The organism is Bradyrhizobium sp. SZCCT0231, assembly GCF_018130245.1.
In the GTDB taxonomy this organism is placed as follows: domain Bacteria; phylum Pseudomonadota; class Alphaproteobacteria; order Rhizobiales; family Xanthobacteraceae; genus Bradyrhizobium; species Bradyrhizobium japonicum_F.
In genome coordinates, this window is the sequence record NZ_JAFCKP010000014.1 from 56452 (window position 1) to 113556 (window position 57105).

49 protein-coding genes and 2 pseudogenes (1 of these 51 only partly in view) are annotated in these 57105 nt (G+C 63.7%); 23 read left to right on the forward strand and 28 right to left on the reverse strand.

What is annotated here, in order from left to right:
* The 6 genes from JQ566_RS26080 to JQ566_RS26105 form a co-directional block, all read left to right on the forward strand.
* Positions 1–433: the 3' end of an amidase gene (locus JQ566_RS26080; RefSeq protein WP_212377708.1), read on the forward strand. It extends 1082 nt beyond the left edge of the window; the window shows 433 of its 1515 coding nt (coding positions 1083–1515); its start codon lies beyond the left edge, outside the window; the stop codon is at positions 431–433.
* Between the two features lie 87 nt (positions 434–520).
* Positions 521–1378, forward strand: a complete 858-nt coding sequence (locus JQ566_RS26085; protein WP_212377710.1) for a branched-chain amino acid ABC transporter permease — start codon at positions 521–523, stop codon at positions 1376–1378.
* Positions 1379–1382: 4 nt separating this feature from the next.
* On the forward strand, positions 1383–2600 hold the full coding sequence (locus JQ566_RS26090; protein WP_212377712.1) for a substrate-binding protein: 1218 nt from the start codon (positions 1383–1385) through the stop codon (positions 2598–2600).
* Positions 2601–2606: 6 nt separating this feature from the next.
* Positions 2607–3701 (forward strand): branched-chain amino acid ABC transporter permease, encoded by a 1095-nt coding sequence (locus JQ566_RS26095; RefSeq protein WP_212377714.1) that lies wholly within the window; start codon positions 2607–2609, stop codon positions 3699–3701.
* A complete protein-coding gene (locus JQ566_RS26100; protein ID WP_212377717.1) occupies positions 3688–4422 on the forward strand; it encodes an ABC transporter ATP-binding protein in 735 nt (244 codons plus the stop codon). The genes JQ566_RS26095 and JQ566_RS26100 overlap by 14 nt, the downstream gene beginning before the upstream one ends.
* Positions 4415–5110, forward strand: a complete 696-nt coding sequence (locus tag JQ566_RS26105) for a branched-chain amino acid ABC transporter ATP-binding protein (protein WP_212377720.1) — start codon at positions 4415–4417, stop codon at positions 5108–5110. Before JQ566_RS26100 ends, JQ566_RS26105 begins: the two co-directional genes overlap by 8 nt.
* A 219-nt stretch (positions 5111–5329) precedes the next feature.
* Here JQ566_RS26105 and JQ566_RS26110 read toward each other — a convergent pair whose 3' ends face one another.
* From JQ566_RS26110 to JQ566_RS26125, 4 genes are all read right to left on the reverse strand, one after another.
* Positions 5330–6844, reverse strand: a complete 1515-nt coding sequence (locus JQ566_RS26110; RefSeq protein ID WP_249139814.1) for a L,D-transpeptidase family protein — start codon at positions 6842–6844, stop codon at positions 5330–5332.
* A gap of 563 nt (positions 6845–7407) precedes the next feature.
* Entirely contained in the window at positions 7408–8370 is a 963-nt protein-coding gene (locus JQ566_RS26115; protein WP_212377726.1) for an acetyl-CoA carboxylase carboxyltransferase subunit alpha, read from the reverse strand.
* 260 nt (positions 8371–8630) lie between these two features.
* Positions 8631–9587, reverse strand: coding sequence for a site-specific tyrosine recombinase XerD (xerD, locus tag JQ566_RS26120; protein ID WP_212377729.1), 957 nt, complete (start codon positions 9585–9587; stop codon positions 8631–8633).
* 17 nt (positions 9588–9604) lie between these two features.
* The gene (locus JQ566_RS26125) at positions 9605–9751 is read right to left on the reverse strand and encodes a hypothetical protein (protein ID WP_035669499.1); all 147 of its coding nucleotides are present in this window, start codon (positions 9749–9751) and stop codon (positions 9605–9607) included.
* Positions 9752–9925: 174 nt separating this feature from the next.
* Between JQ566_RS26125 and JQ566_RS26130 the strand changes: the two genes are divergently transcribed.
* From JQ566_RS26130 to JQ566_RS26140, 3 genes are all read left to right on the forward strand, one after another.
* Positions 9926–10549, forward strand: a complete 624-nt coding sequence (locus JQ566_RS26130; protein WP_212377731.1) for a shikimate kinase — start codon at positions 9926–9928, stop codon at positions 10547–10549.
* Positions 10546–11688 (forward strand): 3-dehydroquinate synthase, encoded by a 1143-nt coding sequence (aroB, locus tag JQ566_RS26135; RefSeq protein ID WP_212377734.1) that lies wholly within the window; start codon positions 10546–10548, stop codon positions 11686–11688. The genes JQ566_RS26130 and aroB overlap by 4 nt, the downstream gene beginning before the upstream one ends.
* A 67-nt stretch (positions 11689–11755) precedes the next feature.
* Positions 11756–13108 (forward strand): hemolysin family protein, encoded by a 1353-nt coding sequence (locus JQ566_RS26140; protein ID WP_212377736.1) that lies wholly within the window; start codon positions 11756–11758, stop codon positions 13106–13108.
* Between the two features lie 147 nt (positions 13109–13255).
* Here the strand turns inward: JQ566_RS26140 and JQ566_RS26145 are convergent, their stop codons facing one another.
* Complete coding sequence (locus JQ566_RS26145; protein ID WP_212377738.1) at positions 13256–13531, reverse strand: BolA family protein; 276 nt, start codon at positions 13529–13531, stop codon at positions 13256–13258.
* Positions 13532–13658: 127 nt separating this feature from the next.
* Here JQ566_RS26145 and JQ566_RS26150 point away from each other — a divergent pair, with 127 nt between their 5' ends.
* Positions 13659–14291 carry a J domain-containing protein gene (locus JQ566_RS26150; protein WP_212377740.1) on the forward strand — a complete coding sequence of 211 codons (633 nt, stop codon included), beginning with the start codon at positions 13659–13661 and terminating at the stop codon, positions 14289–14291.
* Positions 14292–14442: 151 nt separating this feature from the next.
* Here the strand turns inward: JQ566_RS26150 and JQ566_RS26155 are convergent, their stop codons facing one another.
* Complete coding sequence (locus JQ566_RS26155) at positions 14443–15537, reverse strand: citrate synthase/methylcitrate synthase (protein WP_212377742.1); 1095 nt, start codon at positions 15535–15537, stop codon at positions 14443–14445.
* Positions 15538–15609: 72 nt separating this feature from the next.
* Here JQ566_RS26155 and JQ566_RS26160 point away from each other — a divergent pair, with 72 nt between their 5' ends.
* Both JQ566_RS26160 and atzF read left to right on the forward strand, forming a co-directional pair.
* Positions 15610–16827, forward strand: a complete 1218-nt coding sequence (locus JQ566_RS26160; RefSeq protein ID WP_212377744.1) for a citrate/2-methylcitrate synthase — start codon at positions 15610–15612, stop codon at positions 16825–16827.
* Between the two features lie 112 nt (positions 16828–16939).
* The gene (gene atzF / locus JQ566_RS26165; protein WP_349643356.1) at positions 16940–18325 is read left to right on the forward strand and encodes an allophanate hydrolase; all 1386 of its coding nucleotides are present in this window, start codon (positions 16940–16942) and stop codon (positions 18323–18325) included.
* Here atzF and JQ566_RS26170 read toward each other — a convergent pair.
* From JQ566_RS26170 to JQ566_RS26190, 5 genes are all read right to left on the reverse strand, one after another.
* Positions 18322–19047, reverse strand: a complete 726-nt coding sequence (locus JQ566_RS26170) for a Crp/Fnr family transcriptional regulator (protein WP_212377748.1) — start codon at positions 19045–19047, stop codon at positions 18322–18324. The two genes, atzF and JQ566_RS26170, sit on opposite strands and share 4 nt — an antisense overlap.
* Positions 19048–19402: 355 nt before the next feature.
* Positions 19403–20281: an ABC transporter ATP-binding protein gene (locus JQ566_RS26175; protein ID WP_212377750.1), complete on the reverse strand. Its 879-nt coding sequence runs from the start codon at positions 20279–20281 to the stop codon at positions 19403–19405.
* Positions 20269–21048, reverse strand: a complete 780-nt coding sequence (locus JQ566_RS26180) for an ABC transporter permease (protein ID WP_212377752.1) — start codon at positions 21046–21048, stop codon at positions 20269–20271. The genes JQ566_RS26175 and JQ566_RS26180 overlap by 13 nt, the downstream gene beginning before the upstream one ends.
* A complete protein-coding gene (locus JQ566_RS26185) occupies positions 21045–22046 on the reverse strand; it encodes an NrtA/SsuA/CpmA family ABC transporter substrate-binding protein (protein ID WP_249139815.1) in 1002 nt (333 codons plus the stop codon). Before JQ566_RS26185 ends, JQ566_RS26180 begins: the two co-directional genes overlap by 4 nt.
* Before the next feature lie 292 nt (positions 22047–22338).
* Positions 22339–22998 (reverse strand): DedA family protein, encoded by a 660-nt coding sequence (locus JQ566_RS26190; protein WP_212377754.1) that lies wholly within the window; start codon positions 22996–22998, stop codon positions 22339–22341.
* 301 nt (positions 22999–23299) lie between these two features.
* On the opposite strand from JQ566_RS26190, the gene cobS reads away from it, so the two are divergent.
* The 5 genes from cobS (at position 23300) to JQ566_RS26215 (ending at position 29670) form a co-directional block, all read left to right on the forward strand.
* Positions 23300–24298, forward strand: a complete 999-nt coding sequence (cobS, locus tag JQ566_RS26195; RefSeq protein ID WP_024339250.1) for a cobaltochelatase subunit CobS — start codon at positions 23300–23302, stop codon at positions 24296–24298.
* Positions 24299–24552: 254 nt separating this feature from the next.
* Positions 24553–26457, forward strand: coding sequence for a cobaltochelatase subunit CobT (gene cobT / locus JQ566_RS26200; protein ID WP_212377756.1), 1905 nt, complete (start codon positions 24553–24555; stop codon positions 26455–26457).
* Positions 26454–27527 (forward strand): esterase-like activity of phytase family protein, encoded by a 1074-nt coding sequence (locus tag JQ566_RS26205; protein ID WP_212377758.1) that lies wholly within the window; start codon positions 26454–26456, stop codon positions 27525–27527. Before cobT ends, JQ566_RS26205 begins: the two co-directional genes overlap by 4 nt.
* A 354-nt stretch (positions 27528–27881) precedes the next feature.
* On the forward strand, positions 27882–28994 hold the full coding sequence (locus JQ566_RS26210) for an NADH:flavin oxidoreductase/NADH oxidase (RefSeq protein WP_212377760.1): 1113 nt from the start codon (positions 27882–27884) through the stop codon (positions 28992–28994).
* Between the two features lie 268 nt (positions 28995–29262).
* On the forward strand, positions 29263–29670 hold the full coding sequence (locus JQ566_RS26215) for a hypothetical protein (protein WP_212377761.1): 408 nt from the start codon (positions 29263–29265) through the stop codon (positions 29668–29670).
* A gap of 231 nt (positions 29671–29901) precedes the next feature.
* Here the strand turns inward: JQ566_RS26215 and JQ566_RS26220 are convergent, their stop codons facing one another.
* The 9 genes and pseudogenes from JQ566_RS26220 to rpmB all read right to left on the reverse strand — a co-directional run bounded on the left by JQ566_RS26220 (position 29902) and on the right by rpmB (position 39351).
* Positions 29902–30147 (reverse strand): PilZ domain-containing protein, encoded by a 246-nt coding sequence (locus tag JQ566_RS26220; RefSeq protein WP_212377763.1) that lies wholly within the window; start codon positions 30145–30147, stop codon positions 29902–29904.
* A gap of 253 nt (positions 30148–30400) precedes the next feature.
* The gene (locus tag JQ566_RS26225) at positions 30401–31792 is read right to left on the reverse strand and encodes a DUF2235 domain-containing protein (RefSeq protein ID WP_212377765.1); all 1392 of its coding nucleotides are present in this window, start codon (positions 31790–31792) and stop codon (positions 30401–30403) included.
* An 82-nt stretch (positions 31793–31874) separates the two neighbouring features.
* A complete protein-coding gene (locus JQ566_RS34720; protein ID WP_249139816.1) occupies positions 31875–32453 on the reverse strand; it encodes a hypothetical protein in 579 nt (192 codons plus the stop codon).
* Positions 32454–32756: 303 nt separating this feature from the next.
* Positions 32757–32972: pseudogene (locus tag JQ566_RS35050) on the reverse strand (DNA methyltransferase); the annotation flags it as partial.
* Positions 32969–34294: a DNA double-strand break repair nuclease NurA gene (locus JQ566_RS26235; protein ID WP_212377769.1), complete on the reverse strand. Its 1326-nt coding sequence runs from the start codon at positions 34292–34294 to the stop codon at positions 32969–32971. The gene JQ566_RS26235 and the pseudogene JQ566_RS35050, both read right to left, overlap by 4 nt.
* Before the next feature lie 2 nt (positions 34295–34296).
* A complete protein-coding gene (locus tag JQ566_RS26240; protein ID WP_212377771.1) occupies positions 34297–36462 on the reverse strand; it encodes a helicase HerA domain-containing protein in 2166 nt (721 codons plus the stop codon).
* 28 nt (positions 36463–36490) lie between these two features.
* Entirely contained in the window at positions 36491–37327 is an 837-nt protein-coding gene (locus tag JQ566_RS26245; protein ID WP_212377773.1) for a hypothetical protein, read from the reverse strand.
* Entirely contained in the window at positions 37324–38841 is a 1518-nt protein-coding gene (locus tag JQ566_RS34995; protein ID WP_212377775.1) for an ATP-dependent nuclease, read from the reverse strand. Before JQ566_RS34995 ends, JQ566_RS26245 begins: the two co-directional genes overlap by 4 nt.
* 201 nt (positions 38842–39042) lie before the next feature.
* Positions 39043–39351: a 50S ribosomal protein L28 gene (rpmB, locus tag JQ566_RS26255; protein ID WP_212377777.1), complete on the reverse strand. Its 309-nt coding sequence runs from the start codon at positions 39349–39351 to the stop codon at positions 39043–39045.
* Positions 39352–39915: 564 nt separating this feature from the next.
* Between rpmB and JQ566_RS26260 the strand changes: the two genes are divergently transcribed.
* From JQ566_RS26260 to JQ566_RS26280, 5 genes and pseudogenes are all read left to right on the forward strand, one after another.
* On the forward strand, positions 39916–40725 hold the full coding sequence (locus tag JQ566_RS26260; protein ID WP_212377941.1) for a DUF3108 domain-containing protein: 810 nt from the start codon (positions 39916–39918) through the stop codon (positions 40723–40725).
* A 733-nt stretch (positions 40726–41458) separates the two neighbouring features.
* The gene (locus tag JQ566_RS26265; protein WP_212377779.1) at positions 41459–44845 is read left to right on the forward strand and encodes a helicase-related protein; all 3387 of its coding nucleotides are present in this window, start codon (positions 41459–41461) and stop codon (positions 44843–44845) included.
* A 72-nt stretch (positions 44846–44917) separates the two neighbouring features.
* A pseudogene (locus tag JQ566_RS26270) lies at positions 44918–45187 on the forward strand (RNA-binding S4 domain-containing protein); the annotation flags it as partial.
* Positions 45188–45319: 132 nt separating this feature from the next.
* The gene (fdxA, locus tag JQ566_RS26275) at positions 45320–45658 is read left to right on the forward strand and encodes a ferredoxin FdxA (RefSeq protein WP_018643465.1); all 339 of its coding nucleotides are present in this window, start codon (positions 45320–45322) and stop codon (positions 45656–45658) included.
* A gap of 343 nt (positions 45659–46001) precedes the next feature.
* Complete coding sequence (locus tag JQ566_RS26280; protein ID WP_212377781.1) at positions 46002–46826, forward strand: CarD family transcriptional regulator; 825 nt, start codon at positions 46002–46004, stop codon at positions 46824–46826.
* Between the two features lie 209 nt (positions 46827–47035).
* Here the strand turns inward: JQ566_RS26280 and JQ566_RS26285 are convergent, their stop codons facing one another.
* The 7 genes from JQ566_RS26285 to cyoA are packed head-to-tail and all read right to left on the reverse strand — an operon-like array spanning position 47036 to position 53974.
* Positions 47036–47569, reverse strand: coding sequence for a response regulator transcription factor (locus JQ566_RS26285; RefSeq protein ID WP_212377783.1), 534 nt, complete (start codon positions 47567–47569; stop codon positions 47036–47038).
* Entirely contained in the window at positions 47559–48962 is a 1404-nt protein-coding gene (locus JQ566_RS26290) for an ATP-binding protein (protein ID WP_212377785.1), read from the reverse strand. The genes JQ566_RS26285 and JQ566_RS26290 overlap by 11 nt, the downstream gene beginning before the upstream one ends.
* Positions 48934–49785, reverse strand: coding sequence for an SURF1 family protein (locus tag JQ566_RS26295; protein WP_212377787.1), 852 nt, complete (start codon positions 49783–49785; stop codon positions 48934–48936). Before JQ566_RS26295 ends, JQ566_RS26290 begins: the two co-directional genes overlap by 29 nt.
* A 13-nt stretch (positions 49786–49798) precedes the next feature.
* A complete protein-coding gene (cyoD, locus tag JQ566_RS26300) occupies positions 49799–50179 on the reverse strand; it encodes a cytochrome o ubiquinol oxidase subunit IV (protein ID WP_212377789.1) in 381 nt (126 codons plus the stop codon).
* Complete coding sequence (gene cyoC / locus JQ566_RS26305; RefSeq protein ID WP_212377791.1) at positions 50176–50805, reverse strand: cytochrome o ubiquinol oxidase subunit III; 630 nt, start codon at positions 50803–50805, stop codon at positions 50176–50178. The genes cyoD and cyoC overlap by 4 nt, the downstream gene beginning before the upstream one ends.
* A complete protein-coding gene (cyoB, locus tag JQ566_RS26310) occupies positions 50806–52803 on the reverse strand; it encodes a cytochrome o ubiquinol oxidase subunit I (protein ID WP_212377793.1) in 1998 nt (665 codons plus the stop codon). It lies immediately after the preceding gene.
* Between the two features lie 10 nt (positions 52804–52813).
* Positions 52814–53974 (reverse strand): ubiquinol oxidase subunit II, encoded by a 1161-nt coding sequence (cyoA, locus tag JQ566_RS26315; protein ID WP_212377795.1) that lies wholly within the window; start codon positions 53972–53974, stop codon positions 52814–52816.
* Positions 53975–54155: 181 nt separating this feature from the next.
* On the opposite strand from cyoA, the gene JQ566_RS26320 reads away from it, so the two are divergent.
* Complete coding sequence (locus JQ566_RS26320; RefSeq protein WP_212377797.1) at positions 54156–55484, forward strand: MFS transporter; 1329 nt, start codon at positions 54156–54158, stop codon at positions 55482–55484.
* 100 nt (positions 55485–55584) lie between these two features.
* Here JQ566_RS26320 and JQ566_RS26325 read toward each other — a convergent pair whose 3' ends face one another.
* On the reverse strand, positions 55585–56976 hold the full coding sequence (locus JQ566_RS26325; RefSeq protein ID WP_249139817.1) for a M48 family metalloprotease: 1392 nt from the start codon (positions 56974–56976) through the stop codon (positions 55585–55587).
* Between the last annotated feature and the right edge of the window lie 129 nt (positions 56977–57105).

Genomic DNA, 57105 nt, shown 5'->3' on the forward strand with positions numbered 1-57105 from the left:
TCGCGGCTGGCGCCGGCAGGCCGACTCGCTGTCCGAGACCACGAAGCTGTTCATGATGCTCGGCACCTACATCAATAACAATTTCGGTCCACGCTTCTACGGCAAGGCGCTCAACATCTCGCGCCGGCTCACCGCGGCCTACGACAAGGCCCTCAAGGACTACGATCTGCTCCTGCTGCCGACGACGCCGATGAAGGCGACCAAGCTGCCGGAGCCCAATGCCAGCCGCGAGGAATACGTCGCGAGGGCGCTCGAGATGATCTCGAACACTGCGCCGTTCGACATCACCCATCATCCCGCGATGTCGCTGCCCTGCGGCATGGTCGATGGCCTGCCCGTCGGCCTGATGCTGGTCGGCCGCATGTTCGAGGAATCCACCATCTACCGCGCCGCGCACGCCTTCGAGCAGGTCGGCGACTGGAAGAAGATGTGAGCGAGGTGTTGATGCAGACAGAGCGTCTTCGAGCGAAGTGGATACCGGTTCGCGTCAAGAAAACGCGTCAAAACAAGAATCCAACGCATGGCTAACGCGTTCGTCGCGGCGTTCGAGATCCTGAGCTTTGGTGCGATCATCGTCTTGATCGTGCTGGGGCTCGGGATCATCGCCAGCATGATGGGCATCTTCAACTTCGCGCAGGGCGAGTTCGTCCTGCTCGGGGCCTACATCACCTATCTCGCTTATGCCAAGGGCCTGCCGATCTGGGCCGGCATGGTCGCGGCGCCCTTCGTTGTCGGCGCGCTCGGCTTCGCGCTGGAGGCGCTGATCATCCGCCGCTTCTACGCCGCACCGATCGTCGCCATGCTCGGCACTTATGCGCTCGGCCTGATCATCCGCGAATCCGTGCGCGGCCTGATCGGCGGCTTCTATCTCACCGTGCCGGAGCCGATCGGCGGCTCGATCGATATCGGCGCGATGCACATTTCGGCCTGGCGCTTCACCATCATCATCATCACGCTGCTGGTGATGGGCCTCTGCTATCTGCTGTTGTCGCGCACCAGCTTCGGCCTGCGCGTGCGCGCGACGCTGGAGAACCCGTCGCTGGCGCGTGCATCCGGCATCTCCACGCCGCTGATCTACGGCGCCACCTTTGCCTTTGGTGCAGCGCTGGCCGGCCTTGCCGGTGCGCTGATCGTGCCGGTGTTCAGCCTGTTTGCCGATCTCGGCCTGCGCTTCCTGATCCAGGGCTTTGTCGCGGTCATGGTCGGTGGAGTCGGCTCCTTCATCGGCCCGGTCGCAGGCGCCGGGCTCATCGGCACGCTCAGCGCCGCGCTGCCCTGGGTGATGGCGCCTGTCGTCGCCGACGTCCTCGTCTTCGTGCTCGCCATTGTCTTCATCAAATTCCGCCCGCAGGGCCTCATCGCTGGAAAAGGGGTTTAATCACATGCTCGATCGCACTCAGCTCACGCGACGTCGTTTCCTCTCCAATTTCGCCTTTGCCTCCGGCGCTGTCGCCACCGGCGTCGGCAGCTGGGTGATCCCGGCGCCCTGGGCCAATGCGGCCGAGGCCCCGATCAAGGTCGGCATCGCCACCGACCTCACCGGCCCGATCGCCTATGCCGGCAATGCTGACGCCAACGTCGCCAAGATGGTGATCAAGGAGATCAACGCGGCCGGCGGCCTGCTCGGCCGTCCGCTCGAGCTCTACATCGAGGACACCGCGTCCAACGAATCCGTTGCGGTGGGCAACGTGCGCAAGCTGATTCAGCGCGACAAGGTCGACATGGTGCTCGGCGGCATCACCTCCTCGATGCGCAACGCGATCAAGGATCCGATCGTGGCGCGCGGCAAGACGCTGTACATCTATCCGCAGCTCTACGAGGGCAAGGAGTGCACGCCCTACCTGTTCTGCACCGGCCCGACGCCGGCGCAGCAGTGCGACGAGTTCATCCCCTGGCTGATCAAGAACGGCGGCAAGAAGTTCGCGCTGCCGAGCGCCAATTACGTCTGGCCGCACACGCTCAACGTCTATGCCCGCAAGGTGATCGAGCAGAACGGCGGCGAGGTCGTGTTCGAGGAATACTACCCGCTCGACCAGGTCGACTTTTCCGCGACCGTCAACCGCATCGTCTCCAACAAGGTCGACGTCGTCTTCAACACCGTCATTCCGCCGGGCGTCGGTCCGTTCTTCAAGCAGCTCTATGAAGCCGGCTTCCTCAAGAACGGCGGGCGGCTCGCCTGCGTCTACTATGACGAGAACACGCTCAACATCAACCAGGCCGCGGAGATCGAGGGCCTCGCCAGCTGCCTCGACTATTTCAAGGTGCTGACCAAGGAGAACCCGTTCGACGCCAAGATCCAGGCAGCCTATGAGAAGGATTTCCCGGGCAACTTCCTTTTCGCCGCCGGCAGCGCCGCGACCGGCACCTATCGCGGCCTCAAGCTGTGGGAAGCCGCGGTGAAGGAGGCCGGCAAGATCGATCGTGAATCGGTGGCCGCCGCGCTCGACCATGCCAAGATCGCCGAAGGTCCCGGCGGCCCCGCCGAGATGGTGCCGGGCAAGCGGCACTGCAAGATGAAGATGTACACCGCGGTTGCCAAGGGCGGGAACTACGAGATCGTCGCGCGCAGCAACGGCCTCGTCGATCCCAAGGAATGCTGAGTTCGAATGCCGAAAGCGATGGGCGCAGTGAAGCAGGCGATCCCCGCCGAGATCGGCGGGGTCATAGACGCCGCGGCGGGTAGCAGTGGAACGGTGGTCCGAGCTGCCGCGGCACGAAAAATCCTGCCGATCGTCGAGGGCGTCGTGCTCATCGCGGCGCTGCTCGCGCCGCTGGTGCTGCAGGACTATCTCACGGTGTTCGCGACGCGCGTGATCATCCTGGCGCTGTTCGCGCTGTCGTTCGATCTGGTCTGGGGCTATGCCGGCATCATGAGCTTCGGCCAGGCCCTGTTCTTCGGCTCGGCCGGCTATGGCGTCGCCCTGCTCGCGCGCGACCTCGACATCACCAACATCTTCCTGGTGCTGCCCGCGGGCACGCTGATCGGCCTCACCTTCGCGCTCCTGCTCGGCGGCTTCCTGCTGCTCGGACGGCATCCCTCCAGCGTGATCTTCGTGTCGCTGGGCACGCTCACCGGCTCCTACGCCGCCGATCGGCTCGCGCGCGGCTGGTATTATCTCGGCGGCCAGAACGGCATCCCCTCGATCGCACCGATGTCGCTCGCTGGTTACGAGTTCACGGAAGGTCCGGCGTTCTACTATCTCGTGCTCGGCATCCTCGTCGTGGTCTACCTGCTCTGCCGCTTCCTGGTGCGCTCGCAATTCGGCCTCGCGCTCGCAGGGCTCCGCGAGAACGAGCAGCGCATCGCCTTCTTCGGCTACAAGGCGCAGCACCTCAAAGCGATCATCTTCACCATCGGCGGCGCCGTCGCAGGGCTCGCCGGCAGCCTCTATGCCTTCCACGAAGGCTTTGTCTGGCCCAACATGGTCGGCGTCGTGGTCTCGACCCAGGTGGTGCTCTACGTTCTGTTTGGCGGCTCCGGCACGCTGATCGGCGCGGTGATCGGTGCCATCATCGTCGAAGGCGTCAGCTTCTGGCTTTCGGACAATTACCGCGACATCTGGCCGATCATCCTGGGCCTGCTGCTGCTGCTCGTGATCATGTTCCGGCCGCTGGGCCTGATCAGCTTTGTCCTCGGCGAGCGTGAACGAGTCGGCAGCTTCGGTGCCAAACCGAAGGAGAAGCGCAATGCCGCTCCTTGAAGCCGCCGGTATCAAGAAGGTCTTCGGCAAGCTCACCGCGCTCGATGGCGCCGCGCTCACCGTCGGCGAGAACGAATTCCACGGCCTGATCGGTCCGAACGGCTCCGGCAAGAGCACGCTGATGAAGTGCATCGCCGGGGCCGAAGTGCCGACGCAAGGAAAAGTCTCCTTCGTCAACACCGACATCACCGCGTTCACGCCGACCGAGCGGGCCCGAGCCGGCATGAGCCTGAAATTCCAGATCACATCCGTGCTGCCGTCGCTGACGCTCTACGACAACATCCTGCTTGCGCTGCAGGCGCAGTGCTCGCTGTTCGACCTCGTGTTCTCGCGCACCCGCGGCGCGCTGCACGACCAGGTCATGACTATGCTGACGCAGTTCCGCCTCGCCGACCGCGCCTTCGATGCGGCAGCTGCCCTGTCGCACGGCCAGCAGCAATGGCTGGAGATCGCCATGGCGCTCGCAGGCAAGCCGAAACTTCTGTTGCTCGACGAGCCCACCGGCGGCATGAGCCTGGAGGAGCGCCGCGTCACCGGCGAGCTGCTGCAACCGATCAAAGAACATTGCTCGCTCGTCATCGTCGAGCACGATCTCGATTTCATTCGCGACATCTGCGATCGGCTGACCGTGCTCGACCAGGGCAAGGTGCTGGCGTCGGGTACGGTGTCGGAGATCCAGGCCAACACATCCGTCCAGGAGATCTATCTGCGCCGTGCCTGAATTTTTGGACATCAAGCATCTCGACGCCGGTTACGGCCGCAGCCAGGTCCTGTTCGACGTCACGCTCGGCATTCCCTGGCGCGGCGGCGTCGCCGTGCTCGGCCGCAACGGTGCCGGCAAGACCACGCTGATGAAGACCATCGTCGGCGAGCTGCCGGCGTGGAAGGGCGAGGTCGCCTTCGACGGCCGCGACATCAGCCGCCGTGCCACCCAGGAGCGCGTCCGCGCCGGCATCGGCTATGTGCCGCAGGAGCATTCCGTGTTCGCGCGCCTGTCGGTGCGCGACAATCTCGCCGTCGGCTCGCTCGCGAACAAGGATGCCTCCGCGGTCGACCGCGTGCTGACCATCTTCCCCAAGCTCGGCCAGCGCCTCGACCAGCCCGCCGGCACGCTCTCGGGCGGCGAGCGCAAGATGCTCGCGATCGGCCGCGCCATGCTGGGTGATCCGAAACTGCTGCTGCTGGACGAGCCCACCGAAGGCGTCTGGATCGGCGTGATCGAGGAGATCACCGAGCGCCTGATCGAGCTCGCCAAGGAGATCGCCGTCATCATCGTCGAGCAGCACCTCGATTTGGCGCTCCGCGTCGCCGACTACGCCTACGTGCTCGACCGCGGTCGGATCGCGCTGCAGGGCGAAGCGGGCCAGGTGCGGGGCAATCCGGAGCTGATGCGGTATCTGGCGCCGTAGGGTGCGTACGCTGCCCATCTCAGGGCGAGGCGCGATTCTCACCCCCTCCCGGCTGTCATGCCCCGCCACCGGGTCTCGCCTTCGGCGAGCCCGATGACAGGCTCCGGCGGGGCATCCAGTACGCCGCGGCTTCTCGATCGATAACTGGTGTCTCTGGAATACTGGATTCCCCTTCGCGGGGAATGACGGCGTCGGGCTGGGATAGCGCGGCGCGCCCGCTTACTTCACCGCCCCAAAGCGGCTGTCGAACGAGTTCGACTGCACCACCGGAGCGGCACCGGCCATCATCGGGGCACTGTCACCTGCGCCGTCCGAGACCGACGGCTTCAGCGCCGGACGGGTCGCGGCAAGCCGCGTATCTGGCTTTGCCGGCTCTGCCGGCTTGGCGGCAGCCACAGCGGGCTTCGGCGTATCCTTCGCAGCATCCTTGGACTTGTCATGCCCCGGCACGAAGCGGGTCACCGCAGCCTTCAGCCGGGATGCTGCGGTCGGTGGCGTCGTGGAGGTCTGGGCCGGAGCGACGGACGCGGTGGCCTGCGGCGGCGGCGTGGTCGCCGTGGTATCGGCGGCGCCGAGGCCCATCTTGCGGCCGAGGTTGGAGAAGAAGCCGCCGCTTGAGGATTTCTCGGCGGGTGCAGCCGACGCGACGCGGGTGGTCGCGGGCGCGCTGCTGGCCGTGACCGGCGCTTCCTGCGGTGCAGGCGCGGACGCCACCGCATCGAGGTTCGGCTTGGGCGGATTGACGTGGCCGGGGATCGTGCCGGGCGCCTTCGCCATCGCCAGCATCTGCAGCGTGGTGCCTTCGGCGCTCTCGGAGAGGCCAGTCGAGCCTTCCGGAATCTTGGCGGCGAACACCTTGTTCATGCCGCCGTCGATACCGGTGTTCATGCGCGCCACCGGCGTGCCCTTGGCGACGAGCCGAGCGTATTCCGCCTCGTCCTTCGCCTGCTTCTCGCGCACGGCGCTGGCGACGTCCTCGGGGATCACATAGGCCGGGCATTTTGCCGAGGCGTCGAACACCGGATCGCGCTTGGCGTCGGCCGGCTTCGCGGCGTCGAAGACGTACTTCTTCTCGCAGAAATCGACCTTCGGCTCCTGCCGCGTCACCTCGAAATGATCATAGCCTTCCTTGATCATCTTCCAGAAGGCCATGTTCGGATTGTTCCGGTGCTTGGCCATGTTCACCGGCGTCATCTTGAACGGATAGGCCTGGAGCTGGAACGCCTTCTGGCCGCCGAAGAAGGATTCGCGCCCGAGCGAATAGATCTCCGCGATCTGCTCGTCCGTCATGGCGTAGCAGCCGCGCGACGAGCAGTCGCCGTGCACCATCAGCTGCGAGCCGGTGCGCCCCAGTGCCTTGTCGAACGCGTTCGGGTAGCCCGTGTTGAAGGACAGGTAATAGGCCGACTGCGGATTCATCTGGCTCGGATTGATCGAGTAGAATCCTTCCGGCGCCTGGCGGTCGCCTTCGCGCACTTTGGGGCCGAGGTCCCCGGACCAGCGGCAGATCGGATAGGTCTTGAGCAGCGCGAACTGGCCCGAGCGGGTCTGCTTCCAGACCTCGAGCTCGGCCTCCTGCTTGAACAGGCGGACCAGGATCGGCGACTGCAGGTCCATGTTCTTCTCGGAGATCGCGGCGAGAAGCTTCGGCGGCACCGGCTGATTGGCCTTGGCGTTGGTCGCGAGCGAGACCTGGTCGGTGTTGCAGCCGGACAGCAGGACGCCGGCCGTCATCAGCGCAACCGAAGCCAAGAGCGCGCGAGCAAGCGAACGAGAAATCAAGATGGACCCCACACCGTGCCGGGCAAGGAGCGCGAACCCCAATTCTTCTGGCGCATGATCCGACCGGAAAACCGGACCCGTCATGACGGGCTTTTTCAGCTCACGCCCCAGCGCTTATGCCCTGAAGCCATTGATTAAAATTCTAACCTCTGGGTCATGTGGTCGCAACCCGAGCGGGGATCACGAGGGCGTTGGCCCAAAGGTGTGGTCAACAGAGACTTAAACTGGGCCGTAACTTGGAACTGGGCCGGAACTTGGGCTTTGCGGCCAAACCGCCACTGAGATCGCCGATTTGGGCAAAAAAAGGGTTAACGCGGGGTTACCGGGAGGAGGCTCATGCCCCGGACGCAGCGCAGCGCCCCTCGGCGGTGCGCTGCTGAGCCGGGGCCCATGCTGGCGCAAGCTCCGGAGCCTGCTGGGTCCCGGCTCAGCGGAGCGTCACCATAGCGCGTCGAAGACGCGCGTGAACGCGCTTATGGCGCCGCACCGCGTCCGGGACACGAAATCGAGGCGAATCAGCCCAGTTTCCGGCCGATCTCGAGGAATTTCTGCCGCCGTTGCTTGCGGATGGCGTCGCCGTCGAGGCCCCGGAGCTCGTCGAAGGCCTTGGCGATGGCTTCGCCCGTGGTGGCGATCATGGCGGCGGGGTCGCGGTGGGCGCCGCCGACCGGCTCCTTGAGGATCTGATCGATCACCCCGAAGCGGAGCATGTCCTGGGCGGTGATCTTCATGTTGTTGGCGGCTTCCTGCGCCTTGGTGCCGTCGCGCCAGAGGATGGAGGAGGCGGCTTCAGGCGAGATCACGCTGTAGATGGCGTGCTCCAGCATCAGCACCTTGTTGGCAGTGGTGATGGCGATGGCGCCGCCCGACATGCCTTCGCCGGTGATGATGGCGACGTTCGGCACGGTCAGCGCCAGGCACGCATCGGTCGAGCGCGCGATCGCCTCGGCTTGGCCGCGCTCTTCCGCGCCGATGCCGGGATAGGCGCCGGCGGAATCGGCGAGCGACAGCACCGGCAGGCCGAACCGCTCGGCCATCTCCATCAGCCGCACGCATTTGCGATAGCCTTCGGGCCGCGCCATGCCGAAATTGTGCCGGATGCGGCTCTCGGTGGAATCGCCCTTTTCCTGGCCCATCACGCAGATCGGCTCGCCGCGGAAGCGGCCGAAGCCGGCGACCAGCGCCTCGTCCTCGCCGAACTTGCGGTCGCCGGCGAGCGGGGTGAACTCGGTGATCAGCCCCTTGATGAAGTCGTTGAAGTGCGGCCGCTGCGGATGCCGCGCCACCAGCGTCTTCTGCCACGGCGTCAGGTTCGTATAGAGGTCGGCCAGCGCCTGCGCCGCCTTGTCCTCGATCCGTCCGACCTCGTCGCTGATGTCGGTGCCGGTGGCAGCGAGCGCCCGCAATTCGTCGACCTTGGAGTCGAGCTCGGCGACGGGCTTTTCGAAGTCGAGATAGCTGCGCATCTGGTCTTGCATCAACTCAATATAGGCGGACGGGGCTAAAGAAGCGAAGCGAGGTTGGGGTCCGGGAAGAAGTGTAGCGTCTTCAATGGCTTGGCTTGTGTGATCGTGAGACACCAGCCAAATCAGTCGTGAGGCCCCGGCTCTTTCTGCGGAGATGTGGCCGAAGTCAAGGCGGTTTCGGTTGTCCTCCCGACTCCGATGTCGTGTCCCGGACGCTCTGCAGCGCTTCTTGAGCGCTGCTGCGCCCGGGGCACGAGACCTCTCACCCATCCCTACTTCTCCGCCAGCGGATGCAGATCCCGCACCAGGCTCTTCAGCCGCTCCTCGACCACATGGGTGTAGATCTGGGTCGTGGAAATATCGGTGTGGCCGAGCAGGGTCTGCACGATGCGCAAGTCCGCGCCGTTGTGCAGCAAATGGCTGGCAAAGGCGTGGCGCAGCACGTGCGGGGAGACCAGGCGGGCCTGCAGCCCGGCAGCGACCGCGAGCTCTTTCAAGTCGCGGGCGAAATGCTGCCGCGTCAGATGTCCGCTCTCGCCGAACGAGGGGAATAGCCATTTCGAGGCGGCCACGCTGTTCTTCTTGTCGGCCTTTGCAGCCTCCGTCGCGGCGAGGTAATCCGCCATCGCCTGCCGCGAGGCCTCGTTGAGCGGCACCAGGCGCTCCTTGTTGCCTTTGCCGCGCACCACGATCATGCGCGCGTCGCGCTTGGCCGCCGAGCGCGGCAGCGCCACCAGCTCGGAGACGCGCAAGCCCGTGGCGTAGAGCACCTCCAGCAGGCAATAGAGCCGCAAAGCGCGCAGCCGTTTCGAGGGCGAAGCATCTTCCGCCTCGCTCAATTCCTTGGCGCGGCGGAGCATGCGGTCGACATCGGCGATCGATAGCACCTTTGGCAGGCCGCGGCCGCGCTTCGGGCCGGACAGGATCGCCGCGGGATCGTCGGCCCTGATCCGTTCGTTCAGGAGAAACCGATAGAGATGCCGCATCGCCGACAGGCGGCGGGCGACGCTGGTGGACTTGAAGCCGCGCGTGTCGAGATCGGCGAGATAATCGCGCAGGACCTGCGTCTCCGCGTCCGCAAAGCTATGGCCGACGCGGCCCAGAAATTCCGAGAAATCGGTGAGGTCGCGACGGTAGGCATCGAGCGTGTTGGGGCCGGCGCCCTGTTCCGCCGCGAGCATGTCGAGGAACAGGCCGGTGAGCTTGGTGTCGGAGGGCTTGATGGGCATGCCCTGGAGGCTAGCTCCTATTTCTTGAGAAACTTGTCAGGCGGGATGGTCACCGTCATTTCCCGCGGCTTCGGATTGACGAAGTTCGCCAGCGCGAAGACCACGCCATAGACGATGCCGGCGATCACGGCGACGACCGTCAGGAAGCGGAACAAGCTCGGCATCGTTCTGGGGTCTCAGGTAAGGGTCCAGGCAGCCAAATTAACCAATGAAATCATCCAACATGTTCGCCGTTTCGTGGCAAGAGTCCTCTGGCGAGGGCCCCCATGGGGTCGTATAGGTGGCCAAACCATGCCGCATCCGGCGGCAGTTCGAGCGAGATCCAATCGAGCGAGACAATGTCCGACGCCGCGTTGCCGCTTCCTGCTTCGCCTGAGGCCGACATCCTGTCGGCGCTCGGTGCGCGCTCGATCGTGCTCGTCGGCATGATGGGGGTGGGCAAGTCCACCATCGGCCGGCGCATGGCGGCCCGCCTCAAGCTGCCCTTCATCGATGCCGACACCGAGATCGAGGCGGCGGCCGGCATGACCATACCGGAGATTTTCGAGCGCCACGGCGAGCCGCATTTCCGCGATGGCGAGGCCCGTGTCATCGCGCGCCTGCTCGAGGGTGGTCCCGTGGTGCTGGCGACCGGCGGCGGCGCTTTCATGCGCGAGGAGACGCGCGCGCGCATCGCGGCGAAAGCCATCTCGATCTGGCTCAGGGCGGACCATGACGTCATCATGCGCCGCGTGCGCCGCCGCGCCGACCGTCCGCTGCTTCGGACCGCCGACCCCGAGGGAACCGTGACGCGCCTCCTCACCGAGCGCGAGCCGGTCTATGCCAATGCCGACCTCACGATCGCCTCGCGCGACGTGCCGCACGATAGAATCGTCGAGGAATGCATCGCGGCGCTGCACGCTCATCTCTGCGGCGGACAGGCCGCCCAAACACCTGCCGACGTTGCGAGTGCGTTAAGATGACTGCCCCGTTGAAACATTCCGATCCCGTCAAAGTCGACGTTGCGCTGGAGAATCGCGCCTATGACATCGTCATCGGCCGCGGCGTGCTGGCCTCGCTCGGCGAGCGGGTCGCAGCCTTGCGGCCGGGCGTGCGCACGGCCGTTGTCACCGACCGCACCGTCGCAAAATACTGGCTCGAGCCGACCGAAGCGTCGCTTGCCGCCGCCGGCATCCAGACCTCGCGCATCGTCGTCGAGGAGGGCGAGATCTCAAAAACCTATGCCGGCCTCGAAAAGGTCAGCGAAGCCCTGATCGCCGCCAGGATCGAGCGCAACGATCTCGTCATCGCGCTCGGCGGCGGCGTGGTCGGCGATCTCGCCGGCTTTGCCGCGGCGATCCTGCGCCGCGGCGTCGATTTCGTGCAGGTGCCGACTTCGCTGCTGGCGCAGGTCGATTCGTCCGTCGGCGGCAAGACCGGCATCAACTCGCCGCAGGGCAAGAATTTGCTCGGCGCCTTCCACCAGCCGGTGCTGGTCATCGCCGACACCGCCGTGCTCGACACGCTGTCGCCGCGTCAGTTCCGCGCCGGCTATGCCGAGGTCGCCAAATATGGCGTGCTCGGCGACGAGGCCTTTTTCTCCTGGCTGGAAAAGAACCATTCCGATATCTTCAAGGGCGGTTCGGCGCGCGAGCATGCGATCGCGACCTCCTGCCGCGCCAAGGCCGGTGTCGTCTCGCGCGACGAGCGCGAGACCGGCGAGCGTGCGCTGCTCAATCTCGGCCACACCTTCGGCCACGCGCTGGAAGCGGCGACCGGCTTCTCCGACCGCCTGTTCCATGGCGAGGGCGTTTCGATCGGGATGACGCTGGCGGCGCAGTTCTCGGCCAGGCTCGGCATGATCGGCGAGCTTGAGGCCGCGCGTGTCGAACGCCATCTGGTCGAGGCAGGCCTGCCGACGCGCTTGCAGGACATCGCGGGCTTTGCGCAGGAAGGGCTTGCCGATGCCGACGCGCTGATGGCGCTGATGGCGCAGGACAAGAAGGTCAAGCGCGGCAAGCTCACCTTCATCCTGCTGGAAGCCGTGGGCCGCGCGGTGATCGTGAAGGATGTCGAGCCCGCACCGGTGCGCGACTTCCTGAAAGAGAAGCTATCGCAGTGATGGCGGGACCGTTCAGATCGGCCGCCCGCGAAACGGCGGGGAATGCCGGGGCGGTCGCGAGGCAAATATGAGTTCGATCTCGATCAATCTTCTGCTTGCGGCCCTCCTGCTCGCCGCCAACGCGTTCTACGTGGCTGCGGAATTTGCGCTCGTGAAGAGCCGCGGCTTTCGCGTCAAGGCCATGGTCGAGCAAAATCGCTTCGGCGCTCGCCTGCTGCAGACGATGATGGGGAATATCGAATCCTATCTCGCCTGCTGCCAGCTCGGCATCACCATGGCTTCCCTCGGTCTTGGCTGGATCGGTGAGCCGACCGTGTCTGCGCTGCTGAGTCCGATCCTCCATCCGCTCGGATTGCCGGAAGCCACGCTGCACTTCACCTCGTTCCTGGCGGGTTTTTTGGTCTTCTCCTCACTGCACATCATCATCGGCGAACAGGTGCCGAAGACGCTCGCGATCAGGGAGCCGATGCCGGTGTCGCAGTGGATCGTGTATCCGCTTCATGCCTCCTATCTCGTGTTCTATCCGCTGAGCTGGTGTCTCAACACTGCGTCGAGCGCGATCTTGCGCCTGATCGGAGTCCAGGAGTTTTCGCAGCACGACATCCTGACGGATACCGAGATCGAGGGCCTGGTCGAGGAATCGGCCGTGCACGGCAAGATCGAGAGCGGCGAGGCCGAGTACATTCACAATGTCTTCCGCCTCGGCGAGCTGACGGTGTCCGACGTGATGGTTCATCGCACCGCCATGGTGATGATCAATGCCGACCTGCCGCCGGAGGAGCTGGTGCGGGAGGTGCTGGCGACCGAATACACCCGCATTCCGCTGTGGCGCGACAAGTCGGAGAACATCATCGGCATTCTGCACGCCAAGGATCTGTTGCGGGCGATCCGCGCCTCCGACGGCGACACCTCGCGTATCGACGTCTCCACCATCATGCTGCCGCCCTGGTTCGTGCCGGAAATGCGGCCGATATCCCAACAGCTCAAGGCGTTCCGCCGTCGCAAGACCCATTTCGCGCTCGTCGTCGACGAGTATGGCGAGGTTGAAGGCCTCGTGACGCTGGAAGACATTTTGGAGGAGATCGTCGGCGATATCTCCGACGAGCATGACGTGGTGGTGGCCGGCGTGCGCCGCCAGCCCGACGGCTCCGTCGTGGTCGACGGCTCGGTGCCGATCCGCGATCTCAACCGCGCCATGGACTGGCACCTGCCCGATGAAGAGGCGACGACGGTCGCCGGGCTCGTCATTCACGAGGCGCGCTCGATCCCCGACCGGGGCCAGAGCTTCACCTTCCACGGCTTCCGCTTCCGCGTCCTCCGCCGCGAGCGCAACCGCATCACCGCGCTCCGTATTTCACCGGTTCCGCGGGATGCCGAGCTGGAAGAGGCAAAGCCAAGAAGGGCCGGGACGTCGTTTTGACGCGTGGTAAGCTGTCATCGTCCGCCTTGTGCGCAGATGCGCACCGGGGCGGACGATCCAGTACGCCGCAGCCTATCGACTGATCCTCGATGCCGGTGTTTACTGGATGCCCCCGCCTCCGCGGGGCATGACAGCCGAATTGGTGAGCTAGCTCCCGCCTTCCCCCGGCGCCTGCGCATTGATCGCGAGGGCGTGCACGCTGCCGGAGAGTTCCGCGGCGAGCGCCGAATTTATCATGCGGTGGCGGTCGACTCGGCTCTTCCCTTTGAAGGCGGCAGACACGATATACACACGGAAGTGCGTCTCGCCGCCCGGCCGATGGCCGGCGTGGCCCTCATGCAAATGTGACTCGTCGACGACTTGCAGGCTTTCGGGCGTGAAAGCTTCCTGCAACTTGTTGCTGATAGTGTCTTTCATAGCCATGTGTGCCATTAAGGTGCGTGATCGCGCCCCGTCAATACCCGGACGTCCAAGGTAATCGGGACCGGGTGCTCAGCGAATTGCAATGTCAAGACTTGAAGGTTTTTGCATTGCGTAGTCAAAGTCAGCCATGCCGATCGATTCATCAAAGTTCTTCGACTCTATCCGCGTGAAGCCGCGGGGCAAGCAGCCCGAGCTGAAGCCGCGCGACACCGTGGTCAACTGCGAGTGGGCGGGCTGCGCCAACAAGGGTGCGCACCGCGCGCCGAAGGGCCGCGAGAACCAGCGCGAGTACTGGCACTTCTGCCTCGACCATGTGCGCGAGTACAACCAGAACTACAATTTCTTCTCCGGCATGAATGCCGATGCCGTCGCGCGCTACCAGAAAGACGCGCTGACCGGCCACCGCCCGACCTGGAAGATGGGCGCCAATGGCGGCAAGAAGGGTACGGAAGCCGACATCGATATGGCGTCCGATCCGTTCAGCATGTTCAGCGAGATCAACGGCCGCGCCAACTGGCGCAAGGGCCCGGATGCCCAGCCCAAGGCCGAGACGCGCAAGGTGATGAACGCCGAGCGCAAGGCGCTCCAGGTCATGGGCCTCGGCCCCGACGCCACGCTCGCCGACGTCAAAAGCAAGTACAAGGCGCTGGTGAAGCAGCATCACCCCGACGCCAATGGCGGCGACCGCTCCACCGAAGACCGCCTGATCGAGATCATCAAGGCGTATAACTATCTGAAGACAGTGGTGCGGGAGGCGTAGGGTCTCGCGAATTCAAGTGTAAGTATCGTAGGGTGGGCAAAGCGAAGCGTGCCCACCGCTTCTGTTGCAGTTTCGGATCGATGGTGGGCACGGCGCAAGTGCGCCTTTGCCCACCCTACGATTCCGGTCTCGCGGAGACATCCGCGATACCTCACGCCCCCGGCATCGCCCCGACATAGGACGAGCTCGGCCGGATCAATCGTCCCGTCCGCTGCTGCTCGCACGCGTGCGCGGTCCAGCCTGCGCTGCGTGCGACCGCGAAGACCGGCGTGAACGCCTGCCGTGGAATCGCCAGCGCATCGAGCAAGATCGCGGTGAAGAACTCGACATTGGTCTCCAGCGGCCGATCCGGATTTTTCCTGCGCAGGGCGCTGCGGATATAGGCCTCGACCTCGCCGGCAAAGGGCAGGTCGGCGCCTTCAGCCGCAAGCCGCTCGATCGCGGCCTTGAGCACGTCGGCGCGGGGATCGCGCACGCGATAGACGCGATGGCCGAAGCCCATCAGCCGTTCGCCGCGCGCGAGCGCCGCATCCACCCATGGCTGGATACGCTCGCTGGAGCCGATCGCGTCTAACATCTCCAGCACCGGCTCCGGCGCGCCGCCATGCAGGGGCCCGGTCAGGGCGCAGTAGCCGGCGGTGACGGCGGCGAACAGGTCGGCCTGGGTCGAGGCCACCACGCGCGTGGTGAAGGTCGAGGCGTTCATGCCGTGATCGCAGACCGTGACGAAATAGGCATCGAGTGCTGCGACCTCACGCGGCTCCGGCGCGGCGCCGCGCAGCATCCGCAGCGTATCGGCCGCATGGCTTGCATTCGGATCGGGCGCGACCGGCGGTAGTCCCTTGGCGCGACGAACCAGCGCGCCCGCAATCACCGGAAGCGCACCGACGATGGTTGCCTCGTGCTCGAGCCCGTGCTCCGCGCGAAGCCCGGCGACCGCGGCGCGGAACCCGTCGACGATGCCCATGCCGTGCGTCGCGGGTAAGAGGTCGGGCAACCGCGCAAAAGCGCGCTCCCGCGCCACGCCGAGGCTTGCCCGGACATTGGCTTCGCTCAGGCTGGTCTTGCTGGCGCCGTTCCAGAGCCGGGCGGTGACGCCCTCGAAGCTCGATTTGGCGGCGAGGCTGCCGACATGCTCGCCGGCGATGATCAGCTCGCCGCGCTCGCCATCGACATGGCTCAGCACGGTCTCAGCCGCGGGAACGCCGTCCAGCCCGATCTGGCTCTTGGTGAGGTGGATATTCATGGCCTGTCTCCTTTCACGGCGGAAAGGTCGGGCGTCTCGACAGATTGATCAATCTTGATTACATAAATCAATATGAAAAATTCCGATGGGCTGTACCTCTCCGCCCGTGAAGCCGCCGCCGAGCTCGCGATCTCCCCGGCCACCCTCTACGCCTATGTCAGCCGCGGCCTGATCCGCTCCGAGCCGACGCCGGACTCGCGAAAGAACCGCTATCGCGCCGAGGACGTCCGCGCGCTCAAAGAACGGCGCGTGCCGTCCCCCGAGCCGCGCGGGCTGCGCAGCTTCGACGCCGACCTGCCGGTGATGGACACCGAGATCTCGACCATCACCGAGGAGGGCGCGATCTACCGCGGCGTCAATTGCGTCGATCTTTCCGAGAGGGACACGCTGGAGCACACGGCGACGCTGCTCTGGGATGTCGCCGGGGTCGATCCGTTCGATCCGGATAATCAGCCGGAGATATCCGAGGAGATGCGTACGATCGCAGCGGCCGCGCGCCGGGCGGCGCCGATCGACCGCGCGATCGCCGTGCTGGCGCTGGCCGCGAGCGCCGATCCCCGCGCCTTCACCCGCGCGCCCGATGGCCGCGCCATGGTCGGTGCGCGCATCGTCCGCCTGCTGGTTGCGACCATGCTCAATGCCGAGCCGTCGGCCGAGCCGCTGCATCAGCAGGTCGCGCGTGCCTGGGCGGCGGACAACAAGCATGCGCCCGATCTGATCCGCCGCGCGCTTGTGCTGCTCGCCGATCATGAACTGAACGCCTCGACCTTCACCGCGCGCTGCGCGGCGTCGACCGGCCTCAATCTCTACGACGCGGTCATCGCCGGCCTCGCCGCGTTGAAAGGGCCGAAGCATGGCGGCGCCGGCGTGCTGGCCTCGCAGCTCGTCAAGACGCTGGTCGACCGCGACGTCGAGCCGATGGTGCGCGAGCGCGTCGCGCTCGGCGAGCGTTTCGCCGGCTTCGGCCACGGCGTCTACAAGCGCGGCGATCCCCGCGCGCAATCGCTGCTGAACGCATTGTCGCGCGCCGGCGCGCCGCGCAAATTCACCCGCGAGGTGCCGGAGCGGATCGCGGAAGCGACCGGCGAATTCGTCAACATCGACTACGCGCTCGCAGTCCTCGTGCACGCGCTGCGCCTGCCCGCCGGCAGCGAGCTCGCGCTGTTCGCGATGGCCCGCAGCGTCGGCTGGATCGCGCATGCCAGCGAGCAATTGCAGTTCGGCAAGCTGATCCGGCCGCGGGCGAGGTATGTCGGGCCTGCGCCGGGACGGAGGGCGGGGAGTTCGTGATCGCTCCCACATGCGGTCCGGTTCACGGCGGCAGCAGAAGCGCTTAATTGCTTTCCGTCCCGTCCACCTCCGGGCAGGCTTGCAGCACCTTCGATCTCCTCGGGAGCCATTTGTGTCGCAAGCCGTCGCCCTAACTCGCCGCAGCCGCCCCCTTCGCACCTCGACCGAACTGCGTTCGGCGATCGCGATGGCATACGAGCGCATCGAACGTGACCAACACCGCAATTGCTGGATCCATGTGAGGCCCATGGAAGAGGCGCTGGCGGAGGTCGAGGCTCTCGCACGGCGCGGCGCGCAGGGCGAATTGCTGCCTCTGCTCGGTGTGCCTTTCGGCGTGAAGGACAACATCGACGTGGAGGGCATGCCGACCTCGGCGGCCTGTCCGTCCTTCGCCTATGTTGCGGAGCGATCGGCCCGGTGCGTCGAGCGCCTCGTCGCGGCCGGCGCAATCTGTCTCGGCAAGACCAATCTGGATCAATTCGCAACCGGGCTGTCCGGCGCCCGGTCACCTCACGGCGTCTGCCCAAGCGCCGCCGATGATCGCTATATCTCGGGCGGATCGAGCTCGGGCTCGGCCGTCGCCGTGGCGGCCGGTCACGTCGCCTTCTCACTTGGCACCGACACCGGCGGCTCAGGCCGGGTGCCGGCAGGCTTCAACGGCATCATCGGAATCAAGCCGACGGTCGGGCTTGTCTCATCCCGCGGGCTGGTTCCGAACTGCCCCACGCTCGATTGTCCGTCGATCTTCTGCAATTCCGTCGCCGAGGGCAAATTGTTGCTGGAGCTCGTCGAGGGCTTCGACGCGGAAGATCCCTACAGCCGCGAAGCGCACGGCCCGTCATCCGCTGTCCCCAAGGAATTCCGCTTCGGGCGCATTTCCGCCCCTCAGCTCGATTCATTCGGCTCGCCCGAATGCGACGCGCTTTACGAACAGGCTTGCGGGAGGCTGGCGGGACTGGGGGGCGAGGCCCTCGAGATCGACTTCACACCCTTCGTCGAGGCCGGCGAAATGCTCTTCTGGGGACCGTGGATCGCCGAACGCTACGCGGCGATCAGCAAGCTTATTGACGTCGATCATGGTGATCTGCTGGAGGTTACGCGCAAAGTCCTGCATTCTGCGGCGCAATTTTCAGCGGCCGACGCATTCGCGGCGCAACATCGTCTCCTGAAATTGCGGCGGCAGGTCCAGCTCCTCTTCAAGCAGATCGACGTCCTGGTCGTGCCGACTGCGCCGCGTCCTTTCACCATTGCGGAAATGCTGAAAGACCCCATCTTGCTCAATACGCGTCTTGGTCACTACTCCTATTCCGTCAATCTTCTGGATCTGTGTGCGGTGGCGCTTCCCAACGCGACGCTCACCAGCGGCATGCCAATGGGCGTCACCCTGCTGGCACCCGCATGGCACGACCATGCCCTCCTGGACTTCGCCTCGCGATGGCAGCGGGACGATGGCGACGCTCTGTTCGGGCTGAAGGTCTATTCGCGCACCGCCGGTTAGACGATTTCGAGGTCGAGCGCGCGCAGATTCAGAATGACGATCAGGCCCCTGTCGTAGCGGATGATGCCTCTCGCCTGCATGCGCGAGAGCTGCACCGTCACCCATTGTCGTGTCGCTCCGATCAGGTTGGCGAGATCGCCATGGGTGAAAGGAATGCCGAGCACGATCTCGCGGCCGTGCTGCAAGCCGTAGATATTCGAGAGAAAGATCAAAAGACGCTGCAACCGCTCGGTCACCGATCGTGTGCCGAGCATTTGCGCCATGGCCGAGTAGCACCTTGCCTTGAAGGCCAGCGCATCCAGCAGCGCCACCGCGATGGACGCCGACTGAAGCGCGAGCTCGCGCAGAGCGGGACCAGGCAGAAACAGCAGCCGGCTGCGCTCGATGGCAACCGAAGACCACATATGCGCTCCGGTGCCGAAGAGGTCGGGCCCGCCGACGAAATTGCCGCCGAACCAGTAGGCGAGCGTCACCTCACGCCCCGAAGGTGCTGCGTAATAGCTGCGGATCCGGCCGGATTCGATCAGATATATGCCGTTCTGCGTGTCTCCCTGGCGCCAGATATGCTTGCCGGTGTCCAGAACCTCGTGGCGACCGATGGCCAGCACACGGCGCCGGTCAGGCTCGCTCAGATGGTCGAGCAAGCCTGGCAGCGATCTGACCAGAGCATCCGACTCCGCCAGCATGACCCCGGCTGTCGTCTTGAGAGTTGCCGCTGACATTTGCCCGCTCCCTCGTAGCTGGAGCAGATCCATTCAAGAGCTATGCCAGCCTTCGCTGCGGCTCAAAGCACGATGAGTTCTGGTTGAATCGACGCGAGCACAGAACGCGAGTCACCTCTCCCCGCGTGCGGCAGGGCTATCGCATATGAACCTTCGCCAGAGGTCGTCATGCCCGGGCTTGTCCCGGGCATCCACGTTCTTTGTGCTGCGTAGCAAGGCGTGGATGGCCGGGACAAGCCCGGCCATGACGATGTGGAGAGTATCGTGCCCAAAAGTGTACTGCCCATATGCGATAGCCCTGCCGCCGAGGAGAGGTGAACCGCGGACGGCCAGCCGAACCTAATCCCATCGCGCTTTAGGTCACCGCTTCCATTTGCTCGAATGCCTTGCGGCCTTCGGTCCGGATCAGGTCGAGGCAATCCCGCTTGAGCGCGAGATAGGCGGGGTCGGTCAGAATAGCGCTGGAGCGCGGGCGCGGCAGGCCCACGGAGAGGTCCCGCAGGATGCGGCCCGGCCCGGCGCTCATGATCAGCACGCGATCCGACAGGAGAATGGCTTCGTCAATGTCATGCGTGACGAAAACGATCGTGGCGTTGATCCGGTCGCGCAGTTCGAGCAGGTTATCCTGCATCACGGCCCGGGTCTGCGCGTCCAAAGCGCCGAAGGGTTCGTCCATGAGCAGCACACGCGGCTGGTTCGCGAGGGCGCGAGCAATCGCCACCCGCTGCTGCATGCCGCCTGAAAGCGTATGCGGATAGGAGCTCGCGAATTTTGTCAGCCCGATCATCTCGATCAGGTCGTCGGCGATCCGAAGCGCCTCCGTTTTCGACTTGCCGAGCGCGCGCGGTCCGTGCGCGATGTTACGGCGCACCGATTTCCAGGGGAACAGATGCGGCTGCTGGAAGACCATCCCGATATCCGGTCGAGGTGCCAGCATCGGCTTGCCGGCTACCATGACCTCGCCTTCGAACGGCCGTTCGAGGCCCGCCATCGCATTCAAGAGCGTAGACTTGCCGCAGCCCGACGGACCAACCAGCGAGACGAATTCGCCCGGCATCACGGCCAGGGACACTCGGTCCACCGCAATGACCTCGCCGCGCGGCACATCGAAGACGATGCTCAAATTCTCGACCCGGATGGTCGCTTCCGGCGCTGTCGACGAAGGCTCCGGCGGAGCATCCACGAGCCGGAGCGGTGATGTCGGTCGAAGCGGGTTTTGCATCATCGCCACCATACGGCACGCTCGGCAATGGCCGCGAAGGAACGATCGGCGACGAAGGAGAGCAGTCCGAGCGCCGCCAGCCCTCCCATGACCTGTCCGGTCTGCATGTTCTGTTGCGCAATCTCGATCCGGTAGACGATGCCGGCGAACGCGCCCGCCAGCTCGGCGGCCACCAGCGTGTAAAACGAGATGCTGACGGCGGTACGCAGGCCGACAACGATGTAGGGAAGCGCCCCCAGCAGGATGATTTCCGAGAGCATCTGCCGACGTGGCGTGCCGAGCATCAGCGCGGCGCGAATGAGACCGCGATCGACCTTCTGAACGCCGATATGGGTCGCGAGCCATACGGTGAAGAACACCCCCCAGACGACCAGAAAGAGTTTGCCGGCCTCCGACAAGCCAAACCAGAGGATCACGATGGGCACGAAGGCGATCGGGGGGATCGGGCGAAGGATATGAAACAACGGCGAGAGCAGGCTCGAGACCAGCCGGAACCGGCCCGTCAGCACGCCGAGCATGATCCCGCCCGTCGTCCCGATCAGGAACCCCACGGTGACGCGGAACAGGCTCGCTGAAAGGTCGCCGAAAAACTGGCCGCTGTGGATCCAGTCAAGCACGGCGACAGCGACCGTCGACGGCGGCGGGAAGAGCACCGCGTTGACGATCCGCGAGCGCGCGATCAATTCCCATACGCCGACGAAAGCTGGCACGGAGAGCGCGCCGACAAGCACGCTCAGGCGTCCGGCCGTCGTCGCACGGTTGTGTCCGCCGGTGCTCATGGATTGGCCGACAGTGTCACACGTGCGGGATCAAGCGCCTTCAGCGGCGCCGCCGCAATGACCTTCGAGAAATCAGGCATCCCCGCCCCCGGCGGGTGATTGCCGGTCGCGAGCCGCCAGGCCGCGTGTGTCTTCAGCGTCTCGAGCAGCTTGTCGTCGATGCGCACGTGATAGACGTAATCCGACCAGATCGGTGCCAGCTCGTCGCGCTTCATGCCGGTTGCGCCGGCGACGATGTCGATCGCTTCGTCCGGATGGGCCTTGACCCAGCCTTCCGCTTCGATGAGAGCAGCCAGGAATTTGCTGACGATTGCCGGGTTTGCCTCCAGATAGGGCCGCGTCACGACGATGTTGAAGGTTTCCGAATAGAGTCCCTTGGTATCGAGCAGGACGGCCCCCTCGCCGAGCGCCTTCTTTGCATTGGACACGTGCGGCTCCCAGGTGTCGAACGCCTCGATGCTTCCCGCCGCCAGAGCGGGAAGCATCTCCTGGGGGCGAAGGTTGACGAGCGTGACATCCTTGGCGGTCAATCCCGCCGCCTTCAGCAGAGCCGAGGTGTAGACCTCGCTCCCCGTGCCGGCCGTGAAGCCGATGCGTTTGCCGCGCAGATCCGCTTTGGTTCTGATTGCGGCGGACGCCGCCGTCATCGTCTTCAGATCCGAGTACTCCATGCCGGCGACGAAGGCGATCGGCTGCTGGGCCATCGCGGCCGCCGTTACCGGAGCTTCGGCGGTCGTCGCGATATCCGCTCCTCCTCCCATCACAGTGTCGAGGCACTGCTTTCCGCTGGTGAAATTCGAGACCGAGATATCGAGTCCCTGCTTGCCGAAGAGGCCGTTCGCCTTGGCGACAATCGCAAGGCCCGAGATCGGTGCGAGGTTCTGCGCAAGCCGTGCCTTCAGGATCTCTTCGGCGTTGGCCTGGGAAGCCGGATTCAAGATGCCCGCACAGGCCGAGATCGCAAACGAGACCATACGAAGAGCTGTTTTCGAGCGCATGCAACCACCTCCGGTCATATCGGCGGCCGCAACGGCCAGCCTGTGATTAGAGGAGGGTCATCCGAAGGCAATGCGCCGTGAAGCAATTAATCGACAACGTGTCCCGCTGACAAACATTTGCGCATCGCGGATCCGTGGCGGATCGCAATTTGGGCAGCGGAAAGCTCTGTTTGCCCGCCTCTTGTGCGGCGTGCTGTGCGGCCTGCGGTCCTCATCCCATGCCGGCTATTCGGCCGTCGTGCTTGAGAGCAGCAAGGTCGAGGCCGCGACCGGACCGCCGGGCGCCGCGCCATCAGGCCCGTGGCTTGGCTTCCGCGGGCGCGCTGCCGTGCCGGCGGCGGATGGCCCAGATCGCAAGGCCGGCAACGATCGCAACCCCCGCCACGGTCAAAATCCAGATGTGCTTGCCGACATGTCCATGATGATGCAGCCCGGCATATTCGTGCAGCGCCGACACCGCCAGCACGCCCGGCAGCACATGGGCGGGCGCCCAGGCCAGGATCGCCGGGATATTCACCGCGTAGAATTTCGCGGGCGCCATGCCCAGCGCGCCGGCGGTCACGGGGACGAAGGCGCGGATCGGCGGCACGAAGCGGGCGAAGAACACGGCCCAGGTGCCGAAGCGGTTGAAGAAGCTTTCGCTCTCCGCGACCACGCGCGGATAATTGGTCAGCGGCCAGGTGTTGAGGATCTCGCGCTGCCGCCGGTGCCCGATCCAATAGGCCGATCCGTCACCCAGCACCGCGCCCAGCGCCGCCGCCAGCAGCACCCATGGCAGCTGCAGCTCGCCGCCCGGCACCAGGGCGCTCAGCGCCAGGATGATGGTCGAGCCGGGGATCACCGATCCCGCCACCGGAACGGCTTCGAGCAGCGCCGCCAGGAACAGGGTCAGATAGCCCAGCCACGCATGGGCCGAGACGAAGGAGATGAGGGGATCGAGGAAGGACGTCACGTCGTCTCTGTGGCGGGCTGGCGCGCGGGGCTTTGCACCCTACATAAGTAAGGAGAGCCGGCGAAATTTGCCATTCGCATAGGCTGGGCCATTTTCCCCGGGTGCGAAATGCGGGCGTGATTCGCAAGGCAGCCCTCCAAAATCTGCGTTCCTTGCCTATCTAAATGAAAAGACAATGGAACTTTGATTGGAGGGCGGGCTTCTGCCCGCCACTTGTCTCTGATAGGTTGCTTTCCAGCACCCAGCCGCAGCCAACGTGCGAATAACCGGTTTCGGGACCGCCCGGGACCTCGGAGGATTGATGACGACCGCCGCCCTGTCCAAAGTTGAGGAAGTTTCCGGTCTGCCCGACATGAAGGTGTCGGTGCGCCAGGTGTTCGGGATCGACAGCGATCTCGAAGTCCCCGCCTATTCCGAAGTCGATCCTCATGTGCCCGAAGTGGATTCCGATTACCGCTTCGACCGCGCCACCACGCTGGCCATTCTCGCCGGCTTCGCCAAGAACCGCCGCGTGATGGTGACCGGCTATCACGGCACCGGCAAATCCACCCATATCGAGCAGGTCGCCGCCCGCCTGAACTGGCCCTGCGTGCGCGTCAACCTCGACAGCCACATCAGCCGCATCGACCTCGTCGGCAAGGACTCCATCGTGGTCCGCGACGGCAAGCAGGTCACCGAATTCCGTGACGGCATCCTGCCCTGGGCGCTCCAGCACAATGTCGCGCTGGTGTTCGACGAATACGATGCCGGCCGCCCGGACGTGATGTTCGTGATCCAGCGCGTGCTGGAAGTCTCGGGACGCCTGACGCTCCTCGACCAGAACAAGGTGATCAAGCCGCACCCGGCCTTCCGCCTGTTCGCGACCGCCAACACCGTCGGTCTCGGCGACACCTCGGGCCTCTATCACGGCACCCAGCAGATCAACCAGGGCCAGATGGACCGCTGGTCGATCGTCACCACGCTGAACTATCTCAGCCATGACGAGGAAGTGGAGATCGTGCTGGCCAAGGCCAAGCACTATCGCACCCAGGAGGGCCGCGACATCGTCAACAAGATGGTGCGCCTCGCCGATCTCACCCGCAACGCCTTCGCCAACGGCGATCTGTCGACGGTGATGAGCCCGCGCACGGTGATCACCTGGGCGGAAAACGCCGACATTTTCGGCGATATCGGCTTCGCCTTCCGCGTCACCTTCCTCAACAAGTGCGACGAGCTCGAGCGTCCCCTGGTCGCCGAGTTCTACCAGCGCTGCTTCAATGCGGAGCTGCCGGAATCGGCGGTCAACGTGGCGCTGAGCTGAGCGGGATGTCGTCCCGGACAAGCGAACTCCTGGCGGCGCAAAGCGCCGTCTGGAGGAAGCGCAGATCCGGGACCTCCGCGCGAGCGCTTGCGCTCGTCGCGACCAACCACAAGCCGTGGTTATTGCGCGAGCTATCAGTTGCCACCTTTCGCCAAATGACGTCCTGTGGTTATGGGTCCCCGCGCCCCGTGCGCAATTGCGCACTAGGCGGCGACGACAGGTCAAGCTGAGCTTGGGACGACGGTGAGATCGAGATGAGCACCACCTCCAACTCCAAATTCCGCAGCAACAAGGAAGCGCCGACCGAGCCGTTCAAGCGCTCGGTGGCCTCCTGCCTCAAGGCGATCGCGAAATCGCCCGAGCTCGACGTCTCCTTCGCCGCCGAGCGCCCCGGCCTTGCGCCGGGCAAGGCGCGGCTGCCCGAGCCGGCGCGCAAGATGACCAAGCGTGACGCCGCCATCGTGCGCGGCCACGCCGATTCCATCGCCCTCAAGCTCGCCTGTCACGATCCCAAGGTTCATCGCAAGCTGATGCCCGGCAATCCGCAGGCGCGGGGCGTGTTCGAGGCGGTCGAGCAGGCTCGCGTCGAGGCGATCGGCGCACGCCGCATGGCGGGCGTTGCCAAGAACCTCACCGCGATGCTCGACGACCATTTCCATCGCGGCAAGTTCGACGAGATCACCGACCGCGCCGATGCGCCGCTGGCGGACGCGCTGGCGATGCTGGTGCGCGAGCGCCTGACCGGCATGGCGCCGCCGACGGCGGCGAAGAAGATGGTCGACCTCTGGCGTCCCATTCTCGAAGACAAGATCGGCAAGCGGCTCGACCGGCTCGACGGCGTGGTCGAGGACCAGACCAGGTTCGGCGATGCCGTGCATGATCTGCTGTCGGCGCTCGAGCTCGGCGACGAGCGCAACGCCGACAGCGAGGACAATGACGAGAACGACGAGAACCAGGACGGCGACAACGATCAGTCCGGCGCCGAAGGCTCGCCCGATTCCGATGCCGCCCAGGAGATGAGCGCCGACCAGGCGCAGGCGACCTCGGAGGAGATGAGCGAGAGCGCGATGGAAAGCGCGCAGGCCTCGACCTCCGATACGTTCGACGACGGCGAGCTCGGCGACGACGAGACGCCGGGCGAGGCGACGCGTCCGAACGCGCATGGCAGGAACGAGCCGCGCGGGCCGGAATATCACGCCTTCGCGCCGAAATTCGACGAGGTGATCGCGGCCGAGGACCTCTGCGACCATGACGAGCTGGAGCGCCTGCGCGCCTATCTCGACAAGCAGCTCGCGCATCTGCAAGGCATCGTCGCCCGCCTCGCCAACCGCCTGCAGCGCCGCCTGATGGCGCAGCAGAACCGCGCCTGGGAGTTCGACCTCGAAGAGGGCATCCTCGACCCCGCGCGGCTGTCGCGCGTCGTCACCGATCCCTATCACCCGTTGTCCTTCATGCACGAGAAGGAGGCGACGTTCCGCGACACCGTGGTGACGCTGCTGCTCGACAATTCCGGCTCGATGCGGGGACGCCCGATCACGGTCGCCGCGACCTGCGCCGACATCCTCGCCCGCACGCTGGAGCGTTGCGGCGTCAAGGTCGAGATTTTGGGCTTCACCACGCGCGCCTGGAAGGGCGGGCAATCGCGCGAAGCCTGGCTTGCCGCCGGCAAGCCGGCCAATCCCGGCCGCCTCAACGATCTCCGCCACATCATCTACAAGTCCGCCGACGCGCCCTGGCGCCGTGCGCGCAAGAATCTCGGCTTGATGATGCGCGAGGGGCTGCTGAAGGAGAACATCGACGGCGAGGCGCTGGACTGGGCGCACAAGCGCCTGCTGGCGAGGGCCGAGCAGCGCAAGATCCTGATGATGATCTCGGACGGCGCGCCGGTCGACGATTCCACGCTGTCGGTCAATCCCGGCAATTATCTCGAGCGGCATCTGCGCCACATCATCGAGGAGATCGAGACCCGCTCGCCGGTCGAGCTGATCGCGATCGGCATCGGCCATGACGTCACGCGCTACTATCGCCGCGCGGTGACGATCGTGGATGCCGAGGAGCTCGGCGGTGCCATCACCGAGAAGCTCGCCGAACTGTTCAGCGAGACCAACACGGCGCCCACGCAAGCACCCGGTCGCCCGCGACGCAAATTGCATTCGTGAGCACGCTTTCATCCCGCCGCAGCTTTCTCAGGCACGCTGCGGCAGGATTCTCCACTCTCGCGCTCCCCCGCCTGGCGCAGGCGCAAGCGGTGGCCGAGCCACGTGCGCTCGAACGCGCCGTCGCCGCGCCCGTCAGCGTCGAGGTCAACGCGCGCCCAATTCCCAATTTCGAGCCGCGCGATCGGACGCGCACGCGCTTCGGCTCGCTGGAATATCGCAGCGGCCTCGTGCTGACCTCGCCCTATCGCGGCTTCGGCGGCCTGTCCGGCATCCGCTTCCTCGACGGCAAGGGTGAGCGCTTCCTCGCGATCTCCGACCAGGGCGGCTGGTTCACCGGCAGCATCCGCTATTCCGGCCGCGACATGGTCGGCCTCACGGAGGTCGAGGCTGCGCCGCTGCTCGGCGCCGAGGGGCGGCCGATCACGGACAAGCGCCTCTGGTGGGATTCGGAATCGCTCGCGCGCGACGGCAACCTCGTCTATGTCGGGCTCGAGCGCGTCAACCAGATCCTGCGCTACGATTTTGCCAAGGGCGGCACGCGGGCCCGCGGCGAGGTGATCGGCGTCCCGCCGGCCTTGCGCAAGCTGCCCTCCAACAAGGGGCTGGAGGCGATGGTCGTCGTGCCCAAAGGCCAGGGTCAGGCCCAGCCGCTCGCGGGCACGCTGATCGCGTTCTCCGAGCGTGGGCTCGACGCCGACGGCAACCTCGTCGCCTTCCTGATCGGCGGCCCCACGCCCGGCCAGTTCAGCGTGCGCCGCACCGAGAAATACGACATCAGCGACGCCGTGCTGCTGCCCTCCGGCGAGCTCTTGATCCTCGAACGCAAATTCTCCTGGTTCACCGGCGTCAACATCCGCATCCGCGCGATCCCCCTGAAGGCAATCGCGCCGGCTGCGCTGGTCGACGGCCCCGCGCTGTTCGCCGCCGATCTCGGCCATGAGATCGACAACATGGAAGGCATCGACGCCCACGTCACGGCGGACGGCGAGACCGTGCTGACCCTGATCTCCGACGACAATTTCTCGATGCTGCAGCGGACCCTGCTGCTGCAATTCACGCTCGCGGAGTAGGGCCGTTGTCGTTCGGCAAACTCCGCTGTCGTCTCGGACGCGCCTTAAATCTCTCTGTCGTCCCGGACAAGCGCGCCTCAAGCGCGCGCCGATCCGGGACCCATACCCACAGGAAGAAGTTTGGCGAAGACTTGGAGTGGGCATCTCGCGCCATAACCACGTCCTGTGGCTATGGATCCCGGATCTGCGCTGACGCTTGTCCGGGACGACAGCGAACTTGTGGCGTCATCTCGCCTCAAACCGCCATTGCGGAAATGCACGCCTGGGCTACCCGCCATTCCCCCGCGCGCCTAGCAATCCGCGCATCCCTCACTACACTTCCCGCATTGCCCCTCCATCCTCGGAACTCCCCGCATGAGCGCCCTGTTTAACCCGATCAAGCTGCGCGGCCTGACCTTGAAGAACCGCGTCGTGGTGTCGCCGATGTGCCAGTATTCGGCAGATGACGGCGTCGCCACCGACTGGCACTTCACCCACATCAACAATCTCAGCCTGTCGGGCGCGTCGATGTTCTGCATCGAGGCGACGCATGTCGAGGCGATCGGCCGCATCACGCCGGGCTGCCTCGGGCTCTACAGCGATGCCTGCGAAGCCGCGCTGAAGCAGATCCTCAGCTCCGTGCGCAAGCATTCCTCCGCGGCGGTCGCGATGCAGCTCGCCCATGCCGGCCGCAAAGCCAGTAGTGCGCGGCCCTGGGACGGCGGCCAGCTGATTCCGGAGGGGCAGGGCGGCTGGCAGACGGTGGGGCCGTCGGCGGTGCCGCACAAGGAAGGCGAGGCCGCCCCGCTGGCGCTGGATGCGGCGGGCCTGAAGCGCATCCGCGAGGCCTTCGTCGATTCGACCAAGCGCGCCGCGCGGCTCGGCATCGACGCCATCGAGGTGCACGGCGCGCACGGCTATCTCCTGCATCAATTCCTGTCGCCGATCTCCAACCGGCGCAGCGACGAATATGGCGGGTCCTTGCAGAACCGCATGCGCTTTCCGCTCGAAGTGTTCGACGCGGTGCGCGCCGCGTTCCCCGCGGACAAGCCGGTCGGCATGCGGGTGTCGTCGACAGACTGGGTCGAGGGCGGCTGGGACCTCGCGCAGACGATCGAATTTGCGCGAGCGCTGAAGGCGCGCGGCGTCGACTGGATCGATGCCTCCTCCGGCGGCGTCTCGCCGCTGCAGAAGATTCCGCTCGGCCCCGGCTATCAGGTGCAGTTTGCAGAGGCCATCAAGCGCGAGACCGGACTGCCCACCATCGCCGTCGGCCTCATCACGGATGCTGGGCACGCCGAGGAGATCGTCGCATCCGGCAAGGCCGACATGGTCGCGCTCGCCCGCGGCATGCTCTACGACCCGCGCTGGGCCTGGCACGCCGCCGCCGCGCTCGGCGGCGAAGTCGAAGTGCCCCCGCAATATTGGCGCTCGCAGCCCTCGACGCAGAAGGCGCTGTTCGGCAAGACCACGTTCGGGGCGCGGTGAGGGAGCGTGAGGCGCGATGACGGCGCCGCACACTCGTCATTGCGAGCGCAGCGAAGCAATCCAGAATCCCTCCGCGGAAAGGCTCTGGATTGCTTCGCTGCGCTCGCAATGACGATGGGGAGGCAGGCGTGCATCACACGTGGAGGTCGCAGCCCCGTGAGATCAGGAAGCATAGAGGCCCCCTCACGCCTCCGTAAATCCCCTCACCTTCCACGCCTCCCAAAACTGGCCTAACCTCTCCGCACTCAACGCCTCGCGGAGGCCGGCTATGCGTTTTCGTGTTCGTAATACCGCCCATGTGTTCGAGCGCGTGGGTCTTGCGATGGCGGGGGCCGCGTGCGGATTGTTCGTCGGCGCCTATGTCGGCTCGGCGATCCCCACGCTCACCACGCAAGGGTTCCTGCTGCTGATGATGGCGTTGGGCGCCGTCGGCTTCTATCTCGGCATCGACACGCCGCAAATGCCTTTCGACGACGCACACGGCGACATCGACGCCGCGGAATTTCTGAGCGCGGCCGGCACGCTCTGCGCCACGCTGACCGCGCTTGTCTCCGTCGCCGTGATCGTGCTCCGGCTCGATCCGCACATGGCCTGGACCTGGCTCGTCTTCGCCGGCTGGATCGCCGGCGTCGCCATGCAGATCGTGGCGGGAGCGAAGGCGCGGATGCGGAAGTAGCTTTCTCTCACACCCTCCCCTGGAGGGCAGGGCTATCGCATATGAGCCGTGCGAGTATTGGGCACGATAGTCTCCACATCGTCATGGCCGGGCTTGTCCCGGCCATCCACGTCTTTACCCGCGGCACCAAGAACGTGGATGCCCGGGCCTTCGCCTCGCCGAAGCGGCTTCGGCCGCGCAGGCGGGACAAGCCCGGGCATGACGACGTTCTGGATTCCTCCAGGGGAGTCCCTAAAACACCACGCCCACGCGCGAGCCGCGCTTCCAGGCGATGCGGCAGCGCTTCTTGGTGTTGACGTGGAGCAGCTCGAAGCGATCGGGAATGCTCACCTGTCCGCCGAGATCGACGCAGGCCCCGCCGGGCGAATAGTCGATCAGCGTGCACGGGATCACCGGCGCGCGCGGGTCGGTGATGATCTTGGCCTGTCGCGACACCAGCCCTGCGGGCTTCACGCGGGCATATTTACGCGGATGCATTGGCACATCTCCTCCAACTCCGCAGGTATCGCGGCGGGTGATCTGTCCCAATGATCGGAAAGAGATGATGCGATCCTGCTAAGTCGCGGATGAGAATTTTAATGAAAAGTGTCAGCGAACAGGAAAAGCGGCGGTAGCGGGGTGCCACCCTCCCCTGGAGGGGGAGGGTCGATCGCGCGCAGCGCGAGCGGGGTGGGGTGATCTCTCCACTCGGGCACTGTTCATCGCGGAGAGACCGTCACCCCACCCCGTCTCACATTTCGCTGCGCTCAACGTGAGCCGACCCTCCCCCTCCAGGGGAGGGTGGCAGCACCTCTTCCGCCTCAGCCCCCGCCGCCTCCGCGTGTGCCGGTCCCACCGGCATCGGCACCGTCACATAATCCTTCGGCATGTTCACCGGCCGATACCCCGGCTCCACCGCCATCCGCTTCAGCACGCTCTCATGCACATGCGCGCCTTCGGGGATGACGCGCGGCTCGCAATCGGGAATGTAGAAGCCGAAACTGACCTTCCGCTCCGGCCATTCCTTGTACTTCGCGCTCTTCGGCAAATACTCCAGCACGCGCCAGGCCGCATTCATCGAATCGTGCAATTCGCCCGTCCTCCCCGTATAGGCCGGCTCGACGTATTTGAACGGCGAGTTCTTGCGCTGGACGCCCCAGGCGAGCTGGTTCACCGTGCGCGGGTTGAACTTCAGCCCCGCCTTCTCGGCCTCCTCGATCATCCAGATCAGCGGATATTTGGAGTCGCCGCTTTCGGCTTCCGGATAGCCGCCGCCGACGTCGCAATGCACGCCGGCGAACCACACCTGCAGAATGTCCTGCGGCACCTTCTTCTCGTCCGGCACGTAGCGATTGCTCCAGAACTCCTGCGGCTCCCAGTACTTGTTCAGGCGGAACATGCGGCGCCGCTCGTCGATCGCGATCGCCTGCCGGAAGATCTTGACGCTGGGATTGCGCCGCGTGAAGGCGAGCTCCTCCAGGCTGAACACGAAGAAGAGATTGTCGCGCCGCGGCACGATCACGCTCGCCACCGTGTCCCACACGCCGATGAAGTGGATAGTCGGCCAGCGCGTCGAGGTGATGCGCGCGAACTGCGCGGCGAGGTCGAACGCGTCCTTCGGCAGCGGCCCGCTTTCGTCGAAAGCGACGTCCTGGAGGTCCTCGATAGCGTTGCCGTGCCCGGTGCCGGAATATTGCTTGTAGGCGACCATGCCGGAGCCTGCGAGGTTCACCTGCTCCGGCGAGATCAGACCGATCTTGTGGATCAGCCCCGCCAGCACGCGAACCGTGTGAGCGCCGCGCGAAAAACCGAACAGATAGATCTTGTCGCCCGGCGCGTAATGCTCGACCAGGAAGCAATAGGCCGACAGCACGTTGTCATCGAGCCCGTAGCCGGTGGCGAGCCCCAGCACCAGATTGACGTCGGCCTTGATCCGGTGCCAGGTCGACGGCTCCGTCACCGTGCCGACCCCGGGATCGTAAAACACCATCTGCCGCGGCTGCGTCTTGTCCGTCTTGCGCAGGCAGCGATAGAGCTTCAGGACGTTGGAGATGTTCTCCGAGATCTCGTTGCCGGTGCCGTCACAGCAGATGACGAGGTTTTTGCCGGCCGGCCTGTGGTCGGGATTGGCTGCGTGCTCCATGGGATGCGCCTCCGGGTGATGCTACCGGGGCGAGTATAGCGGAAAATGGAAAATGTAGCAGCACACCAAGCAAAGGAGAACTTCATCTTCTGGGAGTAAGAATTATGTCGACCTCGCCCGCTTTGTGCCATTTCTTCTGAAAGAGCGCAGTCTGAGTTGCGCCCTTCGCAATATCCGATTGGAAGAAGAGCTTATGTCTAGGCCACAACTCGGTCAGGATATCGAGGGTAGTCTCGAAAGTAAAACGTCTAGCATCCGTCCTGACGTAGATCGTCGCAGTGTCTTTGCAATGGCGCTTCGTTTCCTCAAAAACGCCTAATAGAAGTTCTTCGTACTTCTCTGGATCGGCGTACCGCGCGGCAGTTCTGTAACTCGGTAGCGAGGGGCCACCAAGCATCCACAAGCGAATCCAGTTGTCGTACTCGTAGTTTGTAACGCCAAAATAGGGCGGCGAGGTTAGGACCAGATCCGCATCGAACTCGACTTTTCGCGGAAGGATATCGCGTGCATCTCCCAGTTCGACCTCCGCCCGCCCGCGAATAGAGGGAACTCCGGCTCTATATCGCCAAGCGAGTTTCTTCTCGAAAAAATCTACGATGTCTATATTTGGTGGGCTTAGTCGGCGCCTTCTCCACCAATTAACGGCATAGTCGGGGGACATTGATTTCGACTGTCGCATTTGATTGGAGAGACCTTCACCAAGCTTTGCATGAAGGTGTACCAGAATGATTGCCATAAGAGTGCGATCAACCTTTCGCGTCCGCCAGTCTAAGTTTCTCCGGGCTGACTTCAGGAAGCTTAGGACCTTCGGATGCCACGCGTGTGCTTGGAATTCATTCTCGGGCTGTCTGTCCCATCCGCTGGACTGGGCTACGATTTCTTTCGTTCGCTTTAGGAGTAAGCCGGCATTCTTGCAGGGGTCGAGCTTAGCCGAGGCATAAATCCATGCTACCGGATTGGTGTCCGTGCCAAAGGCTTGTCTGCCCGAGGCTGAGGCCACAAACGTAGTTGTGCCTCGCCCGCAGAACGGATCCAATACTCGGCCGGAGGGAGGGCAGTGCCGTTCGATGCTCTTGCGAACAAAAGAGATCGGGAACATGGCGTAGTAGGGCCCAAGCCCGCACCAACGCCCCTCCGGGCTGGACAAAGTCCAATCTTCTGCCTTGCTTCGCGTTGTCATGATAAGTTGAAGAGGCTCCGCAGAATTTCGGCGCCTTGCTTAAGTGGTATAGCTGCGTGTGCGTGAGCTCGAACGAGCGGCATAAAGCCATCTTCATAAAGATACGTTGAAAGATGGTCTAATACATTAAGAGCGTCTCCAAGCCTTGGAAATGCGCTTGGGGACGTATTGTGAAAGTCGAGCCCTTCGCTATTCACAATTGCCGAATTTAGCACGGCGTGACTTCCATTCGCAGTCTTGTACAAAACCTTTCGACCAAAATACGTATCGATTCCCGACGGTTTGGCGTCTTCGGGGCGGAACACGATATTTCGATTTATGTACTTAGCGTTCGGAATGATTGCCGTCTTGCTGTCAAACTTTGACCGCGGCCCCTGTTCGTCCGTCCAGTCAATATCCGAGAAATGCGTCATGTATTGGCCGCTCTTCTCAATCCCGAAAAGCAGCAGGTCGCAACCGTTGTTCTTGAGAGACTTTGCGCTGATTCGCTGAATCTCTTTTTGCACATACGGTGCAATCCACGCGGGTTGTCCGAACACGGCGAGAGGGCCATCGAGAACAAAAGCGCAATTCTTCAAATAGTGAATCCGTTTGTCGTCTTCGAAATATCGCAGGATGTTAATTAGTGAAAGGACCTCGACTACTCGCCTAACTTCGCCATGTACTTCGCCGTTTGATCCGATCTCATTGAAGCGTTCATGGAAGCGCAGAGCATCGGTTTCGAAGAGAGTCTGGTTGCGCTCGCAGTCGCACTTGTAACTCCCCGTTTTCGATTTGTATTTCTCTTTGCAATCATCGATCGGGCACGCGATATTCGCTTGCCGACCGACAGTGATCGCACGCAATGTTTCCAGAAGTGTTTCATGGGATGGATCGAGCGTCCCACTTAGAATGTCCTGAACGGTACTTCGAAAGAAATTGACGGGTGTGTCCCCGGGCGTCCCCGCTCGAACAACGTTTGCGCCGGGCAGGACACCATCTAGGGTCTTTGCCGTGTCCATTTCGTTGAAGACGCGAGGAGAAGGGATTTCATGAGGAACGATGCTGGCCAGCTCCGTGATGTCGATAAAGACTACGGACAACATAAGTATGCTGGCTTCTGCTCCGGGATATCCGTTCTTGACCTTGTGAGTTAAAGTTGACCCGTCAATGGCAACGACGCGGATAGGGAGCCATTCGTTTCGGATCACTTCAACGATGGGTGGCGCATCTTTTGTTGCCGTATTGTCCTTAGTCTCGATCGTTCCCTCAAAATCATGAATGGCTTTGCTGCTTTGTAGAGCAATCAGGCCTTCGCCGGTTTCATGTTGTGTTCCAGCCATGATCATTTCGCCTTTACAAGAAAGCGGTTGATTTGAACTGGTACAATGTATGGATTGCTTAGCGTGCGCATCCGCAAAAATCCCGGATCGGGGACCTGGAGGATTGAAGGAACGAAGTCGTCAAAATCGTAGTATTTTCGGAGCTCCTTTGTTTCGTCGGCGTTGTTGAGATGTGCGACAAACCAATTGTCGGTATTCTTCATTATGTTCGACTGAATAGAAGATGGTTCTTGAGTGGCGTAGACGAGGCCGATTCGATATTTGGATCCTTCCTTCGCAACACGCGACCAAATGTTAGATACGTCCGTCGCTGCGTTGGGAGGCAGCAAGTTGTGCGCCTCCTCTGCGTAAACAAGAATGTCAGGCGGCGGTATCAAATTCCCCTCCTTATCCTTCTTGGCCGTGACAAATTCCTGCTTTTGCCGATTGAAAATGACCCACATGATACGTTCGGCTGCCGCTCGATTCATTTCGGGGTCGCCAAGCGATTGGTCGAAGATCACGAGCTTGCCGGCCACTAAGTCGTCCATCACGCTTTGAGCGTAATCACCGACGCTTCCTGGATCGTGCTCGTCTTTCAACGCTCTTAGAGCGTTTACGCCATTGGCGTACTCAAAAATGGAGAGGATGCCCGTGAGGCGCTCGTCATGCCAAGAGCGGCCGTCATGTTGGGACGCATATTTTGAGTTGAAATCGTCGTAGCCGGAGTGTTTGGTGTCTTGAATAAAGCGTCGCAAGCCTTTCACGAGCTCGACTGCTTCATCCCAGCTGACCGTCTCCTTTTTGATGATCGTCGCCGCTCTCACATACATGCCCGAGTCGGATGACTTCGACTGCTCAAGCGCTTGAACGAGGTCTTTGGAAAAAAGCCCCTTGAGGAGGGCTTTCTTTACTGTGTCGGGAGGAGCAAAGCCGGCGGCGCTAAGTGCGGCCCGATAGGCCAATATGATCCTTTGAAAGCGTACTGAACTGCTCGGGTCGAGTACTGCCGGGATGTCTAGCGAGGTGTTGCGGAAGTTGGCAATGTACTTTGAGCTGTCACTTGCTATTTGGCCGTCTATCAGCATTTTGCCGACTAGAAGCGGTTCAAGCGCCTCCGACAGTTCGTCAGCGGTCGACGTCTTTGAGACGAGCCCGCCAAAGAAATTCACTTTTACAATCGTTCGCGTGGGATCATTAGGGTGCGAGGCAAGTCCGTAAGTTGCGACGTCGGAATTTGTTGCGTTGGCAGTATGTAGAGCGATGTTCTTCAAACAGGCGGCGTTCTCTTCGCTTCCGTCCTGAGTATTCTCGTTCGCGTATTCCCCGTTAACGTCAAATACCAGCTGCCCAATGAGGCCCTTCGTCTTGTTCTGCTCTCTTAACCTAAAGACGCTGCTAGCGATCACCTTTGTCGTGTTCGACTTGCCCGTCCGAGACATGCCGAACAGTGCGGTTCTTCTAGCAATTAGATCGGTCGGATCGAGTTCGACTTGTACGCTATCGCCCGCAGGGTCGACCATTCGTTCGGAGGATGCATAGCGAACCCGCCCTATCGCGACTCGCTTACCGCTTAGCGGATGCGAGTCGTCTCCTTTTGTCTTTTGGAAGTTGACTATCTGAGCCAATGCAGCCCCGAAGGGCTTGTAGACCTTTAGTCCACGACCAGAGTAAAAGTTTGAAACGTCCGCCCCGAAAGAGAGCTTCCATTCTGACGGCTTCGTCTCCTTCATTCGAAATGTGCCTAGTAAGCGGCATCGAATTCCAGCGTATCGCAGCTGATTGAGTGTGAACTGATCGATCTTGCCTTGCGCATCCCACATCGCATCTAGGGTAGCAACGCGTTGCCCGGCCAAGAAGCGGTTCAGATCTGTCTCGGATGCGTTGGGAAGCCGCGCTTGTCCAGTTACTCTTAGGAGCAGTAAGTTGGAATCTTCGTCCAAAGGTGTAGCGGTCGCGCCTGGAGATAAACGGGTTGCAAGAAGGAAGCAGCCCAAAGCCAGCCCTCCTACTTTCTGCCGAAGATGATCATGAATGAGAACTTCACATTCCGAGAAGTCCATCTTGATGAGGTCGCCGACGTTGCCGTGCGCCGAAATTAGGGCAGTTAGAGCCTGTCCCGATTGGTCCGCCAAGTGCTCCGCGTACTTGGCTGCTTCACTTGCCAAGGGACCTTTGTTTTTCGTCATAGAACCCTTCCAATATCTTTGTTCTCAATCAAATCAGATTATAGGCGCCGTTCCAGAAGGCATCATCCTTCGCCATCGCTGAATACATTGCCGCTCTCCACCCATTGGGTGCAGAACGAACCGCAGCATCCTCTTGGTCGCGGAGGTAGTCCCTCACAAGCGCCGCCCCCTGAGTGCTCGCACGGAGGCAGTTGACTTTAATCTCAGCCAGGGATGCGCCTGCGTTCATCGAGTAGAGGGCAGCGAGATTTAGTACTCGGAAGTGAGTCGTAGCGCGCGTGATTACTATCGGCGGGGCATTGTGCGGAGAGCCAATGGAGTATTTGATGGAGACGTATGGTTGATATGCAATTGTTGCTGAGACTAGGCGGTACTGATCCCAATCGTCGAAATATGGATGAAAAACATAGTCGCCTTCATCTGAGCTGTGATGTTCGTTCTTGTCGAAATTGCAGTCGCGGCAGGTCGGTACAAGATTGAGCGGGACAACGGCAAGCTCAGGAAAGCGACCCTTGGGAAGATAGTGGTCGAGGGTTCTCACCCGACCAATTCCGCATTGAGGACAGATGCTTTGATGGGCCAGCTGCATGATTGAATCGTAGGTGGGGCGTTCTCCACCATCCCGCAAAACTCTTGCGTAGAGCTCGCCGAGCTCTTTGCGCGGTGCAGGCAAAGGATAGAGCTCTGTATCGCTAAATGTGTTCAGGGCAGAGTTCTTCGCAAGTTCTTCATACTCGTTCGCAAGAAGCGCGATCGTTGGGCCGCACGCCAACAATTGAGTTCGAAGGGCGGCATTTTGCGTTCTTTCAGCGCAAGCATCGAATACGGCCCTTGGGTCTCGGGCAGCAGGAACCAATCGCCTCATTTCAAATTTTCGTTCTTCGCAATTAGAGCTAGGACTATCGAGCGAGCTTCTGTCCCGAGGCGCCCATCAAATCTGTTGCGGATCTCTTCATAGCTCGCTGAAGGGCCGATTGATTTGATGAGATCGCTTATGAGTGAATGATGGCCACTTCTTGCAACTTCGAGTCCGAAGACCTCGTGAGTAAGAAGCCCAACCGACTCGCCAAAAGTCTCCAACGAAGGGCGAGAAGCCGAAAGGGAGTTACCATTTCGCGAGAGAATAAAGACGGCATTCGCGGGCAGTTCTTGGAGCACAACCGGCGAATGGGTCGCGAGGATGGCGACTCCGTTGCGAGCAAGTAGTAGTTCCGATAGTGCGCGGATAAATGATCCTAGGAGTGGTGGATGCAAGTGAGCTTCGGGTTCGTCAAACAAGATGAGGGTTCGCTCCCCCACCGTTTCGACGAGCCTCACCATGGTCAGCAGAACTAAGCGGTGGCCGGCGCTTGCCTTGGAGTAGATGTCCTTGCAAGCCTCGATGAGCGATTCTTGCGGATTGTCTGACAGCGCACCAAGTCCCAAACTATCGAAGCCCGGGTCGCTCGAAAGGGTCGTGATCGCACGTCTCCAGGAGGAAAAGCGAGAGCTTCTAATGCACAGGTCAGCGCTTGAAATGAACTCTTCGACGAGCTCATCGAGAGTCTTAAGACGCTGTTCGTCAAAAGATCGAAGGCCAATATAGTCGTATCGAACGTCGAGGGGCTCTTCACCTGTGCCTGACGGGATTCGAAAGTCATCAAATGCACTGAAGCTGACGCTGACGACGTTAGCGAAGCCACCCGGGGGGGCATCTTCGCTGGACACGTGCAAGAATCTTCCGATCTCTGGGCGAGTTTGTCTTGAGTTGGGAGATAGACATACGGCTTCGGCCATTCGTCCAAGGAGAGTTGTTTTTCCCACGCCATTGCGGCCGATAATTGCGTGCACGTTAGTCGGTGGGAGACTTCTTGGCTCGACGAGAAAGTCGAGCGTTGTGCTCCCGCTATCCACACCGAGGCGATAGTGGAAGTTAAAGCTTGTTTGCTGGTACTCATTATGAAGCAATTGACGAAAGCGCGTGAGGGCGGCTTCCTTGACGCTGCGTAGGAGGGAGGTTTGGAACGCGTCCTCAGCAGAGAATTCCTCAAATATCGCTTGAGACCAAACAGCATCTCGAAGTTGGTCAAGTATGCGATACCCCGCACCTAAAGGTAACGAGTGAATTGTCTCGTAGAATGACTGGTCTTGTCCGAGTGAGCAGTAATCTGTGCCCAGATTTTCGAAGGCTAAGGGGATTTCCACGGGCCCAGTGGTCATCCCTCGCTTCATGATTTTTATCTGGCCAAGCTTAACGAGCTCTCCCGATTGAGTTGAGTAAGTTGCGTGGAATAATGTCTTGAATGTGTAGTCGTCCCAATTATCGCGCTCTAGAAAGACGTGATCTGTTTCCCCTCGATTTGGGGAAAAGCTTCTAGCCACCACGGAAAACGTTGCCACTACCAGGTCATCCTAGAGCTTGCTGCAGACCTCTCAATGCTGCAACCATAGACTGAATTTTGGTGAAGTCTATCGTGTCTGCATATGCTCTCCCCCAAAAACAAAAACGGCCGGATCTCCCGATCCGGCCGTCAACGCAAAACTCAACTGGCTAAGCCTACGCCACGCGACGCTACTTAGCCCCCGCCCTAACTGAAAACCTCAGCTCGCCTGCTTCGCCGGCGCGGTGTCGCCGACCTTCTTCTGGATGGCGCGCTTCAGCTCGACCGCGCGCGGGGAGAGCGCGTCGGGGTTGGCCTTGAGCAGGAAGGCGTCGAGGCCGCCATTGTGGTCGACGCTCTTGACCGCGTTGGTGGAGACGCGCAGGCGCACGTTGCGGCCGAGGGCTTCCGAGATGAACGTCACGTTGACGAGGTTCGGCAGGAAGCGGCGCTTGGTCTTGATGTTGGAGTGGCTGACCTTGTGGCCGACGAGGGGGCCCTTGGCCGTCAGTTCGCAGCGGCGAGACATGGCAAAATTCCTTATCCTGAACCCCCAACGATGTGCGGCCGCCATTTTGGGCGCCACGGGGGCAAATTCTCTGTCCTTGCAGGGAGCGGGCGGACGTATAGGGGGGAAGGGGCGGGACGTCAAGGCGACGGGCCGTTTTTGGCCCGTCGTCCCGGGGCGGGCGGAGCCCGAGCCCGGGATCTCGCGCGTCACAACAGGTGTCATCGCCCGCGCAGGCGGGCGATCCAGTACGCCGTGACGGCGCGGCCAGAGTCGATAGGCCGCGGCGTACTGGATGCCCCGGTCAAGCCGGGGCATGACAGCGGAGGGTGGGGAGAGGTGTTCGAACACCTCGCTCCCGATCACCAAAACGGCAATGATTAGCGCGCCTTACCATCACATAAAGGGCGTATTCGCCACCGAAAAGTCCGGTGGAGTTCCAGGGCTCAGGCGCCCCGACACATTGTTTGCTGCGGTTTTTGGCTTAAGTAACAGCGCATCGCGCCCCGATTGGATTGTTTCGTGCTGACAACGCCCCTTTTTGCGCAAGACTTGCGCCCGGCCCGCCTGGGTCTGGCCGCTTGGCTGGCCGCCTTTTGCGCGCTGGCCCTGGCGTGGGGCGCGGCACCGGCCGCGGCGCAAGGCAAGCTCGAGGCGCAATATGAGGCCTCGCTGGCGGGCATTCCCGTCGGCAAGGGCGCCTGGAACATCGACATCCAGGACGACGTGTTTTCGGCCGCCGCCGCCGGCGGCACCACGGGGCTTTTGAAGTCGTTCACGGGCGGGTCGGGCACCGGCGCCAGCCAGGGGCGCGTCGTTGGCGGCGCGCTGGTGGCGACCGGCTATCAGGCCTCCACCACCACCCAGAAGAAGACCGAAGAGATCCGCATCACCCTCGACAAGGGCAGTGTGAAGGAATTTGCCATTCTGCCGGAGCCGCCGGTCGATCCGGACCGTATCGTCGTCACCGAGGCGCATCGCCGCGGCGTCTGGGACCCCATGACGGCCTCGCTCCTGCGCGTGCCCGGCACCGGCGATCCCGTTTCGCCGGAGGCCTGCCACAACGCGGCGCCCGTGTTCGACGGCCGCATGCGCTACGATCTCAAGCTCGATTTCAAGCGCATGGAGACCGTGAAGGCGGAGAAGGGCTATCGTGGCCCGGTCGTGGTCTGCGCGCTCTATTTCGTGCCTGTGGCCGGCTACATCCCCGATCGCCCCGTGATCAAATACCTCGCCGCCCAGCGCAATATCGAGATCGCCTTCGCGCCGGTCGCGGGCACGCGCATCCTGGTCCCGTTCTGGCTGAAAGTGCCGACGCCCCTGGGGCCGGCCATGCTGGAAGCCACCAGCTTCATCACCTCCCCCCAGCCGCCAAGGGTGGCGAAGACGCAGTAGGCCTCTTACCCTCCCCTGGAGGGGGAGGGTCGATCGCGCGCAGCGCGAGCGGGGTGGGGTGAGCTCTCAACACGAACAGTGCCCGTGGGGAGAGATCACCCCACCCCGGCTCGCATCGCTAACGCGCTGCGAACCGACCCTCCCCCTCCAGGGGAGGGTAAGAGGCCGTGCAAAATCAATCACTTACCTACTGTGCATGGGGTTGTTTTCGCAGTCTTGTTTTGGCGCCCCCGCGGCCGGGGAATCCATTTGACTCCTCCCCGATTCTGATTCGACTCCGCGCCGTCCCCAGCTTTAACGAATCCGGTCGCTTGTGCGACCGCGCAAAACTCCATCTAGTGCGCAACCATACGAGTCCCGCGACATGTTGCGTGAACGGAACAGGACTCAACAGGGAGTCAGCGATTCGGCCGCGATTCGTTCTAGAGTCGTTCCGAAGCTTAAAGCGAACGGGAAAAGCGTCGCAAAGTGAAACAGTTGCGCGGGATTTGGGGAGAGCGTGCCGCAGCCTCCGCTGTCATGCCCCGGCTTGACCGGGGCATCCAGTACGCCGCGGCCTTTCGGCTGCCACAACCGCCGCGGTGTACTGGATCGCCCGGTCAAGCCGGGCGATGACAGCAGTGGGTGCGGTCACAACCCAGCGTTCGGAGACATAGCGGACACCTCGCAAGCCCCGTCACCGCCGCATCCAGCACTGACATTCGCCCAAATCGCCACTACCTAATCCCTGGACATGGCCTTTTCCTCCTCCCCCTTCGCCTCCGAGCGTGCGCTTGCCGATCGAGTGCCTGGCGCCGGCGTCACTGCGGTGCTCGGGCCGACCAACACCGGCAAGACCCATCTCGCCATCGAGCGGATGCTGGCGCATCCCTCCGGCATGATCGGCCTGCCGCTGCGCCTGCTCGCGCGCGAGGTCTACAACAAGATCGCCGACAGGGCCGGCGCGGCCAGCGTCGCGCTCGTCACCGGCGAGGAGAAGATCAAGCCGAAGAACCCGCGCTATTGGGTGTCGACCGTCGAGGCGATGCCGCGCGACCTCGACGTCTCCTTCCTCGCCGTCGACGAGGTCCAGATCGCCGCCGATCTCGAACGCGGCCACGTCTTCACCGATCGGCTCCTCAACCGCCGCGGCCGCGACGAGACGCTGCTCTTGGGCGCTGCGACCATGCGGCCGATCATCGAGCGGCTGTTGCCGGGCGTCTCCATGATCACGCGGCCGCGCCTGTCCAGCCTCGAATTCGCCGGCGACCGCAAGATCACGCGCCAGCCGCGCCGCACCGCCATCGTCGCGTTCTCGGCGGATGAGGTCTACGCCATCGCCGAGCTGATCCGCCGCCAGCACGGCGGCGCCGCCGTGGTGCTGGGCTCGCTCTCGCCCCGCACACGCAATGCGCAGGTCGCGATGTTCCAGAACGGCGATGTCGATTATCTCGTCGCCACCGATGCCGTCGGCATGGGCCTCAATCTCGACGTCGACCACGTCGCCTTCGCCTCCGACCGCAAGTTCGACGGCTACCAGTTCCGCCGCCTGACGCCGGCCGAGTTCGCGCAAGTAGCCGGCCGCGCCGGGCGCGCCACCCGCAACGGCACCTTCGGCACCACGGGCCGTTGCGCGCCGTTCGAGCCCGAGCTCGTCAACGCCCTGCAGAACCACACCTTCGATGCCGTGAAGGTGCTGCAATGGCGCAACTCGAAGCTGGATTTCTCCTCGCTCGGCGCGCTCCAGGTGTCGCTGAACCTCGCCCCCGGCCACGAGACGCTGACGCGCGCGCCTGTCGCCGAGGACATGCGCGTGCTCGACCATGCCGCCCGCGACGGCGAGGTGCGCGATATCGCGCATGGCAAGGCCGCCGTGGAACGTCTCTGGGACACTTGCCAGGTTCCGGACTACAGGAAACTGGCGCCGGCCGCCCATGCCGAGCTGGTGACCACGCTGTACGGCTTCCTGATGCAGAAGGGATGCATCCCCGATTCCTGGTTCGAGGCCCAGGTCACCCAAGCCGACCGCATCGACGGCGATATCGACACGCTGTCGGCCCGAATCGCCCAGATCCGGACCTGGACCTTCGTCGCCAACCGCCCGGACTGGCTGAGAGACCCCGAACGCTGGCAGGGGGTCACGCGGGAGGTCGAAAATAAATTATCGGATGCGCTCCATGAACGCTTGACTGAGCGTTTCGTTGATCGTCGGACCAGTGTATTGATGCGCCGCCTGCGGGAGAACACGAGCTTGAATACTGAAATCGGCAAGACCGGCGAAGTCATCGTCGAAGGCCACGTCATCGGCCGCCTCGACGGCTTCACCTTTGCACCGGATGCGGCGGAAGCAGGCTCCGATGCGAAAGCCTTGCAGGCTGCAGCGCAAGCGGTGCTCGCCGGCGAGATCAATACGCGCGCCGAAAAGCTGGGCAATGCGCCGGACGAGCAGTTCGTGCTGACCTCGGAAGGCATCATCCGCTGGACCGGCGATGCCGTGGCGCGGCTGTCTGCCGCAGACGACGCGCTGCATCCGCGCATCCGCATCATCTCCGACGAGCGCCTCACCGGCGGCCCCCGCGACAAGGTGCAGGCGCGGCTCGAGCTCTGGCTCAAGACCCATATCGAAAAACTGCTCGGGCCGATGTTCGAGCTGTCCAAGGCCGAGGACGTCACCGGCATTGCCCGCGGCATCGCCTATCAGCTGGTCGAGGCGCTCGGCGTGCTCGAGCGTCCGAAGATTGCGAGCGAGCTGAAGGATCTCGATCAGCCCTCGCGCGCCGTCTTGCGCAAATACGGCGTCCGCTTCGGCGCCTATCACATCTATTTCCCCGGCCTGCTCAAGCCCGCCGCGCGTGCACTTGCCGCGCTGCTCTGGGCGCTGAAGCAGGACAATGTCGATCTGTCCGCGCTGTCGGGCGCGCAGCATCTGGCCTCCTCGGGGCGCACCTCGTTCCCGGTCGACAAGCAGCTGCCGCGCGATGCCTATCGCGTGCTCGGCTACAAGCAGGCCGGCGAGCGCGCCGTGCGCGTCGACATCCTGGAGCGTCTGGCCGACCTGATCCGCCCGGCGCTGGCCTGGCGCGAGAACTCGCCGGGCGAAAAGCCTGCCGGCGCGTTCGACGGCCGCAGCTTCGTGGTGACGCAGGCGATGACCTCGCTCACGGGCTCGGCCGGCGAAGACTTCGCGTCCGTGCTGCGCGCGCTCGGCTATCGCATGGATAAGCGTCCGCCGCTGCCGCAAAAACCTGTCGTCGCCGAAACGGTTGCGGCCGAGACGCCGCCCGCCGAGGGCAGCGCAGAGACCTCGACCGAGGCCGCAGCGGAGGCCGTGGCCGGCCTGCCGGTGGAGTCGACTACATCCACCGAAGCCGCCGCCGAATCCGTCACGGTCGAAGACGCGCCCGGCGTGGAGCCGCACGACGAGCCCGCCCATGAGGAGCCGGCGCTCGAAGCGTCTCCGGAAGCGCCCGTCACGCCCGAGGACGCCCCCGGCATCGCGCCGCCCGCAGAAGAGGCTGCGACGTCCACTGAAGCTGCCGGCCTTGAAGCTGCTGCCGCCGAGACCGCCGCAACGGAAGCTGCTGCATCGCCCGATGCTGCCGCGCCTGAGGCTGCGGCTGCGCCCGCCGAGCCCGAGCTCGTCGAGGTCTGGCGCCCGGCCGGCCGTCACGAGGATCGCAAGCCGCGTCACGAGCGCCATCGCCACCAGCGTCACCATCAGCCGCGTCCGCAGGCGGGTGCCGAAGCTGGCGCTGCACCTGGTGCTGCGAGCGCCGCGCCCGGCGAAGCCGCCGAAGGCGGAAAGCCAGGCCACCGTCATGGCGGACATCGAAAAGATTTCCGCAAGGGCCGCGAAGAAGGTGGCGAGCGCCGCGAGCAGCGCAGCGACAACAACCGCCGTTTCGAGGGCAAGGATCGCGATCGGGGCAAAGGCAAGCCCGGCGATCGCGACGGCGGCCGCGAGCATCGTGGCCGCGACCGCGACAAGGGCCGCGATCGTCGCGATCGCGAGTCCGGTCCCTCGCTGCGTCCCTATGCTTCGAGCGCGAACCCGCGCGAGCGCGATCGTCCCATCGATCCGAACTCGCCCTTCGCCAAGCTCGCCGCGCTGAAGGAGCAGCTGTCGGGGCGGAAGGAGTAACATAGCGTTTTCAAGCGAAGTGCGGAGCGGTTCGCGTGAAGAAAACGCGTAAGGAGTAGAGACACGACGACCGAACGGCAGCGCCTCGACAAATGGCTGTGGCACGCGCGGGTGGTGAAGGCGCGCACCTCCGCGGCCGAGCTGGTCATCTCGGGGCACGTCCGCATCAACGGCGCGCGAGAGACCTCGCCGGGACATGCGGTCAAGCTCGGCGACGTCCTCACCATCGCGCTCGACCGCACGGTGCGCGTCTTGAAGGTGATGGGCTTCAACGAACGCCGCGGCGATGCGGCCTCGGCGCGGGTGCTCTACGAGGAGCTGAGCGAAGCAAAGCGCAATTAATTGCGCTTCCCGTTCATTTCTTGGTCGATCAAACACACAAAGCCGTCATGATCGGGCCTTGCCGACCTTGCGGCGCCGGGCCATCCGCGCTAGGCAAGCCGCGAGTTTTAAAAGAGCTTTTCGGAGCGTTGGATGACTTACGTCGTCACTGAAAACTGCATCAAGTGCAAGTACACCGACTGCGTCGAGGTCTGCCCGGTCGACTGCTTCTACGAGGGCGACAACATGCTCGTCATCCACCCCGACGAGTGCATCGACTGCGGCGTGTGCGAGCCGGAATGCCCCGCCGACGCCATCAAGCCGGATACGGAACCGGGTCTGGAGAAGTGGCTCCAGGTCAACGCCGATTACGCCAAGAGCTGGCCCAACATCACCCAGAAGAAAGAATCACCCGCCGACGCCAAGGAATTCGACGGCATGGAAGGCAAGTTCGAGAAATATTTTTCTCCGAACCCGGGCTCGGGGGACTAATTCGCGCCCAAACTTAACCCTAATAGCGGCGCTGCCGCCGAAAACCAGCCCTCAAGACCCCTAAATCATTGATTTTTGCGGGAAATGTGCTATATTGGGCACATTAAGCCGAACCCCGTCAGCCCGTTGGCCCTTCTGGGTTCCCGTGAAACCAAATGTCGAACAGGGGCGTGGCAGTTTCCGCGCGCAGGCTGTGTCACAGAAAACGCGTAAAAAGAGTACTTCAGCGAGGGCTTCCCATAAGGAGGCCAAAAAAGTCGCCGCGGCCAGCCGTAGCGCATCCAAGGGTCGGACCGCGACGAAGGCGCCGGCTGCAAAGTCCTCGAAGAACAAAAGAAGCGCAATGCCTAACAAGACTGCCAAACCGGCCGCGAAAGCGACCGCTGTCAAGCCTGCTGCTGCCAAGCCCGTGACTGCCAAGCCCGTGATCGCGAAGGCTCCCGCTGCCAAGCCCGCGACGAAGGCCCCTGTTGCTGCTGCGCCTGCCAAGGCTCCCGCCGCCGCCAAGCCGGCCGCCAAGCCCGCTGCTGCGCCGAAGGTCGAGGAAAAGAAGGTCGTGACCCAGCGTCAGGGCTTCAAGGCCAACGAATTCGTCGTCTATCCCGCTCACGGCGTTGGCCAGATCCTGGCCATCGAGGAGCAGGAGATCGCCGGTGCGAAGCTCGAGCTGTTCGTGATCAACTTTATCAAGGACAAGATGACGCTGCGCGTTCCGACCGCCAAGGTCGCCAATGTCGGCATGCGCAAGCTGTCCGATCCGGCGCTGGTCAAGAAGGCGCTGGAGACGCTCAAGGGCCGCGCGCGCGTCAAGCGCACCATGTGGTCGCGCCGCGCCCAGGAATACGAAGCGAAGATCAATTCGGGCGACATCGTCGCGATTGCGGAAGTCGTGCGCGACCTCTATCGCTCGGAGTCGCAGCCGGAGCAGTCGTATTCGGAACGCCAGCTCTATGAAGCGGCGCTCGACCGTCTCTCCCGTGAGATCGCGGTGGTGCAGCACTCGACCGAGACCGAAGCGGTCAAGGAGATCGAGGCCCAGCTCGCCAAGAGCCCGCGCCGCGCCAGTGCCAAGGCGGAAGCCGCCGACGGCGAAGCCGACACGGATGCCGAGGGCGATACCGACGATACGGATGGCGACGACACCACCGTCGCCGACGAGGCCGCGTAAGCAGCTTCGTTCTGCGCAAGCAATCAAAAGCTCGGCCGTTCGGCCGGGCTTTTTATTTGAGCGGTAGGGTGGGTTAGCCGTGCGATCGCGCGAAGCGCTATCACACGGCGTAACCCACCGCTTCTGTCTCGGCACGGAAGCAAAGTGGTGGGTTACGCCCAGCAGATGCGCTTCGCGCCTCCGCTAGGCTAACCCACCCTACATTTTCATCACTTCACCGGCCGCTTCTCGAGCTTCCTCGCCAGCGTCCGTCGGTGCATGCCCAGGCGTCGTGCCGCTTCCGAGATGTTGAACTCCGTCTCGATCAGGGTCTGGTGGATGCGCTCCCATTCCAGCGTCTTGATCGAGGTCGGCCGCGCATCGAGCGCGACCTCGGCGTTGCCTTCGGCCTTGTGAAAGGCGGCCTCGATGTCGTCGGTGTTCGAGGGCTTTGCCAGATAGTGGCAGGCGCCCAGCTTGATCGCTTCGACGGCGGTGGAGATGCTGGCAAAGCCGGTCAGCACCACGATCAGCATGTCCGGATCATGCGTGTGCAAGAGCTCGACGCAGGCGAGGCCCGAGGCGCCGCCGAGCTTGAGGTCGACCACGGCATGGCCGAAGGTGCGCTCCTCCAGGACCTTCCGCACCTCCTCGATCGAGGCGGCGAGCACGACCTCGTAGCCGCGACGCTCGAACGAGCGCTTCAGCGTGCGGGCGAAGCCGGAATCGTCCTCGACGACGATGAGTGAACGGTCAGGCGTCAAAATTCCCTCCGATCGCGAGCGTCGCGAGCGGCAACGTCAAGCGCACCGTGGCGCCGCGCTTCCTGTGGTTCTCGGCAGTCACGCCGCCCCCCAGCTTGCGTACGACGTTCACCACCAGGAACAGGCCGAGCCCGCCGCCGGCGCGGCCCTTGCTCGACTGATAGGGCTTGCCCAGCTGCGCCAGCATCTCCGGCGCAAAGCCCGGGCCGCGGTCAGAGATCGACAGCACGAGATTGTCGCCTTCGCGCTCGGCCACCAGCTCGACCCAGTCGCGCGAGACCTCATAGGCATTGTCGAGCACGTTGAAGATCACCTGCTTCAGCGCGACGTCGGAGACGATCGCGACGTCCTCGCCGAATGTGCTGACGAAGTAGAGCGTGCGGGCCGAGCGCGCGTTGCGCCATTCGTCGACCAGCGCGGTGACGAAGGCCGTCACCGTCGTCGGCGAGGAACCTTCGCCGCGGGCTTCGCCCGCCGACACCAGGATCCCGGTCACGATCGATTTGCAGCGCTGCAGCGAGGTCTCCATCTCCGCGAGGTCCTCGGCAAGCTCCTGGTCGGCGGCGAGATCCGGCATGCGGCGCCAGTCGCTGAGGATCACCGAGAGCGAGGCGAGCGGTGTGCCGAGCTCATGCGCCGCGCCGGAGGCGAGCAGGCCCATGCGCACGATGTGATCCTGCTCGGCGGCATGCTGGCGCAGCGCTGCCAGATGCGCGTCGCGTTCGCGCAGATTCCTGTTGATGCGGGTGACGAACACCACCAGCAGCACGGCGTTGAGCACGAAGCCCAGGAGCATGCCTGTTACGGTGAGGCTGTAGGTCTCGCTGATCGGGTTCGGCGGCAGATCGAGCGGTCGGTAGGCCAATGTCAGCCAGACGAAGCTGGCGCAGGTCAGGGCGACCAGCGACCACGTCGAGCGCGCATCGAGCAGCACCGCGCCGAGCGTCACCTGGAGCAGGAACAGCGAGGTGAAGGGATTGGTGGCGCCGCCGGACAGATAGAGCTGCGCGGTCAGCGCGGCGACGTCCAGCATCAAGGCGACTAGCAGTTCGTTGTTGGTGATCGCGGCGCGATGGCGCACCCACACCAGGCTGGAGACGTTGAGCAGCACCAGCGCGCCGATCACCGCGCCCATCCGCTCCAATGGCAGGGGGATGCCGAGACCGAAATGCACGGCACCGATGGTCACGATCTGGCCGACCACCGCGGTCCAGCGCAGCTGGATCAACAGCGCCATGTTCTTGCGGTTGGTCTCGTCGTCGGTCGGCGCGGTGCCGATCAGCTCGCTGCGCGCGTCGGCCTGCGATTGCAGCGTGACGGCCTGCCCGTCATGCGCAGGCGTCTGGGAAAGCGTCTTCCCGTCGTCAGGTCGGCTCGACGATCGTTCCAGCATCTGATCCCGTCCTGCGGGCGACAGCATCCGAGCCGCCGGCCTTGTCGTGGACGAAGCGCTTGCGGCGGAACAGCCCGCCGCCGAATGTGACGAAAAGTCTGCCAGCCAGCATGAAAGCCAGGGCAAACCACGTCAGCGCGTAGATCAGGTGGTTATTGGGAAAGCGGATCACGGTCAATCCGCCGATTGGACCGCCGGCAATTTGTGATCCGGCGTCGGCGTCCACGAAGAAGGGCGCGGCTTCCCGAACGCCGCGTGCCGCCGTGATGGCGGCGACGTCCCGCGAATACCAGCGGTTGTGCTGGGGCACGTTGTTCCGGAGAAAGCCGCCTTTCGGCTCCGTCATGCGGAGCAGGCCGGTGATCTCGACCAGACCGTCGGGATTGCCGTCCCTGCGCGTCGACACGTCGCGCCGCTCCGACGGCACGAAGCCGCGATTGATCAGCACCAGCGTGCCGTCATCGCGCTTCAGCGGCGTCAGCACCCAATAGCCCGGGCCCTCCTCGGTGACGGCCTGAACCAGGGTTTCGCGGTCATGCAGGAAGCGGCCGCTGACGCTGACGTGCCTGTATTCGTCGTTTGCGGCGCCGATGGCGGGCCATGAAGCGGGCGAGGGGATCGGCTGGGCTGGAGCGTGGACGCGCTGCTCGACGCGGTCGATCAGCGCCAGCTTCCAGGCGCGGCGCTCGATCTGCCAGACGCCGAGCGCGATCAGAAGTACAAAGGCGATGAGCGAGAGGACCGTGAGCCACAAGGAGGGAGCGCGCACGGCCTCGCTGTGCGCTCCTCCTGCCTTGCTCGTCACGGTCCAAGTCTTGTTCACTTCGGAGTCTTGCTCACTTCATTCCCGTCATCTGGTGGATCGGCATCATGTTGCTGTTGAGGTGGCTCATCACCCACAGCGAACCGGACAGTGCGATCACCACCATCACGATGGTGAAGATCAGCGCCATCATGCTCCAGCCGTTCTCGGACGTCGTGTTCATGTGCAGGAAGTAGATCATGTGCACGACGATCTGCACGACCGCGAAGGCCATGATCACCAGCGCGGTGACCTGCTTGCTCGGAAGCGTGCCGCTCATCACCAGCCAGAACGGGATCGCGGTGAGCACCACCGAGAGCACGAAGCCGAGCATGTAGCTCGAGAACGTGCCGTGAGCGTGGCCATCGCCGTGGTGATGGTCGTGCGCGCCAGCTGCGTGGGTATCGGTGCTCATCGCAGAACTCCCAGAAGATAAACGAAGGTGAAGACGCCGATCCAGACCACGTCGAGGAAATGCCAGAACATCGACAGGCACATCAGGCGGCGGCGGTTGGCCTCGATCAGGCCGAATTTCTGGACCTGCACCATCAGGGTCACCAGCCAGATCAGGCCGCAGGAGACGTGCAGGCCGTGGGTGCCGACGAGGGTGAAGAAGGCGGACAGGAAGGCGCTGCGCTGCGGGGTGGCGCCCTCGTGGATCATGTGGGCGAACTCGGTGAGCTCGATGCCGATGAACGCGGCGCCGAACAGGCCGGTGATCGCCAGCCACATCTGGGTCTGGGCGATCTTGTTCTGCTGCATCGTCAGCATCGCGAAACCATAGGTGATCGACGACAGCAGCAGCATGGACGTGTTCACCGCGACCAGGTTCAGGTCGAACAGGTCCTTCGGCGCGGGCCCGGCGGCGTAATTGCCGCCGAGCACGCCGAAGGTGGCGAACAGGATCGCGAAGATGAGGCAGTCGCTCATCAGGTAGATCCAGAAGCCGAGCGAGGTGCTCCAGCCTTCCGGATGCGGATGCTCGTCGGCGAGGTAGAAGACCGGCTCGCCGGTTTGGGTGGGATTGACAGCGATCGTCATTTACTTGGCTCCGGCGAGCAGTTTGGTGCGCGCGTCCTCGGTCCGGATGACGTCTTCAGCCGGAATGTCGAAGTCGCGGTGATAGTTGAAGGTGTGGCCGATCCCGACGGCGAGCATCGCGATGAAGCTCGCAGCCGCCAGCCACCACATGTACCAGATCAGGCCAAAGCCCATCGCGGTGGCGAAGCCGGCGAGAATGATGCCGGTGCCGGTGCTAGCAGGCATGTGGATCGGCTTGAACCCGGTGAGCGGACGCTGGTAGCCGCGCTTCTTCATGTCCCACCACGCGTCATTGTCGTGCACGACGGGGGTGAAGGCGAAGTTGTAGTCCGGCGGCGGCGAGGAGGTCGCCCATTCCAGCGTGCGCGCGTCCCAGGGATCGCCGGTGACGTCCTTGAGCTGCTCGCGCTTGAGCAGGCTCACTGCGAACTGCATCAGCATCGAGAGGATGCCGATGAAGACGAAGAGGGCACCGATCGCGGCGATGACGAACCAGATCTGGAGCGAAGGATCGTCGAACACGCGCAGGCGGCGGGTCACGCCCATCAGGCCGAGCACGTAGAGCGGCATGAAGGCCAGGTAGAAGCCGGTGACCCAGAACCAGAACGACATCTTGCCCCAGAACGGATCGAGCTTGAAGCCGAACGCCTTCGGGAACCAGTAGTTGATGCCGGCGAAGGCGCCGAACACGACGCCGCCGATGATCACGTTGTGGAAGTGCGCGATCAGGAACAGGCTGTTGTGCAGCACGAAGTCGGCCGGCGGCACCGCGAGCAGCACGCCGGTCATGCCGCCGATCACGAAGGTCAGCATGAAGGCGATCGTCCACATCATCGGCAGCTCGTAGCGGATGCGGCCGCGATACATCGTGAACAGCCAGTTGAACATCTTCGCGCCCGTCGGGATCGAGATGATCATCGTGGTGATGCCGAAGAACGAGTTGACGCTGGCGCCCGAGCCCATCGTGAAGAAGTGGTGCAGCCAGACCAGGTACGACAGGATGGTGATGACCACCGTGGCGTAGACCATCGAGGTGTAGCCGAACAGCCGCTTGCCCGAGAAGGCCGAGGTAACCTCGGAGAAGATGCCGAAGGCGGGGAGAACCAGGATGTAGACCTCGGGGTGACCCCAGATCCAGATCAGGTTCACGTACATCATCGGGCTGCCGCCGAAATCGTTGGTGAAGAAGTTGGTGCCGACGTAGCGGTCGAGCGAGAGCAGCGCGAGCACGACGGTCAGGACCGGGAAGGAGGCGACGATCAGGACGTTGGTGCAGAGCGAGGTCCAGGTGAACACCGGCATCTTCATCATCGTCATGCCGGGGCAGCGCAGCTTGACGATGGTGCAGATCAGGTTGATGCCGGATAACGTCGTTCCGACGCCGGCGACCTGCAGCGCCCAGATGTAATAGTCGACGCCGACGTCGGGACTGTAGCCGATGTTGGAGAGCGGCGGATAAGCCAGCCAGCCGGTGCGGGCGAATTCGCCGATGAACAGCGAGGCCATCACCAGCACCGCACCGCCGACCGTCATCCAGAAGCTGAAATTGTTCAGGAATGGGAACGAGACGTCGCGCGCGCCGATCTGCAGCGGCACGACATAGTTCATCAGGCCCGTGACCAGCGGCATCGCCACGAAGAAGATCATGATCACGCCGTGGGCGGTGAAGACCTGGTCGTAGTGATGGGCGTTGAGATAGCCTTCGGAGCCGCCAAAGGCGAGCATCTGCTGGCCGCGCATCATCAGCGCGTCGGCGAAGCCGCGCAGCAGCATCACGATGCCGAGGATCATGTACATGATGCCGATGCGCTTATGGTCCACGGTGGTGAACCATTCGCGCCAGAGATAGCCCCACAGGCGGAAATAGGTGAGGCCGCCAAGCAGCGCGACGCCGCCGAGCGCGACCACGACGAAGGTGCCGACGACGATCGGCTCGTGCAGCGGCAGCGATTCGATGCCGAGCCGGCCGAAGATGAGCTTGAGAAGTTCAGGAGACATGCGCGTTCTCTTAGGAGTCTGACTTCGGACGCTGTCCGAGGAAGAAGGACGAGGACTTGAGCGGCGTGAATGACGGCCGCTTCAGGCCGGCGCCGATGAGCGGCATCGTGTCGGTGGGAGCCTTGACCGACGCAGTGGTCTGGCCTTGCGGCGCATCTGGTGTGCAGGTGCCGGCGACGAAGGTCGGCTCCGGTCCGAGCACCGTGCCGCGGCGGGCGTACTTGTCGTAGGTAAGCGGCAGGGTGTTGTTCAGGCCCTGATGGCCGTTGCCGCCCTTGGCGTCGATCGCCATCATCTCGCTCTGGCACATCTTGCCGGTCTCGACGCACATGTTGAGGATCAGGCGGTAGAGATCGGCATCGACGGTGCCCCAGCGGCGCACCGGCTCGTTCTGGCTGGGCTTCTCCAGCTGGAGATATTCGGCGCGGCCGAGCGAGCCGCCGGCGGACTTGGCGCTGGCGACCCAGGCGTCAAAGCCCTTGTCGTCGAGGCCCTGGAAGTCGAAGTGCATGCCGGAGAAGCCGGCGCCGCTGTAGTTCGCCGAGAACCCCTTGTAGGTGCCGGCATGGTTCACGACGGCGTGGAGCTTGGTCTCCATGCCCGGCATCGCGTAGATCTGGCCGGCGAGTGCAGGGATGTAGAACGAGTTCATCACCGAGGACGCCGTGATGCGGAAGTTGATCGGACGATCGACTGGCGCGGCCAACTCGTTGACGGTGGCGACGCCGTAGTCCGGATAGATGAAGAGCCACTTCCAATCGAGCGCGACCACGTCGACCTCGAGCGGGGCCTTGGACTGGTCCACGGCGCGGTCGGCATGGATGCGGCCGAGCGTGCGGTAGGGGTCGAGCAGATGCGTGCCCATCCAGGTCAGCGCGCCCAGGCAGACGATGATCAGCAGCGGCGCCGACCAGATCACCAGCTCGAGCTTGGTCGAGTGGTCCCATTCCGGCTCGTAGCGAGCGGCCGTGTTGGACTGGCGATAGCGCCAGGCGAACAGCACCGTCAGCGCCATCACGGGAAGGACGATCAGGAGCATCAGGACGGTGGAGATGATGACGAGGTCGCGCTGCTGGGCAGCGATGTCGCCGGCTGGCGCCAGCACGACGTAGTCGCAGCCGCTGAGCGCGGCAGCCAGAGGTAGTAGCGCCAGGATCTTGAGACGAGACACGGGCCGAGCCTTTGAGAATGAGTTTCCTTTGCGGGGCCAACGGGTAGCTGCGACGCAGCAATCCGGACATTGGACAATTTGTCCAATGTTGCAGTGCGGAATGTTGGGTCAGACAGGGCCAGATTGCCTGGCTTCCCGCCGGGCGGTCGGCTTTGGTTTTCAGGACGTTAAGGGCGCACGAATGGCGACGGCACAGACCCCCGCAATGGCAGACCTCCACACGGGCGAGCACGGCCACGACCAGGCCAGTCCCGGCGAGATCGCCATCGGCGTCATCATCGGCCGCACCTCCGAATTCTTCGACTTCTTCGTCTTCGCGATCGCCTCGGTGATCGTGTTCCCGCGCCTGGTGTTCCCGTTCGCGAGCGAACTGACCGGCACCCTCTATTCCTTCATGATCTTCGCGCTGGCCTTCATGGCCCGGCCGATCGGCACCGTCATTTTCATGACGATCGACCGAGCCTACGGCAAGACGGCCAAGCTGATCTCGGCGCTGTTCCTGCTCGGCACCGCGACCGTGGCGCTCGCGTTCCTGCCCGGCTATCAGGAGATCGGCGTTGCCGCGATCTGGCTGCTGGCGCTGGCGCGCATCGCGCAGGGTCTGGCCTGGGGCGGCGCCTGGGACGGCATGGCTTCGCTGCTGGCGCTAAATGCGCCGGCATCGCAGCGCGGCTGGTACGCGATGGTGCCGCAGCTCGGCGCCCCGCTCGGACTGATCGTCGCGAGCGCGCTGTTCGCCTATTTCGCCGGCAACCTCTCGGCCGATGATTTCTTCGATTGGGGCTGGCGCTATCCGTTCTTCGTCGCCTTCGCCATCAACGTTGTGGCGCTGTTCGCCCGCCTGCGCATGGTGACGACGGAAGAATACGCCTCGCTGTTCGAGACCCGTGAATTGCAGCCCTCGCGCATCTCCGAAACGGTCGCGCGCGAAGGCCAGAACATCATGCTCGGCGCGTTCGCGCCGCTGGCGAGCTTCGCGCTGTTCCACATGGTCACGGTGTTTCCGCTGTCCTGGGTGTTCCTGTTCACCCGCGAGAGCCCGGTGCGCTTCCTGATCATCGAGATCGTCGCCGCCGTGTTCGGCGTTGCCGCGATCGTTGTCTCCGGCATCATCGCCGACCGTGTCGGCCGCAAATCGCTGCTGATGGGATCGGCGATCGCGATCGCGATCTATAGCGGCTTCGCGCCGCAACTGCTCGATGCCGGCGCGTTCGGCGAGACCATCTACATGGTGATCGGCTTCATCCTGCTCGGCCTGTCCTTCGGCCAGTCGTCCGGCGCGATCGCCTCGAACTTCAGGCAGGCGTACCGCTACACCGCCTCGGCGCTGACCTCCGATATGGCCTGGCTGTTCGGCGCGGGCTTTGCCCCGCTGGTCGCGCTGCTGCTCGCCACCAATCTCGGCGTCATTGCTTCGGGTGCGTATCTGCTGTCCGGCGCGTTCTGGACCCTGCTCGCGCTCTGGCTCAGCGGCCAGCGCGAGGCCGGGGATATGGACGCGGGGCGCTAGCTTTTCGTAGCCCGGATGGAGCACAGCGTAATCCGGGACAGCGTTGACGCCGGCACAAATCCCGGATTGCGCTACGCTCCATCCGGGCTACGTGTCGATCTCAATCCGCCACGATCTTCACGCGATCGCGCACCTTCACCTGCGCGGTGCGATCGAGGCCGTTCAGCACGCGGAAGCGATCGGCGGGATGGTCGACGCCGGCCATGCGGTGGGAGAGCGACTCCACGGTATCGCCGGGCTGCACGGTGATGACCTTGATGCGCAGCGGGCGCGCGGCCTGGATCTCGTCGAGTGTCAGGCGACGGAATGAGTTGACGGTCTCGCGCGCGTTGCGCTCGCTCTCGGTCGATTTCTGCCGTGTCGCAAAGATGAAGCGGTAGACGTCGCTGCCGAAGCGCAGTGCATAGACCTTGAACTGCCACTGATCGCCCTTGGCGGTGGCGGACGCCGCCGGAAAACCGTTGATGGTGATATCCTCGGTCGAGGCCTTCTCGACGCCTTCCATCCAGCCGGAATTGAGGTAGTCGCCGAGCGATTGTTCGGCCGGCACGCGCACGACGTCGAAGCGCATCGCCTGTGCGCCGCCCTCGCGCACGCCGATCACGGCCTGCGCGGTGTTGTCGAGCGTGAAATTGTCCGGCGCCTGGAAGGTGAAGCCGAGCTTCGGATGCAGGAAGCGCCGGCCGCGGACAAAACCTTCGCTGGGGTCTTCGCCGTAGACGAGGTTGTCGATCGCAGCGAGATAGCTTTCGCGGTCGCGCTCGGCGCCCTCAGGCGCAGTGTATTGCCGCGCGATATTCTGCGCGTTCTGCACCCGTTCGGGGGTTGCCGGATGCGACGAGGTGAAATCCTGCGCGCGCGGATCGAGCGAGCTCTTGCCGGCCTTCAGCTCGGCATTGCGCTCCATCGCTGACAGAAAGCGCGCAGCGCCATAAGGATCGAAATGCGCCTTGGCGGAGATGCCGACGCCGATGCCGTCGGCCTCGAACTCCTGCTTGCGCGAGAAGCTCGCCATGGTGAGCTTGGTCTTGGCGAGCGCGAGCGCGGTGAGATCGGGATCGCTGCTCATGTCGGTGACGACGCGGGTGACGATCGCGGCCTGGCGGGCCTGGTCCTCGCGCATCGCCGCATGCTTGGACAGCACATGCGCCATCTCGTGGCTGAGCACGGAGGACAATTCGGAGGTGTCGCTGGCGAGTGCAAGCAGGCCGCGCGTGACATAGAGCTGGCCGTTCGGCAGCGCAAAGGCGTTCACGGCGCCGGAATTGAGGATGGTGACCTTGTAGCCCTGATCGGGACGGTCGGAGGCTGCGACCAGCCGGTCGACGGTCTTGCTGACGAGCGCCTCGAGCTTGGGATCGTCATAGGTCCCGCCATAGCTCGCCAGGATGCGCTCGTGCTCCTTCTCGGTGGCGGGGGTTTGGGCGACGGCGGGCTTCGGCTTCGGCATCACGACGGTCGCCGGGGTTGCCGCGGTCTGGAACCGGCCCATATCGCCACAACCGGCGAGAGCCGCGCCCAGGACAAGGCACAGCGCAGCCGGCGCCGCCCGCAGCCGGCGGCGTTCACTCCGTACGTGCCGTTTTAGCACCCCATCCACGTCGCTTAACCCGTGCCTGGC

Excerpts from the sequence above, each read along its gene's own strand:
- JQ566_RS26125 (WP_035669499.1), bottom strand. The coding sequence starts at position 9,751 with ATGCCGAGCTTGTTCCGCTTCCTGACGGTCGTCGCCGTGATCGCCGGC.
- JQ566_RS26095 (WP_212377714.1), top strand. The coding sequence starts at position 2,607 with ATGCCGAAAGCGATGGGCGCAGTGAAGCAGGCGATCCCCGCCGAGATC.
- xerD (WP_212377729.1), bottom strand. The coding sequence starts at position 9,587 with ATGCCCATCAAGCCCTCCGACACCAAGCTCACCGGCCTGTTCCTCGAC.
- JQ566_RS26265 (WP_212377779.1), top strand. The coding sequence starts at position 41,459 with ATGGCCTTTTCCTCCTCCCCCTTCGCCTCCGAGCGTGCGCTTGCCGAT.
- JQ566_RS26235 (WP_212377769.1), bottom strand. The coding sequence starts at position 34,294 with ATGGCTGGAACACAACATGAAACCGGCGAAGGCCTGATTGCTCTACAA.
- JQ566_RS26130 (WP_212377731.1), top strand. The coding sequence starts at position 9,926 with ATGTCCGACGCCGCGTTGCCGCTTCCTGCTTCGCCTGAGGCCGACATC.
- JQ566_RS26090 (WP_212377712.1), top strand. The coding sequence starts at position 1,383 with ATGCTCGATCGCACTCAGCTCACGCGACGTCGTTTCCTCTCCAATTTC.
- cyoB (WP_212377793.1), bottom strand. The coding sequence starts at position 52,803 with ATGTCTCCTGAACTTCTCAAGCTCATCTTCGGCCGGCTCGGCATCGAA.
- JQ566_RS26085 (WP_212377710.1), top strand. The coding sequence starts at position 521 with ATGGCTAACGCGTTCGTCGCGGCGTTCGAGATCCTGAGCTTTGGTGCG.
- JQ566_RS26245 (WP_212377773.1), bottom strand. The coding sequence starts at position 37,327 with ATGAGGCGATTGGTTCCTGCTGCCCGAGACCCAAGGGCCGTATTCGAT.
- JQ566_RS26210 (WP_212377760.1), top strand. The coding sequence starts at position 27,882 with ATGAGCGCCCTGTTTAACCCGATCAAGCTGCGCGGCCTGACCTTGAAG.
- cyoD (WP_212377789.1), bottom strand. The coding sequence starts at position 50,179 with ATGAGCACCGATACCCACGCAGCTGGCGCGCACGACCATCACCACGGC.
- aroB (WP_212377734.1), top strand. The coding sequence starts at position 10,546 with ATGACTGCCCCGTTGAAACATTCCGATCCCGTCAAAGTCGACGTTGCG.
- JQ566_RS26185 (WP_249139815.1), bottom strand. The coding sequence starts at position 22,046 with ATGCGCTCGAAAACAGCTCTTCGTATGGTCTCGTTTGCGATCTCGGCC.
- JQ566_RS26100 (WP_212377717.1), top strand. The coding sequence starts at position 3,688 with ATGCCGCTCCTTGAAGCCGCCGGTATCAAGAAGGTCTTCGGCAAGCTC.
- JQ566_RS26150 (WP_212377740.1), top strand. The coding sequence starts at position 13,659 with ATGCCGATCGATTCATCAAAGTTCTTCGACTCTATCCGCGTGAAGCCG.
- cobS (WP_024339250.1), top strand. The coding sequence starts at position 23,300 with ATGACGACCGCCGCCCTGTCCAAAGTTGAGGAAGTTTCCGGTCTGCCC.
- fdxA (WP_018643465.1), top strand. The coding sequence starts at position 45,320 with ATGACTTACGTCGTCACTGAAAACTGCATCAAGTGCAAGTACACCGAC.
- JQ566_RS26280 (WP_212377781.1), top strand. The coding sequence starts at position 46,002 with ATGCCTAACAAGACTGCCAAACCGGCCGCGAAAGCGACCGCTGTCAAG.
- JQ566_RS26225 (WP_212377765.1), bottom strand. The coding sequence starts at position 31,792 with ATGGAGCACGCAGCCAATCCCGACCACAGGCCGGCCGGCAAAAACCTC.
- JQ566_RS26240 (WP_212377771.1), bottom strand. The coding sequence starts at position 36,462 with ATGACGAAAAACAAAGGTCCCTTGGCAAGTGAAGCAGCCAAGTACGCG.
- JQ566_RS26145 (WP_212377738.1), bottom strand. The coding sequence starts at position 13,531 with ATGGCTATGAAAGACACTATCAGCAACAAGTTGCAGGAAGCTTTCACG.
- JQ566_RS26220 (WP_212377763.1), bottom strand. The coding sequence starts at position 30,147 with ATGCATCCGCGTAAATATGCCCGCGTGAAGCCCGCAGGGCTGGTGTCG.
- JQ566_RS26170 (WP_212377748.1), bottom strand. The coding sequence starts at position 19,047 with ATGTCAGCGGCAACTCTCAAGACGACAGCCGGGGTCATGCTGGCGGAG.
- JQ566_RS26290 (WP_212377785.1), bottom strand. The coding sequence starts at position 48,962 with ATGCTGGAACGATCGTCGAGCCGACCTGACGACGGGAAGACGCTTTCC.
- JQ566_RS26215 (WP_212377761.1), top strand. The coding sequence starts at position 29,263 with ATGCGTTTTCGTGTTCGTAATACCGCCCATGTGTTCGAGCGCGTGGGT.
- JQ566_RS26110 (WP_249139814.1), bottom strand. The coding sequence starts at position 6,844 with ATGACGGCCGGCGTCCTGCTGTCCGGCTGCAACACCGACCAGGTCTCG.
- JQ566_RS26320 (WP_212377797.1), top strand. The coding sequence starts at position 54,156 with ATGGCGACGGCACAGACCCCCGCAATGGCAGACCTCCACACGGGCGAG.
- JQ566_RS26160 (WP_212377744.1), top strand. The coding sequence starts at position 15,610 with ATGAAAAATTCCGATGGGCTGTACCTCTCCGCCCGTGAAGCCGCCGCC.
- JQ566_RS26325 (WP_249139817.1), bottom strand. The coding sequence starts at position 56,976 with ATGGGCCGGTTCCAGACCGCGGCAACCCCGGCGACCGTCGTGATGCCG.
- JQ566_RS26180 (WP_212377752.1), bottom strand. The coding sequence starts at position 21,048 with ATGAGCACCGGCGGACACAACCGTGCGACGACGGCCGGACGCCTGAGC.
- JQ566_RS34720 (WP_249139816.1), bottom strand. The coding sequence starts at position 32,453 with ATGTCCCCCGACTATGCCGTTAATTGGTGGAGAAGGCGCCGACTAAGC.
- JQ566_RS26155 (WP_212377742.1), bottom strand. The coding sequence starts at position 15,537 with ATGAATATCCACCTCACCAAGAGCCAGATCGGGCTGGACGGCGTTCCC.
- rpmB (WP_212377777.1), bottom strand. The coding sequence starts at position 39,351 with ATGTCTCGCCGCTGCGAACTGACGGCCAAGGGCCCCCTCGTCGGCCAC.
- JQ566_RS26115 (WP_212377726.1), bottom strand. The coding sequence starts at position 8,370 with ATGCAAGACCAGATGCGCAGCTATCTCGACTTCGAAAAGCCCGTCGCC.
- cobT (WP_212377756.1), top strand. The coding sequence starts at position 24,553 with ATGAGCACCACCTCCAACTCCAAATTCCGCAGCAACAAGGAAGCGCCG.
- JQ566_RS26175 (WP_212377750.1), bottom strand. The coding sequence starts at position 20,281 with ATGGTGGCGATGATGCAAAACCCGCTTCGACCGACATCACCGCTCCGG.
- JQ566_RS26140 (WP_212377736.1), top strand. The coding sequence starts at position 11,756 with ATGAGTTCGATCTCGATCAATCTTCTGCTTGCGGCCCTCCTGCTCGCC.
- cyoC (WP_212377791.1), bottom strand. The coding sequence starts at position 50,805 with ATGACGATCGCTGTCAATCCCACCCAAACCGGCGAGCCGGTCTTCTAC.